This is a genomic window from Rhizobium sp. 05N49 (genome assembly GCF_056396805.1).
Genome location: NZ_JBFTME010000030.1, coordinates 1 through 55,398, shown reverse-complemented (window position 1 = coordinate 55,398; position 55,398 = coordinate 1). Strand labels below are relative to the sequence as shown.

Sequence of the window (55,398 nt, the reverse complement as noted above, 5' to 3'; positions counted from 1 at the left end):
AACGAGGTAGCCGAGCGTCATGGGCTGAAGGCCAACCACCTGTCATCCTGGCGAACACTGGCGCGGCAGGGCAAGCTGATTTTACTCGAACCGGAAGACCCATTCGAATTCGCGGCCATGGTTGTCGAGATGCCCGCACCGGAGCCGCCAGGCAGATTTCCCGTGCCGAGATTGTCGTCGGTCCTGTCACCATCCGCGCGACCACGGGTGCTCGCGCCAAGGCCCGTTCAATACCAGTCTCAATGGAGGGTCTCGGTATAATCATTACCGCAAATCATAAATCAGAGTTTCGATATACGGTCCATCTCCTTTGCCAGGATCGTATCGCTTGCCATAGCACCCATATCGCGATTTCGCACGATTTCATTCGCGAACTCTAATGGGGTCGGGTGCTGAGCCCATTATGGGGCTCATTGCGTTGCTGATCTCTGCTGCTGGATGGAATGAGCCAGTTGCCAATTGCCGCCGGCGGTCGACACTAAAGTCATCGAATGCAGAAGCCTCGGTCTCAAACGCCCTCCGTTCTTACCTATCCGATGTCATTGATGTGAAGTAGAATCTTGCCCGCTGAACGGCGGTTCGACTCCGTTCAAGGAAATAAGCTTTTTAGCTGCTGGCCCCACACCGACAGCGGTTCATGCATTCGGCAACGACCTCGCCCCCTCTTTCGTCGTCCAAACCACTACATGAGCCCCGAAATTGTCAGCGGTGTTCAGCAGCGGATTTTCTCGGTTGGCAAAGACGGGACCGCGTCAGCGTAAACGCGCCCATTTACTGTCACGTACTTCTCAATTTACCCAACGGTGGACAAAGTAAAACGCAATTTTAGCGGCCGCCAAGCGAGAGATCTTGGCGCCGGGTCGCTGAGCCCATACGGGAGACCCCGTCTAATGAAGTATCTACATATGATGGTAGCCGCTCTCATGGCATTCGCTCCGGTGGCGTCGGCGCAGAATATTCCCGCAAAAATGTCCGTCGAGCAGATCGAGGAGGAGAAGGCCTATGCCGCCGGAATCCAGGTGGCGCTCTGGGGCCGTCCGTTCGTCGACAACGTCCATACGCTGGCAGCCGGCTTGAAAGCCAATGCCGTTGGTCTGAACTACTTCAGGAAGTTCTCCGATCTCAAGACGGCCGCCGACAAGTTCGTGAATACCCCGAACAACGTCTCGATAGACGCCTACGCGGCGGCGGATGTGACCAGCGAACCGGTGGTGTTGTCCGTACCCGTGCTTGACGAAACCCGCTGGTACATCGTCCAGATCGGCGACTACTTCGATCAGGTGACCTACAACGTCGGCGGAAGCAAAGGGCCGGAGCCCGGTCTGTTTCTCATCACCGGGCCGGACTACCATGGCATGGTCCCGGCAGGCATGAAGCAGATCAAGGTCAGAACGAAACTCGCGGTGGTCGCCAACCGTGTGTTCGTCAACGGAAACGCCGATCTGCCCAACGCCCGCGCCGCACAAGAAGGGATCAACCTGCTCCCGCTGTCGGTATCCCAGAAGAACGGCCTGAACTTCAAGCTTCCCGAGAAGGTCGACTACGAGCGTTTCGTGTTCACACCGACGGCTCCCGAGGCGTTGCGACTTTACGAGCAGATCGGCTTTGGCATGCGCATGTTTCTCTCGGCGAGTGACGACTTCTCCGATCCGGATGTCGGAGCGGCGCAGCAAATCGGCCTGAGTGTCGCCAAAGGGTTCGAGTGGCAGGGCCTCGACGAGGCGACCAAACGCGGCCTGGCCAGGGCGGCCGTCGCCGCGGACGCCATCATCGCCAACACCTATGCGAATGTTGCCAAAACGGAGAATGGCTGGCGGTACACGATGGGCGGCGGCAGAGCGGGCTTCAACTACGCAGTAAGGGCCGCATTCTCCGCCAATCTCACCGGAGCGAACGTGCCGGAAGAAATCCTCTATCCGAACAACCGCATCGATGAGGCGGGCGCTCCGCTCACGGATGAGCACAAGTACGTTCTTCGCTTCGATAAGGACAAATTTCCGCCAGTCTCAGTGTTCTGGAACATGAGCATGTACGACGAAAAGGAGTTCTTCATCGAGAACGACTTAAAGCGCTATAGCATTGGCAGCACGACCGAGGGCCTCAAGACCGATCCGGATGGTTCCGTGACAATTCTGATCCAAAACGAGCGCCCGGCCGACACGTCGAATTGGCTGCCTGCGCCAAAGGGGCCGTTCAATCTTACTATGCGGCTCTATGGATCACAGACCGCGATCCTCAATGGCTCATATCGACTGCCTGGGGTCAAGCGAGTGGACTGATCGGACCGGTTGCTCCTCCAGATGCAGGGGCGACTTCTTTTGACGGCGACAACTACTCGGTTGAGGGCAAGGTTGGGCTTCGGGTGAATTGGTAAGAGTGGTCGAGATTGCCCGCGGAATTAAGCCAAGCATCATCGGCTACGGCTGAAAACGGCTTAGGGATGCCATTGAACTCCAGAAGTCTGCGACCGCAAAATGACCTACGGCAGTTCGATCCTCATCAAGGCGATCGACATTCGTCCGGATCGCGACAATCAGTGTTGTGAAGTCGGATCTTTGAAACGAATTCCTGGTCCTCCAGCCCCTTGGTAGTCACCGTCGAGGAAGACGATACCGGCACTTTCTAGCGCCGAACGGATCGCAGCGATCGTTCTTGGCTTGAGCTCTTCGCCACGCTCGAAGCGGACAAGTGTGTTCGTCGATACGCTCGCAGCGATAGCAAGATCCTTTACACTCATGTCGAGCGCGGTCCTAGCCATCTTGCATTGAACGGGCAACAAATTCGCCATCTCCTATCGAAATCGCCTTGACGTGGCGATTTTTTCTACGTATCATGGTCTTGGACAATCCTTCACGTCCTGCGTGATTCTCAAAACTAGGATAGCTAGCTCTCGTCCGTGGCGGGAGGCAAATCCTTTTGTCCTTTATGAAAGACAGATGATGGAACTACGCCAGCTATCCTACTTCGTCGCGGTGGCCGAGGAGCTGCATTTCGGTCGTGCGGCAGCCAAGGTGAACATCACCCAGTCCGGCCTGTCGGATGCGATCCTGGCGCTCGAGAAGGAACTCGGCGTGCAGCTGTTGCTGCGAACGACGCGGCGGGTGGAACTGACGCGGGCAGGGGCCTCCTTCTACGAGCGCTCGGTCAGGATGATCAGCGAGCTGGAACTGTCGAAGGAGATCGTCCGCTCGATTGCGGGCAAGACGACCCGCAAGATTGCGATCGGCACGGTCTATCCGGCCACGATCGGGGTGCTGCCCTCCTTCCTGGCGCGCATCGGCAGGAAGTATCCCGATATCCGCATGCATATCGAAAGCGGCACCACCGATGACATCATCCGCCATATCGAGGCAGGTCGCATCAATCTCGGCTTCATCCGGCCGGTGGAGAATATCGGCTCGCTTCGCTTCTTCTCGATTGCCCATGAGCGCTATCTGCTGGCAGTGGCCAAGCAGAGCCCGCTGTCCTTAAAGAGCGAGATTGATCTTGAGGATCTGCGCTCTGAAAAGATCATCTCCTTTTCCCGTCAGAACCGTTCCTACAGCGAGCGCTATTTTGCCGAGAAGTTCGAGGAACACGATCTGACCGACAATGTCGCCTACACCTGCGACGACACCTTCTCGCTGGTGTCGCTGGTCTCGGCCGGTCTTGGCATCGGCTTCGTGCCGGAATGGACGCAGGATCTGCCGAACCGCGGGTTCGAGCTGAAGAAGGTGAGGGGCGTCGATTTCAAGATCGGCCTCGGGGTTGCCTGGAACAGGGAGGATCCGACGGCGGCACGTGACGACATCATCGATATCGCACGATCGCTCGCGCGGCCGGGCAGGTGAGGGGCCCGGAGACTTTAGCCATGTATGGTTAGTTGTGTTCGTCGTCTCACACAAGCTGCGGGAGACTAAGCGCGATGGGTCGCATGCGATTAAAGAATGTTAATATGTCAATGTTTCACGCACGTTAACGCTATAGCACCGTGATGCATGTTAATGTATTCATCAATACACTCGTCTGCATCAGCTACATGTAGAGTGGGCGATGATCCAGCGCCTAAGTTATCCCGAGGCGTTGAGGGAACACATGAATAGAGCGAAGGTGCCGTGAAAATCGACGCAGTGTTTAATTGGGAGCAGGCGGCAGAGCAGGCCATGAAATTGAGGGAATACCTAGCCGAAGCGGGGAACTCAGATGACGCGAGACAGATTCTGCTCCACGAACTAAGGACCACTGGGGATTTCGATCTAGCCATTCAGAATGCGAAACAAAGACTAAATCCGAATTGACGCATTTGCATTAAACTCACGTCAGAGTCCGCGCGCCGATGAACGTGCGCGTCAAGGCCCCAGGGCCAAGGTTGACCGTGATGCCGTTGGCGACGATCTTGCCTCCGCTGTTCTGAGCGTCAAGACCAGGCGAAGCGGCAGCGCTGACCGTTATCGCCGTGCCGGGTGTGACCGTGCACGAGGTGCCATTCACCGAGACATATCCTCGTGAGCACGACCGCGCGAACGCGACCTCGCTTGCTCCGGGACGACATGCGAAAAGCAACATCCCCGACATCGATGCGATACGCGACAGACGAATCATGTTCATCCTCCTCGGCAACTCCCGGGAGGATTGACTGATGGCGCACACCTTAAAGGAAGTACATAATCGTAAATCCAAACGTGAATGCGCCAGCGCGGCCTCGGGGCCAGTTTCGATCTGACCGAGTGGTATCGGCATTCCGATGGGCTTGTCTGACATGACTGTGATCCTCTTGTTGCGATGCTTTCCAAAACATCTGTAGACCGAGGATGTTCCGCACTGCAGCAATTGCTGTTCAGTCCTCTTCGATAGCCAGACCGAACCTGGCGTGGTAGCGATGGCAAAGGTTGAGGGACTCATGATGAGAATGAAGCTGGTGGCGGTCGCACTCGCGGCCCTTGCGCCCGTCGTTGCGATGCTGGGTTATAACGAGTACGCCATGCGGCAGCAGCGTGGGGAGGAAGTGAGAGTTCAAGCTGCGCAGTCCGCCCGTCAGGCTTCCTCTGAGGTCGAGCGCATCGTTGAAGGGCTTCACTCGCTGCTCATAGCCGTGACGTCGATGCCGTCTGTCAGGCACCTCGACGTGGCGAACTGCAACGATGCCTTGCGCTCGCTCGCAGGCAAGGTCCCAAACATTCAGACGATTTTTGTTGTGCGGCCAGACGGCACCCCGGCATGCGGCAGCATCGCGATCCCCGAGGGTGCGACGTTTGGAGACCGGGATTATTTCAAGCAGGCTGTCGAAACACGCGCTTTCGTTGTCGGCACGTACACCGAAAGTCGGATCACGGGTCGCCCGGTACTGCCGCTGGCGATGCCAGTGGTGGAGAACGACAAGGTTACTGCGGTGGTCGTCAGCGGCATGCTCCTCGACTGGCTCCAGAATCGCATCACGGAAAGAGGTGTGACGCCGGGAAACGCGGTCACTCTCGCTGACAGCGATGGCAGGATCGTCGCCCGCGTGCCGCTACCGGAGAAGTTCGTCGGCACCGTCATACCCGACGAGTACTTGAAGCTCGTGCATGCCGAGGAGCCAGGAATCGTGCAGGTGATGAGCCAGGACGGCACGGAACGGGTACTCGGCTACAGGCCGATTTCGCTGCCCGGAAGCCCTCTCTACGTCAGCGCAGGACTCTCCACCGGCGAGGCCTTCGCGCCCATAAACAGGGCCACGATGACGAACTCGATTGGCATCGCCGTAGGGGCACTCGTGTCTCTCCTGCTCGCCATGTTCATCGGCGAGCGTTTCCTTCTGGCCCCGATCTCCAGGATCTCGGAGGTCATGCGGAATTGGAGGGACGGCAAGACAAATGCCAGAACCCAGATGAGTCCGAGCGACGAGTTGCACGCGGTCGGGGCGACACTGGACGATCTGCTCGATGAACTCGGTGCCCGCCGGGACCAGAACGAGAAGGCCGAAGAAGCCCGGGAGCTGCTGGTACGGGAACTTGCTCATCGGGTGAAGAACGGCTTCGCCTTGGTGCAGGCGATAGCTCGGCAGACCTTCGCGAAAGCGGAGCCGGAACGCTATCATAGCTTCTCGGACAGGCTGGCGGCGCTGGCGAGCACATATGACCTAATACTGTCCAAGGAAGGGGCGGGGTCGTCGATGCACGAAGTCGTGTCCGCTGCCCTTCGGTCGCACCTGTCGTCGCCGAACAGGATCGTCGTCAATGGAACGGAGGTTCCTCTCCCTTCGGACCTGGCTCTCCCGCTTTCTCTCGTGATCCACGAACTTGCAACCAACGCTATAAAGTACGGGAGCCTCGGTGCCGAGGACGGACGGGTACTCGTTGACTGGAACTTATCAGAAGGCCGGCTTCGCCTGGTGTGGAGGGAGGTCGACGGTCCACCGGTCAAGGCTCCGGAGAGAACCGGTTTCGGTACCGTGCTGATCGGACGCGCCTTCCCAGCGAAGGCCAAGGCGGACAGCCACACGGAGTACAGGCCCGATGGTCTCGTCTTCGAAATTTCGTTCTCGGTGGAACCTACGGCGGCGAACGAAGTTTCTATTGATCGTGAGGAAGCGTGATGACCAGAGTGAAGATCCTTATCGTGGAAGATGAGCCGCTGGTCCGCATGCTTGCTGTCGATCTCGTAGAAGAGGCTGGATTCGAGGCCATAGAGGCCTCGGACGCGGACGAGGCCATTGTCGCTCTCGAGAATATTCCCGACATCCGAATTCTAATGACCGACATTGACATGCCCGGGAGCATGGATGGCCTGAAGCTCGCCGCCGCTGTCCGGGACAGATGGCCGCCGATCAAGATCGTGGTGGTGTCAGGGAAGCAGCGGCCACTTGCGTCGGACATGCCAGAACACAGCCTGTTCTTCGCGAAGCCGTACGACATCGGGAAGATGGCGCATACGCTAATCGAGATGGCAGCCTAAGCGCGCGGCACCCTTCCAGCGGCGCTAAGCCGTGCAACCGCTGGGGCTGGATTTTGCCCTGATCCTTTGTCATCGGTGCGAGCTGGCTCACTCCGTTCGGCTTCGCCATAAAAGCCGCCGGCGAACTTTTCAAGCTGTTGTCGGTCGACGATCTGCATGTGGATCCGCGTGGAACGGATGAGGCCTTCGCCCTCAAGGACGTGAATTGCGTTTGTCACTCCCGGTCGGCGAACTCCGAGCATTGCTGCGAGATCGTCGTGCGTGATCCGAGTGTGCACGTCGCCAACCCGATCCTGGCACATCAGCAGCCAGCGGGCGAGCCGCTGCTCGATATGGCCACGCGCATTCGATGGAACCGTGCCAGCCATCTGCTAGACAAGAGCTTGGTGGAAGCGTCGGCACGAATTCTCCAGTTCAGGAAACGAACGCAACATCGAAAGGAAATCGTCCGCGTTGATCCGCCAAGACTTCCGGGAATCTGGACAATGGTCTTCGTAAGAGAATGTCCGACGCCGTTCAGCATTGAGGTGCCGACGAATCCTTCGTTGCCCACCATTCCGACCTCTATCTTATACTGGTCGGCCCCAATGAAGTCCTTCCTCCAGGAGCCAGACGTCCTCGATCCCAAGTCTGGGGGCCTCGATCGTGCTTCAGGTAGGCGTTCTAAAGCCATTCGACAGTGCCGTATTTTGATAGCGTCTCGACCGGCTGCATGGCGGGGTCGCTCGGCTTTCCAAGCGTCGAGGCGGTCATTCCAAACTTTCGCGGCCGCGATTAGCTCGTCTTGCGGAAGATTCTCGCCGAGCGCGGCGCTCAGATAGCGGCAGCCGGCTTTTCGGTTGAAGGACGTGTACCGCGGCATTTCCACGGGCACCATCAGTATGCCTCCGGCACGCCGCTTACGCTTCCTGGGTCGATTGCCCTGTCCAGATCGATCTCGTCATCTCGCCGGCATAGGCGGCAGCATGCTCGTCCCTGAGGACAGCAGGCCAGCAATCAATGGGTATTTCAGCGTGCTTAGTCATTCTCTCCCCGGTTCCCACAGGGGGCTTCCACTGGTGCGCCAATGGTCTGACGTCACCTCAGACTGAAGTCCGAAGTGAGTTTTTTGGTGGAACGCAAAGACCGGGCAATCATTTAACCGCGGTCCAATAAATTCAGGTAAAGCCCCATGAAAAAAATCATCCTTGCTGTARCTCTGRCTTTTTCGTCCGTCATYGCCGTCCCGGCCGCTTCCTATGCGGACAGCGTCATCATTCGTACTGATGACGGTCCGGGGCCGCATCGCGGCTGGGAACGTGGCGAGCATCGTGGCTGGTATAACGGTCACCGTGGGTGGAGAGCACGAATGGTCCATGAAGATTACCGGCGCCACCCGTCTTGCTTCACCAAAAGGGTAACGACGTATCGGTATGGTGAGCGCGTTACGCGGACGACCAATGTCTGCCGCTAACTGAACCCGATTTCGCACCATGGAGCCGGAAAGTGATCCACTCTCCGGCTCCTGCTGTTTTGGCAGCGTTTTAGATCTAGCCACATCGGCATCACGATCCGGTCTTTCCGGAGGCCGCCAACACATATTCCGCGGGATTGCAGCGCAACTTGAACGTTTTGCGAACGCGATATGAGGTCAAAGGGCATCGCCTCCTCCGGTGAGGGCGTGGGGAACTTTCCAGCGGTGCGCTCGTTGAGTGTTTTGTTCGGAGCGCCGTCAGCACTCCGTATTGCGTCCGTGCCTCCGATGGTGAGAGCAGGTTTGGTCGCATCGACCTTCCAGATCTCGCTTAAGGCAGGTGACGTGTGTCCCGCTACTTTTTCAACATATATAACGGCGCTCAGTCTCGTGACGAGCACGGCACTGAGTGCAAGGACACCGCAGCGGTTCGCGCTGAAGCCGTTGGGACCGCGCAGGATGTTTTCAACTCGGGACATCTCTTCCACGGCGAAAACGGGTCTATGACCGTGAACATTGTAGATAGCACCGGGAAAACAGTAATGATCGTTGGCGTTACAGCTTACGTCGAGGTTGTCGTTGGTTCCTCCCTTACGCCGTAGCAACGCGCTGGTGTGATTCGGGAAGAGCCTGTTCATTCGCCGCGGTCCTCCGTTGTAGGGGCGAAGGCGCGCAAGATCCTGTTCCAAACCGTCGCTTCGAAATCAATCTCGCTGTCACTTGGCGTCTTGCCTCCGGCGATCGTCGTCTCGTTCAGGTGATGCCAGTGGGCAAATTCTTTGATAGTCGTTAGGACTTCGCTGCGAACCACATGATGGTCGGGTGGAACATTCCCCGCGTCAACGTGTTGTAGAGCGGACCCTTTGTTCCTGTTGGGGTCTAGAGGCTCATCGCCGCCCCGCGATGGGCCTTTGCTACTTGCGGCATACCCATCAACTGTTGAATGTCTCCCTCAATGCCTGATTGTTCCCTGTTTGGGCCTTCAACATTAGGATGCTGCGTTATTGAAAGAACATGCTGCAGTTGCGGTGCATCCGTCGCGATGGCCCACGACTGACGTATCTGCGTGACGAGCGCCGCATCCTCGTCCTCGAGCTTCACGCCGTTACCTCTTCGAGCCAATTGATCTGGGTGAGCAGGATGCGGGTATCGCGGCCTACTTGATCAAGGTCATTGCCAACCACACTCTGCGAGGGAGTGGGGATAGACAGATCAAAGCGAGGCGCTATGTTCTTTTCATCGCTAGCAAACGAGCTCGTAGGCGCTGGCGGCTGAGGGCTAAGAGCTCCCGCCTGCCAATGCAGGGGGGCCTCATGGCCAAAGACCCGACCGCCCAATCTCAGAAGATCATCAGCGCAGGCCGCGATAGCCTGCTCGTGCTTATCGCTGAAGACGAGGCCCTCATAAAAATCAATCTCGAAGAGGTCGTGACGGAAGCCGGCTTTGAAAACCTCGGATTCTCGAATGCCGATGAAGCTATACGTGCCTTGGAGAAAGACTCGGCGCGCTTTTGCGCCGTCATAACCGACATACGGATGCCGGGAAAAACGGACGGTTGGGATTTGGCTCGCCGCGTTCGGGAACTGCAGCCGCACATGCCAGTGATTTATATCACTGGGGACAGCGCTAAGGACTGGGCAGCTCAAGGCGTTCCAAACAGCGTGTTGCTTCAGAAGCCTTTTGTTCACGCGCAGCTCATTACAGCGCTGACAACGCTTCTTAACGAGGCGGGCACGACCCGGATAGACCCCTAATTGGCTTGCACCAGTGATTTTGATCAACTCACGGCATCTCGACATTTGTGACGATGGTGGTGGGGTGTCGGCAATGATGGGCAGTGGCTTCGATGAATGCATTTGCTATCGTCCACAATAGAGCGCAGGTTGAGATCCTCGGCAGCCATAGAACGGGCGCTGCCGATTGAGGCCCGTGAGCTTCGCCCCAACCGGAAGGAGGACAGCATGTCTTCCGAAATCAACACCGCCAATCTGAAAAGCAAAGACGTGAAGATGCTTCAGGAGGTTCTCGTCAGCTGCGGCTATAAGGGCAAAATGTCGGCGAACCCGGGGCGAGAGTTCATGGTTGCCGCCAGACTGATCATTCGGCTTTTCCACCAGGGCCTGAGAGAGCCGGTCCAGCTTGCTAACGCTCTGCGCAGAAACTTCGGTAGCTCGCAGAAGGGCGCGGACGTCATAAATTTTTCGGGTCCGCATCGAGACGCCGTGCCGGAAGTAACGCCGCCGGAGCGTCGCGCTCACTGATAGACGCCTCAATTGACTGCGATAGCAGCCGTGAGCGCTGAACCGACCAACCTTGCAAATACGTTTGGCTGCCATCCCGCATGTGAAATGGGTGGGGTGACGGCGACAGCGGGCGCGGCCTCGATCGCCTCTCGAAAGGCAGGGCGGGGCCGAGCTTTCCGCCGTGCCGAGACTGCCAAGCCTGCCATGCGGCGGCAATCATTTCTGGTGCGACAGCAGTCATCGGCGTGCGGCCTCCATTATGATTTTAATAGCTGCCGCCGTGTCGCCCGACACGCGCCATAGGCGATCGGCAAGGGTGTTGGCGTCAATGCCGTGGGATTCCCACCAAGCCTGCTCATGGCCGGTCTTGTGCGGGGCGTCCGGGCCGGCGCGGTGCTCTTCGGGGAGGAGGGRGAGTGTCCAGTTGTCTCCTACCTTCGTTCCTTTCCCGCGCATGTGCTTTCCGAAGCGCTAGTCCGGAAAGTTGACGTGGCAGGGCTCCAACAAGCCCTGCCCAGACCACGAGATCGAAACCAAGGAATACGACATCGCTCGTTATGAGGCGATCAAGGCGGCTTATGTGAGGGCATTGGCGAAGAGGGAGCAGGCGGCATGACCGGCTCTTTATCCGCGAGCAGCGGCCAGCTCGACTGCCTTCCTTGCGTCTTCAGACCGGATTCTTCCGTCGATGACGTCTCGGCAGGCGTTCCATGCTCGCTTCCATTTAGGAGTGTCTTGGTTGGGCTCGTGGATGAGCCAGTTGATAGCCTCCTCAGGGGAGCCGACTACAATACGCATGCGGCTGTCTCCCAGGACCAGGGGAATGTTCCAGCGGTGTACCTGCCGATTCCGATGAAGCCGCCCCTTTGTTCCGAGATGATTGCGCCCTCCTTTTTAGTGGGGTCTGCAGGCAGTAATTGTTGTCAGTTCGGTCAAGTACGGTGTCAATCTTTTCGAGGCAGGTTTCGTCGTAAGCTTTCGCCGCTGAGTTCGATGCGGTGGGCATTGTGGACAAGTCGATCCTGGGTTGCATCGGCGTAGGTGGGGGTCCCCGATAACGCCGTGCCAGGCAGTTACGGGGAGCTGGCTGGTAATGATCGTAGAACGACGGCCCAGGATTTCCAGCAGATCGTGACGGGCTTGTTCGTTGAGCGGTTCGAGGCCCCGATCATCGAGGATCAGGACCTGAACATGACCCAGTGTGCGTTGCAGCCGGGCATCCCTGCCGTCGCCACGAGCGAGGACAAGCTGGGCAAACAGTCTTAGGACGCGCTGATAGAGAACGGAACGATCGTCTCGGCAAGCCTTGTGACCGAGAGCGCAGGCTATCCAGCTTTTTCCGACACCCGAGGGTCCGCAAATGGCCAGATTGTCATGAGTGTTGATCCAGTCGCCGCCGAGCAGCTTCATGAAGAGCGCGCGATCAAGGCCACGCTCGCTGCGATAATCGACATCTTCCGGGGTCGCCTGGTGGCGCAACTTGGCGAACCGGAGGCGTGCGGCTAGCCGGACTGGGCACAGGTCCATCGCGAGCTGAAGCGCAAGCAGGCGCGCGACGATGACCCGTCTTCGTCCCCGCCGCTTTATAGAGAACCGCTTCCAGGGCCGCGTCGGTGACGTCGTCGTTCAGCGGCCACAACAGCTCCGTAACTGCGGCACGCCGAAGCGTCTCGCGCACCGTCGACGGCGCACCTCCAACCCGGATCGCAATCGACTTGTGCCCAAGTCCTTGCTCAAATCGATATCTTAGTATCTCGCGGACACGCCGCATCTCCAGTCTCTCCGCAGGCATACCGTTCCTTCCTTGTCACCATCGACGGAAGGAACTTCACACCGGCAGACCACCCTTGCCAGATGCCCGCCAAAGGGGGCGACATCATTTCGGAATCAGGGGGCGGGTTGCCTCGGAATTTGCAGTGTACCATTATGGCTGCTCTCCAACTGTCTGGGCCTCAAAGAACGTTAATTCCCCGCTGCCTCGCATCGTTCTAGATCAAGTGAGTAATAATCATTTTGCTGGGAGCGCGGCATCAATCGACGCTCAAGCTCGATCAACGTCTGAGAATGCCGGCTTCTTCAGCCGCGCGGATGAAGGCGAGCTGTGCTTTTTCTCTGGCGACCTTCCCGTCCATAGAGGCGAGACAGGCTCGCCGAGCAGCGGAAAAGGATTTGCCCCCCTTGATTGGCCAAGAGGTCATCAGGCACGCCATGGCATCACGCGTGCTGGTGACGCTCCGGAAATGATCGGAGTTTTCGATCATCAGTTCGATTGGCTTGTCCCAAAGATCGTCGCTCATGTTGGCACCTCAGGAGGAGGATTCCCCGGGAATGAAATACGCAGCCTGCCCAGTCGTTCCGGCTATCGGACCAAGGTCCCTGGTGCGTATGCGACTAAAGGCCGGGGTGTGCGGCGATGACCTTCCTCGAAGCCTTCACCAAGTACCGGCCTGACGTCGAGGGTATCGCCGAAGCCCTTGGCATCACCCCACAAGAAGCGGACCGCCTCATCAACGATCTCATGGATCGCCGGTACCAGAAGCGCGCAGTATAGCCGGAGGCCGGTATGAAGGAGAGCCAGATCCATAAGGCTGTCGTTGCCCACTGGCGCGCTCTCGCTGTGCCTGGAACGTTCATCGGCACGATTCCGAACATGGGAGCAACGGGCCAACACGGTCTTACAGAGAGCCTCCAGGACCTGATCGTCATCGGTCCGAAGCTCCACGGCTATCTCGATTGAAAAACAGAGACCGGGAAGTTCACCGGCCCGTAGCGCGACTTCAAAGCCCTCTGTGAGGCTCACGGCATTCCGCACCTATGGCAGGGACGAGCCTATCAGGCTGCCCGGGGACCTTGGATTTATCAGGAGGGCAGCATGAGCAACCGCGCCCGGATGCCGCTCCATGTCGGCGACTATCTTGCAGACACCGGCCATGTCACTGCGACCGAGCACGGCGCCTATCTGCTGCTGATCATGCACTATTGGCAGAACGGATGCCTGCCGGAGAACGAGCGCATCATCGCCCGCATTGCCAAGCTTTCGCCTGAGCAGTGGGAGGAGAGCCGCGACATGCTCGCAATGTTGTTCGGCCCAGGCTGGACCCACAAGCGCATCGATGCCGAGCTGTCGAAGGCGGACGAGATCATCGAAAAGCGCCGATCCGCAGCAGAGGCACGGCGTGAAGCAATCTTCCTCACTTCGTTCGGAAGACGCGAGCGCGCCTGAACCAATCCTGATTGCGAAGAATTTTGGGAAGCCTACCCGAACAAGATCGGCAGGCCGTCGGCTGAGAAAGCTTTCTCCCAAGCCATCAAGCGCGCCAGCCTCCACGAGATCATGACCGGCGTCAGGGCCACGTCCTAAAGACCGACGACCGTCGGTGGTGCCTCCGGTCAAGTGGCTCTCCGACCGATCGCTGGAAAGACCTGCCGGCCAAGCCTCACGACAAGCAGCCTTCAAAGCCAAACGGCTTGGCTCACCTGCGGCAGACGCAGTCCCGAGCACAGTACATCGCCCAAGAGTTAGCCCGTTCCGAGAGGAGTTTCAAATGATCGCAGCAGCCAGACAGTTCACTAGCGCAGCGGAGATGCGCGCCGACTACACGGCGGTGCATCAGCGCTGCTCCAATCCAGGGGTGCCGGCGAAGCCTGAGCCGGTCGTCATCGAGGCGGCGGCAAGATTCATCACCAGGAAAGTCCCTCTCTGGAAGGTGAAGGATACAGCAAGGTCCACGCCGGAGCCTCTGGCAATCCTAAGACCACGGCAGCGATGAACATGCGCGAGAGCCCGATCGCCATGATGGCGGCCAAAGGGCATCTTGAACCCCATCAGGTCGAGGCCGCGATCAAGTTCCGGCGACTGTGGGAGTCGCTGGCGCGCGGGGAACCGATCACGGACCGCCGGATTGACGCCGGGTTCAAGCTTCAGGAGTGCCGCGAACTGCTCGGCCGCCGGCACTACGACGTCGTCAGCCGCCTTGCCGGAGAGGGCTGCACCATTGCCGAACTCAGCGCGTCGAAGCGCGCTCGGCACACACTCGCCGACTACCTGAAGGACGTTCTGGACGATTTGGCTGTGCGTTGGGGCTTCCGAAAGCGAAAGACACCACAGAATTCGCGATCGGTAGTGTTGCCAAGGTAAACCTTGCTAGGTATTTAGTGACTAGTGTGGTGATTTGCTCAGAGCGGTCACCGAATCAGCCGCCTCCGGGCGGCTTTTCAATTTCAGGCATCGATCTTCGCGGCTGGCTTCTTCCGCTTCCGCGGTGCTATTGCCTTGATAGCAGTCCTGCTGCTCGCTAACTCAGCATCCCTCGCAAGACGCAACTCGCGAAGGCGAGCAGTCTTCTCGTCGCGGGCGGCGTTTCGAGCTGAAGTAAGTGCTTGAGATTCCTTGGTGGTGATCTCGGCTTTGTCTTGCAGGGATTTATGGGTCATCGCTTTTAAGTAGCGCGCTAGCGTCGAAATAGAAGACCGACGCAGCCCCTCAATTTCCTAGATCGGACGGTTTCCCGTTGAAACAATACGGTCTGGCGAAGCACATTCTGATGGCCAAAGGGATGGCTCGTGACCAGCGAGAACCCTGCGGCCCGCCCTGCATGTCGGAGTAGAGCAGCCCGGTAGCTCGCTTGGCTCATAACCAAGAGGTCGCGCGGTCGGGCCTTGTCGTTGGGGGGCTATCAAGAGTTCTGCGACTTGAATTTTACGTTACGGCCTTCGGTCGACTTTTGGGAGCAGGTTTTTCTCGGGCAGGCAGACATCGCGGTTCTCCACGGTCTACGTTCAAGCTCAAAGACCAGAGACACGGCCTGCCAGTTGGTGCGCCTTGTCGACCACGTAGGCGTCAGGATGCGCCTTCTCTGCATACGCCGCTTCCAGCACCGCATTCAGGATTCGGTCTATACCGAGCTGAAGTGGGCTATCGCTCACCTCGGACTTGAGGCAGCATACGACGTCCAGAAGACGACGATCATCCACCGGCGGACCGGAGCGGAGTTCATCTTCTACGGCATCGAGCGAAACCTTGGCTGTCCCGCTTGCTGCGTTGGCGACGCCGAAGCGCGGTCGATCCTTCAAAAATACTCGTTTTGACCTATCATCTGTCTGACGAGGTGAGTCGATGGGACGTTCAACACATTTGTCCGAAATGGCTCAGAGGTCCGTCGAAATCCTGCTAGGGCGGACGATCGACCAATGCGGTGCGATTTACTTCCGGATGAACGACATTGGGGCAGTTGAAGTGCTGCTGATCATCAGCCGAGACACCGGCAGGTGGATAGTTCCAAAAGGAAATATCGAAAAGAACGGGCCCTTGTACAAATGCGCTCGACGCGAGGCATTGGAGGAAGCCGGCGTCATTGGATGCGTAGGTAAGAAATCCATCGGTTATTTTTCCTCCCTGAAGGACTCGTCCAAGCCTCCTTTTTTAGTGAGCGTTTTCGCCCTTCAGGTCGAAAATGCGGCCGACGAATTCAAAGAAGCGGGTATCCGAAAACTCGTCTGGGTTTCGCCCAGAAGCGGCGGCTTTGGTCGATGAGCCAGAACTAAAGGGAATCTTCAGATTGATCTCTAGTGATTTCGCACCAAAGACTTTTCGAAAGGCGATTGGGAGGCGTTTCGTCTCGAAATAGGGGCTGATTATAACCGTCCCATCATTGGTACCGGCCCGCGTCCGACAGCAGCGATTGGAGGTGGACTGCCAGGTTAGGACGTAGCCGGCGCGGGAATATAATCTGGATGAGCTCTCGATATCAAGTTGCTAATCGGGCTTAACCCGACCGCCATATCACTTCGGGGCGTGCAGACTACACGTCTGCAGCGTCCAGATCGGCGCATTGCTCAGGGCTCAATTCTCGTCCCATCTCGGGCCAATAGACGGGAGCGTCCTATCGCAATAGATATCCGGGTTTACGTGCGGAGATTTCAATGAATCACGGAAACCGCCGCGACACCGGCTTCATTGGCTGCTCGCAGGATAGCGCTTCTCAGTTCCACGCTGTTGGCCTTTCCGGTCATCACGTCGAGGCAGGCTTTCACGGCTGACAAAAATTCCTCGCCGTCGTCCGATGGCCAATCTTTGATCAAAGCGGTGGCAGCCTCATGGACGGTGCGAACAATCAGCCGCCGGCCAGGGTCCTTGAAGATGAGGATGACTTGATCAAATTCGGTTGATGTGTCGAATCCCATTACGCAATACCCCGCAGCGACCAGTCCACACAAATATGAGTGTGAGCTAATCACGGGGTTGCGGTCGCGTGAAAAATGCGTGACATGTGACGCCAGTCACATCGTGCTCCTGCCTTGATCCACGAGCGGACGGACTGCCGCTGGCAATCGCACTAAAGTCCTGCGCCTGTCATCTCAACGCCTTAAGCGACTATTTTGGGAACGATGGAGTGTTGAATACATTCTAACTGTGTCTCGGCGCCTTCCCAGTCGCCGTGACGGGCCGAAAGGTAGAGGGCTCGCCGCTGTGACAGGAGGCGAGCCTTTGCCTGTCTAGGTGCCTTCGGCAACGTCGGCCGGAGAGGGGCAATCATATTCAACTAGATTTGAAAAAAAAGCCCGCCGAAGCGGGCAGATCGAAGTGGAAAGGAGGGGCCGCACGACCGATGCTCTAGAAGGGTCAGTGGGCGTGCGCATCAGCCGCACGGTCCATTCAGCCATAACTGACGCCGTTGCTAAAAGTTCCGTGTCGAGACTATAGTTTGGGTAGGCACTCGAAGCGCCAGGAATTGGATGAGTGCGCGCGAGCTGGACGCGGTGGCTTGAATGAATGAGGCCGTCGCTATCGAACAAAAGCCGAGATCCATTTCAGTCGGTCCATAGCGTAGCATTTTCTCTGATAGCGTCGGCTCAAGAGCGCGTTGTTATCTTCACTGATATATCCGGCGTTCCATGCCTTATCATCAATCGCCATCTGGATCACTAACTTACTGTTGGCTTCTTCGACAGTTCGTCCGGCAAACTTCAAATCTTTTTTATTGTAACGTCTGCTTTTCATACGACTGCTCCAGACCAACGCGATCCTGCTTATTACTTTAAACCGATCGAGCTCGCTTAAGTTCCCTATTCAACGTCACAGGAACGGCAATCTGCGGGGTAGTCACTGTGGTTGTGGTGTTCGTTACCCACTATCCAAATTGGCGATAGTGGGCAGATACCTCCAGTCTTCCATTGCGGTATTCTTTAAGTAGTAGGTGATTGGGGGGTGCATTCATGACTATGTCAGGATGCTCGATTTTCGGATCAAGGAGCGCTCAGACAGGCATACGACGCCGGCGGGCTCCTAACCTCGCAGAACATGCCACGGCTACCCGCGTCAATGAGACGATCGCCTACGGGTGGATGATGCTGATCGTGACCTTGGTGCTCGGGTATACTGGATTCGCCACGGCCCAAGATATAGCCCCGATCTGGCGCACCGGTAGAGCTCGCCCGTATCGGGACTTCGAAGAGGACCGGGAGCCGCCTCCCTGTAGCGAGCCGGAACCTTTCGAGCTTCCTGGCCGCCCATTCAATTCAAATGACACCGGGAGCCGATGATGCTCGCAATAATTGGCGCCGTCATCAGCGACATAGGCCGCCTGATCGGAATCGGCGGCGTCTTGTTCATCGGCCTCTTGCTCTACAAGGAAGACATCCCCGGCGCGAACCGCATACCGTTCTTGCCGAGCATTCCGATCCTTGGCGATCTCACCGCCGGTCCGGTTCACACCCATGCGGCCCAGCAAGTGAAGCTCGCGACAGATGACCTGGTGACGAAGTTTGAACGGGACACACTCGCCTGGCAGCTTGGCGAGGAACGTCGTCGCGCGACGGAAGCGGCGCTGATCACCGAAGAGTACCGCAAACGCGCTGATGCCGCCCTGCGGCTCAAAGCGGAAAGAGGTGGCTCGGTTTGTCTGAACAGTTCCGGGCGTTTTGGTAAGTGGATTTCCGCCTCGATTATGCCGCCACCATCATTGGTGACAGCGCGTTGAAGTAGGCCAGATCCAGGGTCTGCCGGTCAAGGGATGAATGTGGGCGTCGGCTGTTGTAAAAGTTCAGATACCTGCCAATGTCAGCGCGAGCCTCGGACACGGTCTTCTGGCTTCAAATCCCCGACCAAAACTGTGAGGATTATATACGCGCGGCGGAAGCTTTGATTGCGGAACGCTTCGATGTCGTCTGCTTCCAGCACGAGTTCGGAATTTTCGGTGGCGAAGCCGGAAGCCATATCGTCGCGCTGCTGGTGTGCCTCGAAATGCCGGTCGTGACAACTCTTCACGCGGTGCTGGCGAAACCCAACCCTGCGCAAGGTCGTGTTCTCACTCGGATCATCGAGATATCCGCGAAAGTCGTTGTGATGGCGGAAAAGGGCCGGTCGCTATTGCGTCAGGTCTACGGCGTCCAGATGGAGAAGATCGACGAAATCTCTGATGGGATCCTGGATATTGCTTTCAGCGAGCCTGATGTGGCAAAAGCTAAACTCGGCTTCGGGAACCGTTCCGTCATCCTTACGTTCGGCCTGCTGTCACCGAACAAAGGTATCGAGATCATGATCGTGGCTTCCGCGGCTGCTTGGGCAACGAACCGCCGCGCGCTGCGCGCAGTCTTCCTGCCGCGTCCGCCTCTCTTCCGGCGATCTTTCTGCTGTGGTCGTCACGGGCTTGTTCCAGTTCCTCAATGGTCGGAAGCGGGCTGCGCGCCGACGTCCTGTCGCCCGCCTGGTCCTTGTCTTTTCCGGGCGTGTCAGCCGAAGACGCTTTATCGATGTCCGCATCCAACGTTGTGCGGGCGGCCTCGGCTTCGGCGATCATTTCCCTGGCGGAGGGGCTTTGGCCAGGACGGCTCTCATTCGCATTGGCATGCCGGCCTGTGGTGGAGAGGGCCGGTCTGGTGGTCTCGTCTATTCTCTTGCGCATCGCTTATCCATCGGTCGCTTGCGTGGGGGCGGTTCTGGGCTGGCTGCCGGCCCGCACCCGGCAACGTGGAACCCGGCGCGGGGCCGGGCTCCTCGCCTCCGGCTGGCTTCGACCTTGGCCGGAAGTCGGCGCGCAGCCGCGCCGAGATGAAAGAGTGCGCTAGAGATCGCGCGTCAGCTCGTTATGAACGCTGCGCACGCCACGCGTTCGCAAAGTGGCTTCTTCGGCGAGCCAGATTTCCTCGCTGATGGAAACCCAGCCGGCAAGCGTGATGTCTCCGCCGCGCGCCGTCACGAATATATAGCTGGGGTCGAGATCGCCCGTATGGGCAAGCGCATCATAAACCGCCGTTTCGAGATCAACGTCCTGGGGCCGAGCTCGCGGGGCATCGTCCACTACGCTCAGATGTTTTCTATCGACTGACATTGCTCATCTCCGTGTGCGGTTCATCCCGGGTGTAAAAGCAAGACACGCTACGGCCTTCAGACTGGCTTGCCACTCCTCAGGCCGCTGTCTCCATGCATGTCGCATGAGACCGCCGCGAACTGTTGCGGGACATGCCTAGCGGTGGACATCCTTCTCCGTCAGCGTGTATCGGTCCTTACCGCCGCGGCCGTAGACACCGGATGCTGCCTCCAGAATGGCGGGGCGCGCCGCGTCGAAGGCGCTCAGGCATTCGGCTTCGGTTCGGCTCGTCTGGGAGATGGAGCGCAGCGCGCTCGTCTCGATCAGAAATCGCACCTCGAACATGCCATCATAGCCGGAGAAACGAACCCCATYGCGGCCCTCGTCGAAACTACGGCTCTTATTGGGGAAGATCAGGGGCATCGAGGTCTCTCCAGAAATCGTTTACTCCGGCTCCTGCCGGAAACTCTTGGGCACGACACCTGTTATCGGCGGGATAGGCACGTCGGGCTCACATCGGGTCTGGGTCAGATGTCTTTTCAGGCTGTATCTTCGGCGCGCTCTTTAACGTCCGCGGGCGGACGACAGCCATTGCTGTCATCCCTTGCGGACGCGTCCATGCTGTTCAGGATCGCTGGAAAAAACTGCTCTGCAAGGTGCCGGGTGCAGCGCGTCTTTGCCGATGAAGGGCTCTTTTGTTCCGGATACCTCTATGATGGGATATGGGGCGCGGTCCGGATATTGCAATGACTTGCTGCCAATAAACCCCGCTAACCCAGGGGCGCGCGGCTGACGCCGTTACCGCATCCTCCAAGAGCCCGAGGAGATCTCCTTACGAGGTTGTTCAGGACCGCAAGTCCGGCAAAAGCTCCGCCGAAAATCTTCAGGCAGCTTAAAGTTTTCACTCGCCCCGCTGACCACGGATGTACCGGCAGCAGAGCGGAGTGACTGCGAGGTCGGGTTAGCGCCCGGCTTTTGTTTTTGGACCGAGCTCTGACGGCTTTGATCCAACCCGACTTCTTGGATGCGTCCGAGCGCCAGACCGAAAGAAGATTATCATGACCATGACGAAGCAGGCATTTTTCAAGCCCGAAAAAATCTCGGCACGAGACAAGGCCGCGACCACGAGTGAGATCGCGCGGCAGATCATCGAAACGGAGAGGGCTGACCAGACCCGGAAGACTGCGCGCTTGCGTCAATTGCGCGAGGCGCAGCCGGTCGAGCCAAAGCCGGTCCGCCCAACTCGACGCCGAAAGACAGCAATTCCGGCTTGATGGCAACCGTTGAACGGAGCTGGTGTGGAAACACGCTTTTGTCGGGTCAATGCCGCCCCGGGCGCATGAATCGGAAGGACCGGATATGACTGCCACTCCTACAAATATTCTGCCAAGCTTCCCAATGCCACTCCAGTAGCCGTCACCGTGATCAGCTTTGTTTTTCTCATGTTCTTGATGGGGAGGGCTGGCTTTGGTGAACATATCCAACCTGAAGCAATCGCTGCTGCGCAGGCTTCTGAAGCGAGCAGATTACGCCACGCTCGATAGATGTGCCATGCCTACAAAGCATATAGTCGCGGCTGCAATATTACTCTGTACGCTTTCAGGATGCGCAACTACCGGCACAGAGAATAATTCCTACGCGACCCGCGCCGGGATTGTCCCAGTTCGTGGCAGCGGCATTAACGGCTACTGACCCTATCTGCACTCACGCGGCGTTCTGCATGCCTCGATTGCGGTCATCTTTCCTCCAAGATCGTCGCATCAAGCGCTTAGCCTGTAGAAATTCCGTGAAGGCAGTTAAGAGGCTGTAGGCATTCGCGCCACCTAACGTGCCGCACTGGGCGATATCTTGCACCGCATATCCGAATCCGCTCGGAAACGCCGCCGCCTCCGACCGAGGCGTTCTGACATCATGTCCAGAAGCGCCCTTCCATTTGGCGCCCATGCCATGCCAAGATCGACGTGACCATACCCACCCGAGCGCCCCGCTTAGTCCTTCAGGACTCGCGTGACGCATCGGAACCCAACATGGCTAGTCGACGTGTCTTCTGGTTCCGCATGGCGGGCGGCGGGACGGTAACGCCGACAGTAGTTCTGCGCGCAAAGATGCGATCCGCCCTTCAGCACCCGCCTCGGAATCCGAATTTCCGGCTCGCGGGGATCGAAGCTCGCGTCTCGATCGCCGCCCCGCGGATTCCGGGGAATGCAGCATGATTTCGCCGCAGGTTCCGAGTGGCGGGTCGACCAGAAATCCGACGTCCATTCCCAGACGTTGCCGATCATGTCGTGGATGCCGTAGCCATTCGCCGGGAACGAGCCCACGGGCGATGTTCTATCCCCTCCCGCGGGCTTTGCGCTCACTGTGGGAAACGCACCCTGCCAGATGTTGGCCATGAGTCTTCCGCCGGGGATCAATTCGTCACCCCATGCGAATTCGGCGTCCTCGAGACCGCCGCGAGCGGCCAGCTCCCATTCGGCCTCGGTCGGCAGGTCCTTCCCGGCCCAGTGGGCATACGCTAGGGCGTCGCTATAGGCAACGTGGACGACCGGATGGTCGAGCTTCCCGCGGATATCGCTGCGGCGGCCATAAGGATGCCGCCAGTCGGCGCCGAACTTGAACGACCACCATTGTCTAATGTCAGGGCCGACGACGGTTTTCGGCTGAGTGAACACCAGCGATCCGGCGCGCAGCATGCTGGGAATGGCGCCGGGATAGTCTGACGCGTTTGGGGTCTTTTCTGCGACGGTGACATGACCGGTAGCTTTGACGAACGCTGCGAACTGACGGTTGGTCACGGGCGTCACGTCCATCCAGAAGCCGTCAACCTTTACCGGATGGGCGGGGGCCTCCTCAGGATAGTGCCTATCCGATCCCATGGTGAACGTTCGGGCAGGCACCCAGGCAAAGCTCCCAAATCCCGTACCATTTGTGTCCACTGCGCCCATGGCACTGTCCATCGCTAGAACGTCCCTGCAGCCAACTTATGACACGCGGTCGCGGCTGCTGCCTATTGTCCTTTAGGGAGGTCGCGATGCGGTCGCAGAAATACGGCGTGAACGGCCCCTGTTACTGGCAATTCGTAGCCTCGTCCCGACGGATTCCCCAAAGGGCAATATCTGATAGTGCTAATACAATGTAGACAATGGATTGAAGAGTGGACATGCCCTCTTCGGCAAGTCGAGGGTGACTGCGCGCGAGGGACGACAGCCGCGTTTTTATCGAAATGATCTGTCCGATTTGTCATTCGGCAAATTAGACGTCGCCGACACCCTCTTCTGATTCTACTCGTCTTTCAACCAACCTTGGTCGTCCGTGTGGCGACCCCCTAAGGGAGGCATTCGAAATGAGACGGACTACAAAGTTGATAACAGCAGCAATGGCGGTCGCAGGCAGCCTGTTGGCGAGCACGGCGGCAATTCAGGCGCAGGAGACCAGGAAGCCCAACATCCTGTTCATCATGGGTGACGACATCGGCTGGATGCAGCCGAGCATCTATCATCAAGGTCTCGCAGTCGGTGAAACGCCCAATATCGACCGTATCGGCCGGGAAGGGGCGAAGTTCATGACTTACTATGCCGAGCAGAGCTGCACGGCCGGGCGGACCGCGTTCATCACCGGCATGCAGCCTGTGCGCGTCGGCATGGTTCTGCCGGAGATTCCCGGAAGCCCGTCCTACCTGCGGGCCGGCACGCCTCACCTCGCCAGGTTCCTGTATGATCTCGGTTACTCGACAGGGGAGTTCGGCAAAAATCATCTCGGAGATACCACCGAATCCCTGCCGACGGCACACGGGTTCCAGGAATTCTGGGGCTACCTCTATCACCTTGATGCCATGCAGGGCGTGAGCTTTCCCGACATCAACAAGACCGCGACGGAGCAGGGGATCGCCCCCCCTTGCAGAAACACACCGGTCCCCGGCCTAACGGAAGACCCGGCGTCCGTGGACGCCAAGACCACGACCTGCCTTACGCCGCCGCGTCCGATGCTCGCGTGCACATCCTCCGACGGGTCGCCGGCCAACCAGACATGCAAGGATGAGGGCCCGCTGACGCTTGAACGCTCCAAGACGATTGACGAAGAGATTTCAGGCAAGGTCATCGATTTCCTTGACAGGAATGACCCCGAGAAAACCAAAAAGCCCTTCTTCGTCTGGTACAACCCGGCCCGCATGCACATTACGACGGTGCTGCCCGACAAGTATCTGAACATGGTGGGCGAAGTCGGCGGAAAGGACTGGGGCGTCAATGAAGCCGGCATGAAGCAGATGGACGACAACATCGGCTACGTTTTGAAGAAGCTCGAGGAGATTGGCGAACTCGACAACACGATCATCGTCTTCACCACCGATAACGGCGCCGAGACGATCACATTCCCGGACGGTGGCACCACCCCGTTCAAGGGCGGAAAGCTCAGCACCTGGGAAGGCGGCATGCGGGTGCCGCTTGTGGTTCGCTGGCCGGGGCACATCGAGCCCGGCACGGTGAAGAACGAGATGTTCTCGGCGCTCGACTGGCTGCCGACGTTGGTCAACATCGCGGGCGGTCCGAAGGGCGATGGTCTTAAGAAAGAGATCGAGGCGGGTACGTATCCCGGGATTGTCAAGACGACGCTCGACGGCATCGATCAACGTGACTACCTGGAAGGCAAGTCTCCATCCGCGCGCGACAGTTTCTTGTATTATTCCGGCAAGGAGCCGTCGGCTGTCCGCTACAAGAACTGGAAGATGTACTTCGCCATGGTCTCCGACGATCCGGCTGGCTTCATTGACGGGGTGAGGCCGTACRCCTGGACGCAGGTCGTCAACATCAAGCGCGATCCGTTTGAGACCTCGGTCGGACAGCAGATCAAGACACTCTTCGGTATGGGCGGCGCCATCGCTTCGCCGTCCACCGCCTATGTCTACGACTGGAACATCCTGCCCATCGGTCAGCAGTTGTGGCTGAAGCATCTCGAGACCTATATCGCTTTCCCGCCGCTTCAGAGCCCTGCAAGCTACAATCTGGAGCAGGTCATGCAGCAGGTACGGGAAATGAAGACTGGTCGCGATTGACGCGCGCAGTTTCGTAACGACTTCGGAGCGGACGCGCCTCGCGGCGTCCGCTCTGTCGTTCACCTATCAGTTCCTGGCGTCCTTGATCGCCTCTACCTGATCAGCACGCTCGCCGCCATCGTCAACGGCCACAAACAAAGCCGGATCGACGAGCTCTTTGCGTGGCATCATCCAACCTCAGAAAGCAAGTTCCGCCAAGATCCCTGACGTCCCTAAGTGGAGCTCGGCTGCCGAGGGCACCCGTATCATACGGTATTCTACTATACAGTCGGGCGGCAATCAGGCACGGTATGGCATACGGTTGCATGTGTCCGGGAATAGAAGCGCTGCCAACGATTGCTCAGGTTCATTCTCGCCGGACGCCTTCATGGTTTCCGACCGTTGTGCTCGAACGAGCGAATACTGGTTCTGTACTTCCTCACAGACGCTGCTTCGCTTGGCCAAGAGGAGGGGTTCCATGCGTCGCCATCGTGTATTGCATATCTCTCGCAGCTTGATTGCCGCGCTGGGTTTCACCGCCTTGACCGGGGTCGGCTGTCCGGCGGCATCCGCGCAGGCCGGATCGGGAGAGCCGGGAGCGACGACCACTCTCGACGGCAAGCAGCTTCCGACGCCCACGCCGGAATTTGGCGGGGTGATCAAGGAGAAGGCCTCCGAGTCACAGCCCTGGTGGGCGCCGCGCGTCGTGCCGCCGAAAGGCGCGCCGAACGTGCTGTTGATCATGACGGATGATCAGGGATTTGGCGCGCCGAGCACATTCGGCGGCGTCATTCCGACCCCTGCGATGGACCGCATTGCAAACCAGGGTCTGCGTTTCACCAATTTTCATTCGACATCGCTCTGTTCGCCGACGCGGGCCGCGTTGATCACCGGGCGGAACCACCATTCGGTCGGCGCCGGTGTCGTCGGCGAAATTGCGACCGGCTATCCGGGCTACGATTCCATCATCCCGGTCGAGAAAGGCACCATAGGCACGATCCTCAAGGAGAACGGCTATGCGACATCGTGGTTCGGCAAGAACCACAATACCCCGTCCTATCAGTCGAGCCAGGCAGGGCCGTTCAATCAATGGCCGACGGGAATGGGCTTTGAATATTTCTACGGTTTCGTCGGCGGCGACGCCAGCCAATGGCAGCCTAACCTCTACCGCAACACGACGGCCATCTACCCATTTGAAGGCAATCCAGGCTGGAACCTGGAAACGGCGATGGCTGACGAAGCCATCCACTACATGAAGCAATTGAAGGAGATCGCTCCCGAAAAGCCCTGGCTCGTCTATTACGTGCCCGGCGCCACGCATGCGCCGCATCATCCCACACCGGAATGGGTCAAGAAGATCAGTGATATGCACCTCTTCGACGAAGGGTGGAACAAGCTGCGCGAAACGATCTTCGCCAATCAAAAGCGGCTCGGCATCATGCCCGAGAATGCGCAACTGACGCCGTGGCCAAAGGAACTGCCGGAATGGGATACACTGGACCTGGAAGAGAGAAAACTCTTCATCAAGCAGGCGGATATCTACGGCGCCTACCTTGCTTATGCCGACAATGAGATCGGCCGAGTCATTCAGGCCGTCGACGACCTCGGCGAACTCGACAACACGCTGATCATCTATATCGGCGGCGACAATGGCGCGAGCGCGGAGGGCATGCTCAATGGCACGCCGAACGAGTTTACCACTTTCAACGGCATCCCGGTGCCGGTGAAGGACCAGTTACTCTGGTATCCGTTCTGGGGATCGGAACGGACATTCCCGCACTTTGCCGCGGCTTGGGCCTGGGCGATGGACACGCCGTTCAAGTGGGTGAAGCAGGTGCCGTCGCATTTCGGCGGAACCTCGCAAGGGGTGGCGATGTTCTGGCCCGGCCACATCACTGATGTGGGCGGTATCCGCCGCCAGTTCTCGCACGTGATCGACATCGTGCCGACCATCCTCGAAGCCACCGGCATCCCGGCACCCGAGACGATCAACGGCATTGCTCAGAAGCCGGTCGAAGGGGTGAGCATGGCCTACACATGGGACAAGGCAAATGCCGATGTTCCCACCCGGCATACGACGCAATATTTCGAGATGCTCGGCAATCGCGCCATCTACGATAATGGCTGGGTGGCAGCGACGACGCCAGCAACCCGGCCGTGGGAGCTGAGCACCGCCACGCCGCCCGACGTCATCACCGGCTATAACTGGGAACTCTACAACGTCAACGATGACCCGACCCAGTTCAGCGACCTGGCCGCCAAGATGCCCGACAAGCTCAAGCAGATGCAGGACCTCTTCTATTCCGAGGCGAAGAAGTACGACGTGCTGCCGCTCGACAATTCGACGCTTTCCCGCTGGAACACGCCGCGCCCCAACCTGACGGCCGGGCGAACCGAGTTCACCTATTCGGGGGCACTGAGCGGTGTGCCGCCCAGCGCTGCACCGAGTGTCCTCAACAAGTCCTATACGATCACGGCCGAGGTCGAGATACCCGAAGGCGGTGCGGACGGCATGATCGTGACCGAGGGCGGACGGTTCGGCGGTTATGGTCTGTTTCTTAGCAAAGGCGACTTCGGCGTCGGACGGGGCAAGGTTGTGTTTCTTTACAACCTTCTCGACCTCAAGCGCACGATGTGGGAAGGGCCGGAACTGGAACCCGGCAAGCATCAAATCGTCTTCGAGTTCAAGTCCGATGGTCCGGGCCTCTGCAAGGGCGGTAGCGGCATCCTGTCGGTGGACGGCAAGGAGGTGGCGACAAACTCGCTGGACCATACGACCCCGGTTACCTTTCCGGAGGACGAAAGCTTCGACGTTGGACAGGACACGCGCACAGGGGTCACCATGATCGAATATCGGTACGACGCTCCATTCAAATTCACCGGCAAGATCGACAAGCTGACCTTCAAGCTCGGGCAGTAGTGGGGGCGGCATGTTTGAAACGATAGGTGCAAATGTAAGGCTGCTGCTATCGGTAACAGGCGTGGTTGAAGCGGTCACGGGGGTGGCATTGCTGCTGGCTCCCGCGCTGTTGATCGAGGTGCTCCTCGGGGCCGTGCCAGACACGCCTGTCGGCACCACGGCCGCCCGTGTTGCTGGAGCAGCAGTACTGAGCCTGGCTGTCGCTTGCTGGTTTGCGCGGGATGACTTAGAAGGCAAGGCTGCCAGGGGATTGGGCATAGCGATGCTGTTCTACAATTTCGCCGTGGCCGCCACACTCACACTTGGGTGGCTTCGCCACGGTATCTCCGGTATCGCTTTTTGGCCGGTCGTCGCGGCGCACGTCGGACTCGGCGTCTGGTGTGTAGCATGCGGCTGGGCATGGACCCGCCTCGCGAAACGCTAGCGCGCTGCTCATGCTCTGCTGTTGATGCATCGTTGCCATAGCGTCGATTCTCGGAATTATGCTGCCAAGGTGTGAGCGGCGCACCGCTTACTCTCTGTTTCCTGATGGCGTCGTTCTTCCGGCTACTGCAGGACATTAGGCTTCACAGAGCGAGCATGACGTTCAGCGGCACGGTGACAAACGAGTACCTTGGCTGCAGCAGCGCTAGAAGTGGAAGGATACACCGATAATGGGTCCTTGCTGGACGACGTCGAAGACAAACCCGTCGTTCTCGTAGTCGACGCCTAGTGCCCGGTATCCGGCGACAGCCGAGATGGTGTCGTTGAACTTATAACCGAGGCCGAGGCCAACATCCCAGTCGAGGTCGGCGCCGCCACCGCCCACCAGACCCCATCCTGTGAGATAGATTTCCTGGGTGAAAAAGTAATTCCCGCGCAGGCCGACAACGGCATCCACCCACGTGGCACTATCATCCCGCTCCACGCCGGCCAAAAGTCCGCCGTTAAAAGAGATGTCGGTCTCGACTGACCACACTTTCATACCGCCGAACACGTCAAGGTGACCATTCTGATCTTCGAGCACGGCGTAACCCAGGCCGAGAACCCCTGCAAAGGTCTCCGATGTCACGCCGACGCTGTCGGCAAAGATGCCGCGGGGTGTGTGCGCATCGGCACCCAGCTTTACGTAGATCATGTCGCCGACGATGCTGTAGCGATCATATCTTGCTTCGGCAGTCGCCATGAATGCGAAGTCGAGATTGTCGAAAATGTCGCCGAAATCGGCATCGATGCCGACCTCGGGAAGTCCGAATTGCCGTACATCCCCGGAAATTCCGGCAGCCCAAAAGTATGGAGCGACCGTGAACTCCCAGCCGCTTTGGGTCTCGACCGTTTTCGCATCCGACGCGAGCGGTGTGATATCGGTGGCATTGCCGATCGATGCTAAAGAGATGCCAGCTAGCAGGACAATCGCATGCAAGTGAATGGCCTTCATGAGAATCCCCCGATCTCGTTTGAATCCAGCACTGCTTCCGAGGGAGACTATGTGACAGCAAGTGGATTCCCGCAATACGAACCACCTATTGGGAGTTGCGAGCGAGGCGGAATACCGAAGGGTGTGGCCCGCCGGCATCAGGCCTGTCTCCTGCTGGGAAGAGAGGGAAACGCGGCCAAACTGGCGTCTCCCTTTGAAGATCAATAGCAAGGCGGGTACGGATAGTAGCCGCATTGCTGGTCGTTGTAGTAGGGATAGTAGGGGCGAACTGCAGCGGCCCCAATGGCCGCACCGGCCACCACGCCCGCTGCGACCGGAGCACCGCGATACCACGCGCCGTGATAGACGGGTGCGTGCCAATAGGTGCCCCCGACACGATTGATGTTCGTGTCGCCGATATCCACGTCGTCTCCACGGAAGTCGCCGCGGAAATTACCTCCCGCGAAGTCTCCGCCGTGGAATCCGCCGCCCCCGAAGCTGCCGCCGCCAAAGCCGCCGCCATGGAAGCCACCGAAGCCCCCGCCGCCAAATCCTCCTCCACCCCCGAAGTGATCGATGAACAGCGCGGCCGGCCCAGACACACCGCTTAGGCTACCCTCCAGAATGGTGATGTCGAAGGTCAGCGTCGTGCCATCGAGTTTCGGAGCCTTGAGCGTCACGACGGCGTCGCTGACGTCCGATCCATCGCCGCCCAGCACCGACACAGTCGCATTCGGCGGATCGACGGCGAAATTATCCTTGCCGTCGTCCCATTGCATGATGAACTGTTCGGTTGCCACATGACCGGCGGCTCGCACCGGCCGGTCAGCAAAGACGATCGAGTTTGCGGAGACACCCGTCAGAACGAGCTTGCCGTTTTCGATCTTCGCTCCGGCCGAATTGATGACCGCCAGCGACGGCACCGGACCGGTTGGCGTAACTATCCCAATAGACTTTTCGAGCGGTACGTGCGGCTTCTTCGGGGTGTCCTGTGCAAGGGCAGAGGTCGTGATCGCGAAACCTCCGGCAAAGACCAACGTAGCGAAACGATCGATTTTCATGGCGATATCCTCCCAGTCGGGACGGGCGGCATGCCCGTCGCCTGATGAATCCATTTGGAATCTGCTGTCACAAGTCTTTGGAACGCCCAGCCGCGAGGCGCATCCTCCTCAGTCCTTGAACATCTGCTTCCAGTCGGCTTTCATGTCGATGACGGTCCAGCCAGTTATTGCGGCCGCGTCGAGCGCCTTGTCGAGGCTGCCGAATTCGGTCTTGCGGTCGTAAGCGTATTCGCGCTCCGCATCGGTATGGTGCACGAGCATGCCGAGACGCGCAGGCGCTCCCGCCATCGTTGTCCATTGCAGCATTTCGAGATCGCCATCAGAATTGCCGAAAGCGGCAATCGGCCGGCGGCCGATCTGCTCGTTGATCCCGACTGGCTTGCCAGCCTTGTCGTCGATGAAGTTGACTTCCGGCAGACGATACAGGGTCGGCRTGTCGTCCTGCATCTTGAACTGCGTCTTGATCGAGGAACCGATGATCTGCTCCGGCGGGACGCCGTAAACCTTCTCCGTCCATGGCCGCATGAACTCCACGCCGCCCCCGGATACGATGAAGGTCTTGAAGCCGTTGGCGCGCAGATAGGAAAGCAGCTCGACCATCGGCTGGTAGACGAGCTCGGTGTAGGGTCGCTTGAACCGCAGATCGCGTGCCGTGGAAAGCCAGTCCGTGACGACCTTCTGGAAATCGTCGTTTGTCATTCCCGCATGGGTGACCATGATGAGCTCGAGAAGGCCCTTTTCGCCTGATGCGGCAAGTGTTTTCATATCGCCTTCGAGCACTGCCTTGAACGGCTGGACGTTTTTCCATTCCGGATGCTGCGGAGCGAGCGTCTTCACGCGGTCCAGGACGAAGGCCAACTGGGTGTACATAGGATGCTCGACCCAGAGCGTGCCGTCGTTGTCGAACACCGCAATGCGTTCGGGTTCCGGGACGAAGTCCGGCGAACCTTGCTTGGAAACCTTCTCGACAAAGGAGACGATAGCTGCCTTGGGCGCGGTATGGTTCCACGAGGGCAGCGGATCGCTCTGGGCCTGTGCAGAAGCCGCAAGGAAAAGTGCTCCGATGACGATCGAGATTGTGTTCCGTGCCGAGTTGACGAGGTGGCGGACATTAAACATTAGATGTACCCCCATAAGTGAGAGTCCGCGCCTTCCACCAGCGCTTTCCAAGTCTACCGAATGCGTTCCCCCACCGATATTGCCCTTTGGGGAATCGAGAACTCCAGCGGCAATTAACAGTGGTGCTTGCATCAGATGACGCCACACCAAAAAGGTGTTATCGTCTCACAGTTTTGGGGGGACGACCAATGGCTTTGGGCCATGGGGCAGGCGGATTGCGGTGCGCTGGTGTCTTGCTGGCGTGGGTTTTGCTGATCGCTGCGAACTGCGGCGCCATCGCCTCGGAGACGTCGCACGCAATCGTTGATCGGGTTCCACGGGTTCTCATTCTCTACCCATATGACGAGAGGCTCGTGGCGAYGACCGTTGCCGGAGAGGCGTTGCGAACCCGATTGCTGGAAGCCACAGACGGCAGGATCGACCTGTTTTCGGAATTCCTGGATCTGTCGCGGTTTCCGGAAGCGGAGCACGTCGCGCGCATGGTACGTTATATGGCGGAAAAGTACGCCTCTCGCCGTCCRGATGTAGTCGTGGCACTCGGCAAGGAGTCTGCCAGCTTGATATCGACGAACCGTGGGACGATCGCTCCCGATGCGAAGATCGTCGCGGCAGGCTTCGGCAACGCCACCGCCGAGAACATCGACCTACCAGATGACGTGATCGGAGCGTTCACGACATTCGACATTCTGAAGACGGCGCAAATGGCCCGCGACCTGCAGCCCAGCGCCCGTCACCTCTACATCATCGGCGGATCCTCGGAGTTCGACCGAGGATGGTTGGCGACGGCGCGCGTCGACCTAGACGAGTTCTCCAAGTCATACGAAACGACATACCTTGAAGATTTGACGATCGACGAATTCATCGAACGTGCCTCCCATGTCCCCTCCGACAGCATTATCCTGGCGTTGACGGTGTTCAAAGATCGGGCAGGGCGAAATTTCGTCCCGCGTGAGGCGATCAGGCAGATCGCAGCAACCGCCAACGCACCTGTCTATGGCCCCTACCAGACCTACATCGGCTACGGCGTGGTCGGCGGCAATACCGTCACCTTTGACACTTTGGGCCGCACCGTCGGAGACCTAGTCCTTGATCTCATTGCCGGCCGGGCGGCCTCGGATATTCAAGCAATTCAGACATATGTCGTGGATGCCCGGCAGCTCCGGCGTTGGGGGCTTTCGGAGGTGAACCTGCCCGCGGGCACCATTCAGATGCACAAGGAAAAGAGCCTCTGGGAAGAACACTGGTTGGCGGCAGCGGCGACGCTCGGCCTGGTTTTGATACAGGCGGGCGTCATCGCAGCATTGCTGCTCGAGCGACGCCGTCGCCGCGATGCGGAGAGCAGGTCACGCCTTCACCTGCTCGAAGCTGTCCATCTCAACCAGTCCGCAACGGCCGGCGCCTTGTCCTCGTCGGTCGCCCACGAACTGAACCAGCCCCTTGCGGCCATCCGAAACAATGCCGAGGCGGCGTCGGTGCTGCTGCGAAGCGGCAACCCGGATCTTGAGTTGATCCAGCAGATCCTGCTCGACATCCAGGAGGACGATCAGCGTGCGGGCGACATCATTGGCCGGATGAGAGGATTGCTCAAGAAGAGAAGCGAGATCGATTGGCAGGAGTTCGACCTGAACGATGTGGCTTCGAGCGCAATCCATATCATTCATGGCGAGGCCGAACGCAGGGGGATCACGCTAAGTACAAATCGACCGACGGCGGTTTTGCCGGTAAGGGCGGACAAGGTCCATGTACAGCAGGTCGTTCTCAATCTCGCCACCAATGCCATGGACGCCATGTTGGACGTTCCAGCCAAAAGAATGCTCACCTTTGCGACAGGAGTGGCGAACGAGAAGGCGGAGCTTTGTGTCGTTGATACAGGCAACGGCATTCCCGAAGAGAGGCTGTCCAGCATCTTCGAGCCGTTCTACACGACCAAGCAGGCGGGCACCGGACTGGGTCTTTCCATAGCACGCGCCATTGTCGAGACCTATGGCGGCTCGATCTCGGCTAAAAACCGACCTGAAGGCGGGGCCATCTTTCGCGTGGTCCTACCTCTTGCCCGAAGGGAGCAAGGGTGATGAAACCGGTCGTCCATATCGTCGATGACGACGAATCCTATCGAACTGCGACAGCACGCCTGCTCTCCGCCTATGGCCTAACGGTCGAAGCGTATGAGTCCGGAGATCAGTTTCTCGCCCATCTTCCAGGCTCCGAGCCGGGCTGCGTTCTCCTTGACCTACAGATGCCCGGCCAGTCTGGCCTGCAAATACAGCGCCAACTGTGCGAGCAGGCGCCGCTTTTGCCAATCATATTCCTCACGGGCGAAGGAGACATAAAGGCCAGCGTCGAGGCTATGAAGGCGGGGGCTCATGACTTTCTGGAAAAGCCTGGCTCGGTCTCGGTCCTGATCGAAACGATTGAACGCGCGTTGACACAATATGAAAAGTACCGTGCCGAGCACGAGCGTCTACAGGCACTGAGAGCCTTGGTTGCGAGCTTGAGCGCGCGTGAAGCCGAAGTCTTTGGGTTGATCATCCGTGGCCATCTCAACAAGCAGATTGCGTATGCCCTTGGTATATCGGAGCGGACGGTGAAGGTGCATCGCCATCAGGTCATGGAGAAGCTCCAAGCAAGGTCTCTGGCCGAGGTGGTATCGCTCGCCGCCGACATCGGTCGTACTGCGCTGTCGAAGTGATCGAACAATCTTCCCCTTAGGGCAATATCAAGCGACAGCCGACACGCCTACAATGGGGGTAATTGCGTATCTCGCGCACTGTCACGCATGAGGGCATGAGGTGGGAAAGCTTCGCCGCACTGTCGCTGTAGTCGATGATGATGCGAGCCTACGTCGAAGCGTCGGTCGGCTCCTCAATGCCTACGGATTTGCGGCTGTCGAATATGCATCGGCGGAAGCTTTTCTCCTTCATGACCCGAAAACGCCAATCGACTGTCTCGTGCTCGACATCGATCTCGGAGGCATGTCCGGCATCGAACTACAGCGCAAGCTGAAAGGGGACGGAGCGAAGCTGCCGACAATCTTCATCACCGCACTGGAAGACACGCGCCTGCAGACTGAGGCAGAGCAGGCCGGGTGCATCGCATATTTGCGGAAGCCCTTTGCGGGATCCGTACTCATCGACGCAGTCAAGAAGGCGCTCAGATCGTGAGTTCTTGATCAAGGAAAGAGAGCCACGACGGCAGGTCAGATGCGGATCATTTGTTCACCCCTGGCAGGGAGGCTGAAGATAGGGTCGATGGATCGAGTCCTTTCAAGAGCTTGATTGTAGGTCCTACTGATGTAGCCGAGCGGAGAGAATAAAGGCGTCCCTCATTCGACCGGCATTTTGGTGCCCAGACATATCCCGGTGATGATGCCAGAAGATTTATGTCCTCGCGCTGTCTGCCATCTATACGTGGGATTTTCGGTATCATCAGGTGATTATGACAATCGTTCCGGGGGTACGAAGTGAGGGAGGCAAACGAGGCGCTCCCGCAGGAGCGCCCAAGCTAGGGGAGCATCAAGCACGGCCCTAAACGGAGAGCGCCGCGCTGCAGCTTTCGGCGACACTACTGTCGACCGATGTTTGCCCCGGCATGAATGCCCACCCCCCCGTTTCGATGAACTGACGCTTTTTGTAGCTATCTAAAAGAGCCTTGAACTCGGTCAGTTTTCCGGTGGCGTCCGGTGCAGCCTTGAAGCGTTCGACGCATATGGCTGATGCAAGCTCTCCACGGGCCGTCTTGCCCGCAGCCGTCGCTGCCTGGAGTGAAGATCCGCCGGTCACCCAGCCACCCCAGTTAAAGCCGACGACGATGGTCGCGACCGCCGTCGCCACACATGCCCACACAAGAATGGTCTTGGAGGGCTGATACGAACTGAAACGCTGGAATATTGATCTCTTGCTGTTCTGCAGGGCCATGGGATTCTCTCTCCTCATAGATGGGGTCACTGATCCAAATTTCAGAATAAGCGTTACATCCTTCCGCCTGTATCAGGCACGCCGACGCCTGCACCGTCCTTTCTAGGAAGGTCCGCAATCATTGCTTCTGTCGTCACGAGAAGGCCGGCAACGGAAGCCGCATTCTGCAGGGCTGTCCGAACAACCTTGACCGGATCAACGATACCCATGGCGATCATGTCGCCGTACTCAGACGTCTGGGCGTTGTAACCGAAATTGTCGGTGTTACTTTCGAGGATACGGCCGACCACGATCGAGCCTTCGTCACCTGCATTTTCGGCAATCTGGCGTACCAGCGACTGCAGGGCCTTGCGAATGATGGTGATGCCGGCATTCTGGTCGTCGTTCTCGCTCCTGATATCGAGGACGATCGAGGCACGCAGCAGTGCCGTCCCACCGCCGGGAACGATGCCTTCTTCGACAGCGGCGCGGGTTGCGTTCAGCGCGTCGTCGATGCGGTCCTTCTTTTCCTTGACCTCGACTTCCGTCGAACCGCCGACGCGGATCACGGCGACACCGCCGGAAAGCTTGGAAAGTCGCTCCTGCAGCTTTTCCTTGTCGTAATCAGACGTTGTTTCCTCGATCTGCGCTTTGATCTGGGCAACGCGGCCTTCGATATCGGCCTTAGTGCCCGCACCATCGACAACTGTGGTCGCTTCCTTGGTGATCGAGACCTTCTTGGCGCGGCCAAGCATGTCAAGCGTGACGGTTTCCAGCTTGATGCCGAGGTCTTCGGAAATGACCGTGCCGCCGGTCAGGATGGCGAGATCTTCGAGCATCGCCTTGCGGCGGTCACCGAAACCGGGCGCCTTGACGGCAGCGATCTTCAGGCCGCCACGCAGCTTGTTGACGACAAGCGTCGCAAGCGCTTCGCCTTCGACATCTTCGGAAATGATCAGCAAGGGTTTGCCGGTCTGGACGACAGCTTCAAGGATCGGCAGCATAACTTGAAGATTGGAAAGCTTCTTCTCGTGCAGCAACACGTAGGCATCTTCCAGCTCAGCGACCATCTTTTCGGCATTAGTGACGAAATAGGGTGACAGGTAGCCGCGGTCGAACTGCATGCCTTCGACGACCTCGAGTTCGGTTTCAGCGGTTTTGGCTTCCTCGACGGTGATCACACCCTCATTGCCGACCTTCTGCATCGCGTCGGCGATATATTGACCGATTTCCTTTTCGCCATTGGCCGAAATAGTACCAACCTGGGCGATTTCCTCCGACGTATTGATCTTCTTGGCCTTGGCCAGCAGGTCCTTGACGACGGCTGCGACGGCAAGGTCGATGCCGCGCTTCAGATCCATCGGGTTCATGCCGGCAGCAACGGCCTTGCCGCCTTCGCGAACGATAGCTTGAGCAAGAACAGTTGCAGTGGTCGTGCCGTCGCCGGCAACATCGTTGGTTTTTGATGCCACTTCGCGCACCATCTGGGCGCCCATGTTCTCCAGTTTGTCGTCGAGTTCAATTTCCTTGGCGACAGTGACGCCGTCCTTGGTAATGCGCGGCGCGCCGTAGGACTTGTCGATCACCACGTTGCGGCCCTTGGGCCCCAGCGTCACCTTGACCGCGTCAGCGAGAATATCGACGCCACGCAGCAGCTTTTCGCGTGCATCACGGCCGAATATGATTTGTTTGGCAGACATTGAAAAACTCCCGGGCTCCTCGCCCTATGGACTTCATGAAAACGAGAAAACAATGCGCTCGGAAGTCATGCGATCACGCCCATGACGTCGGCTTCCCTTCATGATCAACAGGTCCTCGCCGTTGAACTTGATCTCGGTGCCGGACCACTTGCCGAACAAGATGCGGTCGCCGACTTTCACGTCAGGCGGGTTAAGGTTGCCACTTTCGTCGCGGGTACCAGAGCCAACGCCAGTGATTTCGCCTTCAGCTGGCTTTTCTTTGGCGGTGTCCGGAATGATAATCCCACCCTTGGTCTTACCTTCGGCCTCGATACGACGCACGACAACCCGGTCGTGCAACGGCCGAAAAACAGTAGTTAGCATTTTTGGGATCCTTTGACGGGAGCGAAACCCAATGGCCGCTCCCGATAGTGTACGTTAGCAGTCTAATGATAAGGGTGCTAGAGAATTCTTATGTGACGGCCAGCCGAGAGGAATTAAACGCCCGCCACGACTGAACACGAGGTATTTATCCGTACTAAAAACGCGACGAGGAAGGCCGCCTGCTTTCAATGAACGGATCGCAATGAACGACCGCTTGCAGGAAGCGGCGACAGCGATAGCAGGACGACGCGGTCGAGTGGCCACCCGACGATAGATTGCGAATGGCGGTGAGGAGACCGCCGGCCGGGCAAAGGCCGGGACGGCAGGCAGACCGCAGCCGTTGGCACAGCGCCGCCGAGGAGGCCAAGCAAAAAGATTGAGCGCCCGAGCGATCCCCGTCTTTCATGCTGACGCGCTATTGGCCAATCCCGCTCTTGGCAGCATCGTTCAGCAGAGTGGTTAATGTCGTCACGAGCTGCGCATGGACGAAAGGCTTCTGGAGCAGAACGCTACTCGGAACGCCTTGAGCTGCCCATCCCTTGGCGCTGTCCCCGGTCATATAGATCACTGGCATGATCGGTTTCAATTCCCGCGCCCGTCGCGCCAAATCCCAACCGTCCGTTTCTCCTGACATCCTTACGTCGGTTATCAGGGCACAAAAGCGAGCCGAGTCTTTTTCCAAAGCACGGATAGCCTCGTCCGCGTTCGGTAATGAAATGTGCTCGAAGCCCGCTTCGGTCACGACGTCTTCGAGGGTTAGCCAGGCTTTTTCGTCCGAGCCTCGATCCATGGATGACTTTGTTTCCGCGATCATCGTTGCGTGCCGGCTTTCTCCAGGGCTGCCGTGCGATAGAAGTGTTCAGCGTGCTGATAAAGGTTCTCCGCCTCGACCCGGTCACCGGCTTGGGCGGCTTCTCGGGCTGAAACCATATATTGTTCATATCGTCTCATTAGGTTCTGCGAGCTCGAAACTACTGCTGTATCCGCGGTGGCTCGAGCACGGCTGCTGGCAGACGGAGTAGAATTTCGGCGTGGAGATTTCAAAAGAACAATTCAAGCCGTCTTGAGGCTTGCTCCATAAAGGTCGTGATTTCGGGATTGATTGACGGCGACTACCTCTGGCAAACTCGCCAATGGTATCGCCCCTTGGGGCGGCATCGCAGTGCAGCTGTCATGTACCGCGGCATTGCGGCCGTTTGATGTTGCCTGGCTCCCGTGTCGGCACCAAACGATGATAACCCAATGCAGAGAGTCAGCCGGTCAGCGTGTCCAGTAGGTCGGCGATCTTGATCGTCGAGAAGTTCGAGAACGTGTCACAGATGGCGTAAGGTAGTACGATCTGATCGTTGTGGCGCATCGCGCCGCACGTGTACACGACGTTCGGAACATATCCCTCGCGTTCCGAAGGCTCCGGGTGAACGAGCGGCTCTTTCGAGCGGGCGAGCACCTTGGACGGATCGCTCTTGTCGAGAAGGGCTGCGCCGATGGCGTATTTTCGCACGGGACCTACCCCATGGGTCAGAAGCAACCAACCCTCGTCCAGTTCGATCGGCGATCCGCAATTGCCCATTTGCACGAATTCCCACGGAAATTTCGGCCCAAGAATGATCTTGCCGCCATTCCAGACGTGGAGGTCATCGGAACGGATGAGATAAAGGTTTTCGTTGTCCTGACGACCGATCATTGCAAACTGGCCGTCGATTTTCCGCGGGAATAAAGCCATCCCCTTGTTCTTGGCAGCTGTCCCCATGAGAGGAGTCATCCGGAACGACAGAAAATCTCTGGTCTCGAGGAGTTCAGAGCGAATGTCTCTGCCATTATAGGCCGTGTAGGTGGCGTAATAGGTTTTGTGCCCAGCCTCTTCGAACTCAACGAAGCGAGCATCTTCGATGCCGTTCGACTGCGCGGCGGTAATCGGAAAAATCACCCGCTCACTGATTGGGTGCTCGGAGAAAAACGTCAGTTCCAAAGGCTCGTCGGGAGAAATGGATAGGGGATTTTCAACAACGGGAATGGACGCAAGTCGCGCCGTGGGTTCAATGTCCACGGTGCCATTCTGGTCGACAATTCCCGATCGAAAGGTGAGAGACGAAACATGTCCTTCGCCGACCGCACGCAGGCTCAAGACAAAGCGCTTGCTGCCGCTGGGGACCCCTGATTGATCCGCATGGGCGACAATGCTCGGGTTGAAAAGAGCGGATGCCTCGAAGGAATATTCGTGCATGAAGTAGGCACCGACGAGTTGGCGTTGCTCCTTGGTGAAAGTAATATGGGGTGCGAACGCCTCTTCCATTTCATAAGCGCGCTTTTCGAACGTCGCCAGCAGATTGCGGTGTCGGCCCTCGAAGTTTTCGAGGACCTCTGCAAGTTGCTGCTTCGCGACCTCGACGTCTAGGCCGAGCACACGATCCACGATATGATTGGCACGCGTCTTGTCGGTCGGTTTGAGATCTCGCGGTTCCGTGGCCGGCTTGAAGGGCCGCACCACGACGCGTGTGGGATCCGGTCGTAGGAAAAGTGCTTGGCGGTTGAGAAATGCTATCTGCGACACAATGATCTCGCTCTGATTTGAGGCCGTGATTCACGCCGTCAGCGCACGAAGCGGGACCAATGTCGACGGACGACCACTGGCGCGCGAAAGCTTGCGAAATTCCACAAGGCCGAGGAGATAGCAGACTACGGATTCGCCGCCTCTATTCTCATTGGGACGGGTCGGATGCAGACCGTCGCGGCAACTGCCTGTTTCGAGATCCACGACCGGCAATGAGAGATCGTTGCTGCCGAGGAACCAGGCGAAAGCCTTTGCAGCCTCTTCTTTCCATGTGATGTCGTGGCTGACCCGCCATGCGGCATGACATGCAGCGATCGTCGCCGTCGCTTCCAGAGGCTGTTGATCGAAGAGCTTCACCTCTCCCGTCCGATCCGTAAAGCTATCCGTGCCGATAGGCCTGAATAGTCCTTCAGGGTTCGTCTGTATCGTCATCAGCCATCGCAAGGATTTGAGCCCTGCTACCACGTAATCGGATCGTTCAGCACTCAATCCCGTGGCGATCAGGGCCTGACACAGTCGGGCATTGTCGTAGGAGAGGTTCTCCTCGAACCAGATCCAGCCCGGTCTCTCGACACGATGGAAAATATCCATCAGCCTGTCGGCCAGTGTCGAACGGATCTGATGGGTGAGCACGTCTCGAGGGAAGGCCGCGCAATAGCCGTCCAGTCCCAAGAGCGCAGAGGCCCAGGCACGTGGCGAGCCGAAACCTTCAACGGTCGGCAATGCCTGCGCGAACAGGGCCGCAGCCCACGCGCGCCGGGAGGGGCTAGTGTCGCCACGGGCGCATTCCCCGAGAGCCCAGAGCGTTCGGCCGTGGCTGTCCTGTGATCCCTTGTCTTCCAGCCAGCGTCGGTCGAAGCCCATAAAGTTTCTAAAATGTTTCTCGTCGGGGTTCCAGGCGTGCTGCACGAAGGAAGCGAAGCGCGAGGGGAGCGCCTCCGGAAGAAGCCGTTCGCCGGGCTCGCCGAGAGCAACCGACAAGAGAAGCGCGCGGGCATTGTCGTCGACACAGTAGCCGTGCGCGCGATCAGGCACCGAATAGACGGCATGCTGGAATAGTCCTGTATCGTCGCACATCGACATGAAGTAGCCGAGCTGTGGCTCGGGGAGGGGCGGGGCCTTTTGCATCACGACATTCGTTGATGCTGCGGGCTGGCGTGCGGGATTTTGAATTGCCACCTGTAAGAATAATGCGAGATAGCACTCCGCGGTCTTTTGCCATGTCATCGGTCGGCTGGTTTGGTATGCCCGCCGGCGCATCGCGTCGCGTCTTGTGTCATCGGTGAGAAGCGACGCGATCTCGCGCCCGATGGCCGTCGGGTCCCCGAAGGGAACGAGCACACCACGGCCGTCTGCCAGCAGCTCTTGAGCATGCCAGTAAGGTGTGGAGACGACGGCCTTCCCGAGACCGAAGCTGTAAGCCAGGGTGCCCGATGTCATCTGGGCTTCGTTGAGATAAGGCGTGGCATAGACATCGGACATGGAAATAAACTCCAGCAGCGTTGCCTTGTCGACGAAGCGATCGAGAAACACCACGCTGTCCTCGATGCCCAGGTCGTTCACCCGCGTCACCAGGCTCTCGCGATAGGTCTCACCTTCGTCGCGTACGAGATTGGGATGAGTTGCTCCGAGGATCACGTAGACAGCATCGGGCCGACTTTTCAAGATCAAGGGCATGGCATCAATCATGACCTCGATGCCTTTGTTTGGCGAGAGAAGGCCGAAAGTCAGGATCACCGAGCGTCCGTCGAACCCGAGGCCAGCTTTCGAGACTGCCGGTTCCAAAAACGGCATGTCGGGAATTCCGTGAGGAACGACCTCTATCTTTTCGGCCGCTACGCGATAGACCTCCGACAACAAAGTCCTGCCCTTTTCCGCCATGACCACTACTTTGGCAGACAGGTCGATGATTTCGTTCAGGACGCGGCGCTGGCCGGGACTTGGCTCCGCGAGAACCGTGTGCAGCGTGGTGACGATCGGCATCTTCAACCGCGACAGCAGCGCAAGGATATGATCTCCGTCCTCTCCGCCAAAAATTCCGAATTCGTGCTGCAAGCAGGCGACGTCGAAATTGCCGGCGTTCAGGACATCTGCAGCGCGAGCATAATCATCGCGATTGTCGTCGGCTATCGAGAGGCGGACCTCCGGCGGGTAATCGTAGACATGACCATGGTCCGTCATGGCAAAAACAGCCGTGCCAACGCGGGCGGAAGATTTCGAAACGGCCTGTTGCAGGTCGGTGGTAAAAGTGGCGATACCACAGCGGCGCGGCAGAGAATTGCCGATTAAAGCTACATTTTTGAGCTGGTTCATAGCGAAGCTCCTGGCGAGCGGAATGGAGTGACGCTTCGCTCCTCACTACCACTGTTCACTCCCGCGGGACGGGGTTGCGCTCGGTCTTTGGCCGGGAGCTGCTTCAGGAGCCCGATCGCGGGCGCACTCGCTGCGGTGGCAATGAGCAAGACAATTCCCTCAGGCCCGACACGGATGTCGGCACGATCAGCTTCTGCGAAAAACCCTTCGCCGATTGTGGCCGTCAAAGTTCCTATCGTTCCGTCTCCCGCGACGACCAGCGCCCAGCTCTCTCGGCTCGCGATCAATTCCCAAACGGTGTCCGCAGGGAGGTCCAACCGTTCGAGGGTGAAGAATGGGCAGGACATGAGCTCGGAGCGCTCGACGGTGATATGGCGTGGCAGCTTTCTGCTGCTCGCTGGTTCCAGCCGTGCCACGGCTGTGGCTTGTTCGATGTGAAGTTCTCGCGAGCGTCCATGATCCCAGATGCGAAACGTCGTGTCGTTGCGCTGCTGGATTTCAGCAATGACCAGACCAGCACCGATGGCATGCACCGTGCCAGCCGGAACATAAAACACGTCACCGGCCGCGGCCTCCTGCCAGTCGAGAAGGCCCTCGATTGATCCGTCGATCGCGGCCTTCCTGAATTCGAGCTGTGTCAATGGTCGCTTGAGGCCCACGGCGACCTGCGCCCCGTCTTCCGCTGCCAACACATACCAGGCTTCGCTCTTGCCGCTTTCCATCCCCATCGACTTGGCGGCGGCATCATCTGGATGAACCTGTATCGACAGAGTTTCCCGTGTGAAGAGAAGCTTCAGGAGGAGCAGACGATCCCGCTCCCCCGCTTCGTCATAGGCAAACGAGATTTCGCCGACGGGGCTATCCTGATGGTTTTCCGATGCCCATGGCCCGAGATCAAGACGACCCCATGGCTTGAGCGTTGTTCTCACACTGGCACGGTCGAGTGTCATAGTGGTCTCCTTGATCTTGCCGCTAAGATCGGGGTGACCTGAGATCGGATTGTCTTTTACTGTCGCTCCTGCGTTGTCGGTACGTCGGGTCGGAAGGCGAGATCGCTCAAGGGGGCAATAGACGGCGCCAGTGTCCTTTCAAATTCCTCCCGCGACACAGGCCAAGCCTCGGTGCGCCAGTTGGAGCTTAGGAGCAGAGTCATCGTCGTATGATAAGCCTGCCATGTGACATCAACAGGCTCCTCGTCAATCTGTAGGTCGAAGATGCCTGGTGGATGAGGTTGGGCCATCCTGAGAAGCTGCAAGGACCTTCCGCAATCGTTTCTCCTCAACCTGACCGAGACGAAACCTTTTCGCAAATTCGCTCACAAGCACGGTCATCGCTGCCCCTGGTTTGAGCAGATTTGGCTATGATGATGCACGATCGTATCCTTTCAGGATCACGGTATGCTCAACGAAAATGCGCGAGATCCAGCGTGATTGTGCTGGATCGAACCTTCGAATAAGCAGAGGTCGCAGCTTTCAGAATCCGCGGCCGCAACGCATCGAACGCCGTCAGGTAATCTGCCTCGCTGGCGTTTCGATGCGATTTCTCGCAGGCCAAGACTTCGGTCGCCACATAGAATTTGATCTCGAACATCCCGTCGTATCCGGTGAAACGGACACAGCGATTTCTATCGTCAAAACTACGAGCTTGGTTTGGGAAGGAGATTCCCATCAGCGCCCACCCTCATCTTGCCACCGATCAACAGCGCTATCCTTCGATTGGGGATCAAGGCTTACTCGTGTCGACGACTGTTTGCGGTTGGCGAGAGAATGCAGGAGAGCCGATTCGGTCCTCACACCGTTGCGGAACGCGGCTGAGAGGAAGAGCGAAGCGTCACGTTTCATGTCGGAACTCGCGTCCGACTGAGATCCCCGGAGGCCGGCGGACCTTAAGACTTCCCTGACCAGCTTGAAGCCGGCGGATTCGACATGCGGTGCTGCTGGATTGGAAGACATTACATCCTCCTTTGTTGGGGCAAGGTTTTGCACCCTTGATGACAGCGCCCTAGAGACGAGCCGTCACTAACACCTTAAGTCGTGCTGAAATCTTGGATTACAAGGGACAAAAAGGTGCGGGGCATTTTCCAGGACTGGTTACTGCTTTGCTGGACAATCCGAAGGTGAAGAAAGTTCTGCCGTGACAGAGCGAAGAGACAGCGAGCCAGAAATTCAACTCCAATCGAGGGGAAGAGCGATAAGCTGAACCTATACGCGGCGTAATCTTCTGCCGTCCCATTTGTTGTGAGCTTCGGCCCAATGCGAATACGTTACGAAAGCCGTTGTCGCCTTCTCCCTCGCTCCTTATCGCGACGGATTGACCCTTGAGCAACTAGACGATGTCACCGGGTCCTGCGGTCACCCTGCCGTCGCTGGCAGACTCGGACTGTCGCCCCTCCAGGAAGTTGATCGTGTCATCCACGGCCATTGTCGAGGCGGCCTTGATTTCCTGGCCGAAGAAACACCATCGGAGGTGCCTCTGGATATCAATCTCGGCGAAGGTGCGGACTTCCGGGTTGCCGCAGTGCTGTCGAAGCGCAAGATCTCGTTTGTTTTCGCGGCCGGTTACGACCGGGAAACAATCCCAGCAGAATCCTCATCTATAATATGCCTGTAAAAATCGCTTCGCCTATAATCCAGGCGTTTGGTCCGGATCTCTTGACATAGCCTGCATCGTGCGAGGACGAGGCTTGCGTAGTCAGGTCCGCACGGCCAGACGCACGCCGGCTCAAGTGGGGGGGACGGGGCCGCCGAGGCCGCACTATTCCGTTATGGCAGACCGTTTCGTCGGAAAGCGTATTGCCCGATCTCGGCACGATGTGATTGGGCCGGCGCCGGACATGAGCCGGGTCCTGGCAGCGATCGAGACGGCTGAAATCGCCTTAGGCTGGTGGAAAGCAACGTGCCCTTTGCCTTCGTGACCGGTTACGGCTCAGGGCGGGATCCCCGCCAGGTTCAGCACCATCGTTCGCATTGAGAAACCCGCGGATAGCCATTGTCCGTGCGATCGAAACGAGCAGCCACGTCCGGTAGTCCGCCATGCTTCAAGGCGTCAGAGCCGTGCCCTTGCCGGAACTTCAAAGAGCCGCCCTGTTAGCCCAGTCATCATCGAGGACGTCCGTACGTCAAAGAACAACGATGAACGGCAGCCAAAATGAGCGCTTGATGTGGGCGACCTGCGCTCGATCGACGTCGAAATCTTTCATCGGCAATGCTAGTGGAGTTCGTCGACCGTAAGTAAGTGGACGGATACGCAAATACTCGGTGGTCACTCCCTTGTTGCTGACGAGCGCTTCCGCCATGCACCGCTCGGCCAGAGCCTAACGTCGTCTCGCCCACAGCGGCTGGCAGAAGCTCGACCGGCAACGGATCTAGTTCCTTCCCTTGGGCGCATCTAACCTGTCCGGCACCGTACAACATGGAACAACGCCGGCCCCTTTCGCAGCTAGCTTGTCGACGGTCCGTGAAACGCATGTCGACGGGAGTAGCCCCAAGCTGCGGTCATTACATCTTGTCCTCCTTTGATTGGGCCGAAGGGAGCCACCCCTTGATCGGCAGCGCCCGTCTCGCCGTCTGTCGAGACGTAAAACAGGCGCCTATATTCCGCTTGCCCAAGGCAAACGCAACGAACGCAGCGCGGGGGACAATTTGAGCTTTCGTGCGGAGTTGCTGGGGCAAAGGCGCGAGGCGCGGGCTCTTCCCGGCTCATTCAGCGATGACAACTAACCTGGCGGCCGCGATAGTACCGGCCCCGAATTAGAATCTACTTTCGTCCCCTTGTATGATATAGTCTCTCATGACCTATTCCCGGAATGACTTGGAACTCGCGCGCCGGCAAGTGATTATCGACCGGCAGATGATTTGCTCTCAGCAGAGCCTGATCGACGGAGTGCTGACCCGCGGTGAGCCCGCCGGGCTAGCCCGCGAAAGGCTGGCCAGGTTGACAGAGGATCTACGAAACCATTGCTTCCATCAGGATCTAATTCAGGCGTGGGTCCGATTGGAACGCTGAGCCTGCGCACTCGGGCCGGTTGACGGGTTTTCCGTCTTTTTCACTCCGCAGCCTTCTCGTCAGGCTCCTCGGCACGTCTCTCCGCTTCTCGGCTGGCAATCTTCCGGCTGTGATCGGTCCGCGCCTGCTCAAGTTCCCTCATTGTAGGTAGATCCCCAGCCAGAGTCTTTTTACCGGCCGCGGCGTTTCCACGCTTTGTGAACCCATGCCGCGGCTTCTTTGCGTGTTCGTAAGCTACGCGGGTTCCCTCAGCTGGAAAGACGGTGTCGGTGCGTGCGGCGACGGCATGGGCGATCAACTCCTTGGCCGAGGGATTGCCGTCCGCGCGTTGGCCGTTGGCGCCGAAGTCGTGGCGATCGCGGGCAGTAAAGCGCCTGGAGTTGTTATGCTTCGACATTTAGGTTCCCTTTATTTTATTATGAGGTCACGAGCCTGGCCTATACGCAGCGACGCCCTTGCGAGTCAGGCCTTCTGCTTGTCTGAGCGCAGGTTCATCATGTCGTCGGTCATCGGTGGTGTCCCTCAGGTTGGTCATAAGCAACCCGACCCTACCGGAAATCACCGATGGCTATGAAAAATCCAGCTACACCACGTTGTTGCGCAAGCAGATCTCGAATGGTCGTTGCGGCACCATTCATATGTCCGACCCAGACGGATTCAAGCGGTGAGATGCAACCCCAATCGCGCAAGGTATTTAGAAGCTGATTATAGTTTCGAACCTTCCGAAGGTCGTAACTTATCAAATAGGGGGCTGCCATGATGGTCTCCGAACTAGTTGCATAAGAAACTGGTCATGCACGCGGTGAGCCGGCAAGCCATCGCCCGCCATCGCGAGTACCGTCATCTTTCCCGGTGGGCGCGACATGATGGCAAGCGGTAATAGAGGTCGCGGAGCTGATATTCACCCGAGGAAGAGTTTTGACCGTGGTTGAGGGCCGCGCTCCACGCCTCCGCGTTTTATCGCTGGTTTCCTCAAGTAGTTGCTTCAACAGGCGTTCAGGAAAGTCCTTATGGTCGGGGCTTTCAAGTTGGCGTGAGGTGCCGACCCCTCAGAACAACGATCACAGAAACTGCTCCCGCAGCCAGGGCTTTGGGCCTACAAATGCCCATTCTTACGGTTATCGATCATTCAAAATACGCTATGATATGGCCGGTGAACGCCAAATTGATAGTGACTGACAAAGACGCGCAGGGAACGTTGCCCTAATGGCCGTGCCACACTGGTGAGGTTTTGATGTCGGAACGAATGTCCGAACGCGCCAAGCGCGATATCGACGCCATCTTGGAGCGGCTCTACAAGGTTTCCCCGGAGTTGGACAAGATTGCCGCCGATTGCGAGAGAGCTTTGCGGCTAAACGTTGAAGCCAAAGGCGACTATATTTCACCACGAACCGTGCAGGCGTTTGCAGAGATGCGCAACGCAGTTGGCATGCTGTACGGCTCCGCGCGGAGTGCGATGGAGGAAGCCGATAGGTTCTTTAAACCGAAGCGGCAGGGCTGATCTCGATGCGGGTGCTCAACAGACTGCCGACGGTACCGCGCCTACGTAAAGCAGCCAGATTCGTTTTCAACGCCTCCGCTGTACCCGCTACTTCCTTCCTTACTAAGCCGCATCGGGAGGCTCTCATGATCCTGTCCCTGTCAGGTGTCCGAAAATCCTACCCCATTACCGAGAGAGAAATTGAGACACTGAATTGGATCTCAAGAGCCTACAGAGCCGTATGCTGACAATGTCGCTTTGAAACTTTTTCTAGGGGCTGTCATTCAATTGCATTACCACGCCATTGATGTTGGAGATAGCCATGGCTGCAAACGCACTCGTTCAAACCCGTATAGATGCCGAAGTTCGTGACCGAGCTTCGGCGGTGCTTGAAAGCATGGGTCCTACAGTATCCGATGCGGTTCGTATCCTGCTCACCCGGACTGCCAACGAGGGAGCACTGCCACTTGAACTTCTTTCGGGCAGTGAAGCACACGACACCTGGTTTCGGGCCAAGGTTCTCGAAGCGTTGAACGACACTCGACCGGATCTGTCGGACGACGAGGTTGAGGCGCATTTCGCCGAACGTCGAGCAGCCGCCCGTCTCAAAGCTAGTGCAGTCAAATCGTGAAACTGACTTGGTCTGCATTTTCGCTGTCCGATCGCGACGCCATCTTCACATATAACGAGGCAGGCAATCCTACCGCAGCCGTTCTGATCGATGAACGCATCGTCACTGCGGCCCGTCGTTTGCTGGAGTTGACCAAGCCAGGCGCTACATACATGGGCCAGGTGGCAGCTTAGCCCGATCGCCTTTTTGGCCATTGAGGTCAGACAGATTGCGAGGTTCGAGGGTGATGACGAAACAGTTGATCGGCATTCTGTAAATCCTGACTAAAAGCGGGCTTCGTGCCCGAAGAAGCTATTTGGAAACAGAATGTGCGAATCTCATTAGGGCTTGGCTGCAACAGCAGCCCACTCGCGAGAGGCCGGATACATTTACGCAAACTGCAATCGTCAGAACCTAAAATCCTTGCACGGACGAGGCGGACCATACATTTTTTGACAGTACGTCCTGCAGCATGGCCTTGTCCAGCGATAGGTCGGCGACGATCCGCTTCAGCTTGGCATTTTCCTCTTCGAGCTGGCGAAGACGCTTCATCTCCGAGGGCATCAGGCCGGCTATTTTTTGCGCCAGTTGTGAAAGGTCGCGTCCGAAATTCCTGCCTTGCGGCAGACCTCACCGCTCGGCGTCCCATCCTCTGCCTGCTTCAACACAAACGCGATCTGCGCTTCCGAAAACTTCGAGGCCTTCATCGAATTCTCCTCTTCTTCCCATCAGGGAGCATAAGTGGAAAATTTCAGTTCCAAATGGCCTAATTTATTGGGGGCACGTCATAGAATGGCCGCTCGCTGACGGACAACATCGCTGATATGATGTTTTCCATCGCGACAAATACCCCGATCGGAAGTGGAATCGGCAAGCAATCCGTCACATCGAAACCTTCGAGGAAATTTCCTTACGTGCCTGAGGTGATCTGACTTCGCGACCAGCCTTGCCGGTTTCTTCCGCGCGGCTACAGACTGAACTCATTGACATTTTCTGACGACCGATCACTCGATCATCAGCATGGCCACAAAGAAAGCTCGCCCTCGAATGAGGGCGAGCCATTGCCATCTACAGGAGTGGAATTCTGTATCGATGGGTGAGGCCGATCCGGCAGGGAACCGAACCGACCTCCTTCTTCTGAATTGGAGGTCACCAAAGCAGAAGCCTGTGATGAAAAACCCCAGGATGCGATCCCGGGGTTTTCAATGTTCAGATTAGAACGAACGCTGCAGGCGGAAGTAGCCCGTCGTGACGTCGTCGCCATCTTCCGGATCCAGGTACTGGACAGAAGCCTTGGCGTAGAAGTTGTCAACGATCTGGTAGTCAACCGTCAGGCCGACCTTCCAGGCATCGCCGAGACCGTCGAAGTCGTCCGGAACCACAGCATCTGAGCCAATGGAGCCCAAATAGTTGCCATAGTATTGAACACCAGGAGTGATCTTCAGCTTGTCGGTTGCCTTGATGGCATATTCGGCAGCAACTGCCCATTCAGCATTCGCGTAATAGGAGTTCGGGCCGCTGGAGTAGACAGCAGCGAGGCCGAGCGTGCCCGGACCAATTTCAGCCGTACCCATAGCGCGGATTGCGCCGTCTTCATTGTCGAAGTCCCAGCCGCCGGTGATCTGGTAGCTGAAGGCGCCAGCCGTGCCGCCGATGCCGAAGGCAACGCCGACATTGTTCGGGTCTTCACCGACCTGAAAAACACCATCTTCCAGTTCGTCGACGCTCAGACCAGCGTAGAAGGAGCCGGTTTCGTACTGATAACGGATCGAGTTATGAAGGGTAACCGGAGAACCGATATCGTCCGTCTCGCCGGAGAGACCATCGTCCCACCAGGAGTAGAAGAGACCAGCGCGGAAGCCAGCAACGTCGAGGTAGGCGGAGTCGAGGATCGTGTCCTGGTCCGTTGCGTTGTCGGCATTGGCCTGGAGAACGATAACCCCGGTGAGCGGACCGTATTCGGTGTCGCTCTTGGCCGTGAACTGAACCTGACCACGGGTTACAGCATCCCAGCTCGAGTCGTTGGTGGAGCTGTCGCCGCCGGCGTTCGGGCCGACGTTAACTTGGAAACGAATGTAGCCTTCGATCTTCAGGCAGGTTTCCGTGCCCGGGATGTAGAAGTAGCCGGTGCCGTAAGCGTCGCAGACGCGAACGTACTCAACCGGTTCCGGCTCGGCAGCGACGATTGCGTCTGCTGCGAATGCCGGTGCAGCCACGAGGGCAGCTGCGGAACCGAGCAACATCATACGAATATTCATGGAAAACTGATCTCCTAAGTCCGGGCGCATGTCTTGGAAGAAACACCCCGCTGATAAAACCCGATGTAATCGGTACCGGCAATCTACGTCGAAACCGCTTGACATCAAGGCAGCCGTGGAGGGTTCGCTCGCCGCTCGATGACGAAAATGAAACTCATGTGACAGGAAAGCAACAGCCATAAAGCCAATGGTCGTTTGATCGCATCGCACAGGTCAAGCCCGTTCGTCCAGATTTTGTGTGAGGATAATCACCGACCGGGAGCGCGGTTGTTTCCGCGGTCGGCAGGAGCCGCCGCATCATGGTCTTCGCAGGATGGCCCTCCTGTGCTCAGCACGCAGTTTTAGGAACTGCATCCAATCTAAACGGAATGACCAGACCCACGTCCGCGGCAGGGACCTCTCACGCGACGATCGTGACGCGCAGAATTTCTGACTTTTAGGGCCTCGGATTATACGGGAACGACAACCAACCGGTTGAATGGCTCTTCCATCTTCAGCATCCTGTGCATGATGACGGCCAACTTACGCGCCACTGCAACGGCGGCACGCTTGATACCGAGACACTCTCGAAGCCTGAGCCCCCAATCCTTGAGGCCACTGTCATTTCGGGACTTGGTCCGCGTGAGCATCACCATCGACGCTTCGTAGAGAAGGCTTCGCAAGTGGCTATCTCCACGACGGGAGATGTGGCCGTCGTAATCGATTTCTCYGGATTGATATCGTCTCGTGGTCAATCCGAGCCAGGCGCCGACAGAGCGAGATCGCTTGAAGTTGTCCGGATCTTCAATCGCGGATGAGAACGACAGCGAGGTGATGGCGCCGATACCCGGGATCGTCATCAGTAATTTGGCTGCCTTGCTGTTGCGCGCCGCTGCCAGCAACTCCCGGTCCAAGTTGACAACATGCTTGCGGGTGTCGCGCGATGCATCGACCAGAGGTAATTCACCTTGGCCAGATTGTCGTTTCCGGCGAGCAGTTCTCGAACGTGCCCCTCAAATACCTGGCCTTTGCTCCTTGGCACGATGAGGCCAAACGTCTTCATCACACCACGGATTTGGTTGCTGAGCTGGATCGACATGCCCGAGACCTGCTTGCGAACCCAGTGTACATAACGATTCCTTTCGAAAGCAATCGTTGTGGTTGCCGCGATACCTTGCGGGATGAGATCGAGGTTTTGAGAAGAAATCCGAAAGGAGCACAAGGCTCTGGAACGACGTCACAAGCAGTGGTCGATAAAAACTATACAAGCTCAACCTCTGGTTCTACGATTTGGTGCGCAAATCGACGATTCTACGGTGGGAGCGATGAGTCTCCGCCCTGCCGTTCACGACGAAGTCAATATGCATGCACAGCACCGGAGAGGCGGTTACCTAGAAGAAATTCGCCTTGCCCACCGCGTCGTTGTCTGAAACGCGCGTGTAGTCTCTCGCAAGATCAGAGGTCGATCAACGCGATCCCGAGGTCCTGCTGTTTCTTACGGCGAAATCCCTCAGCGCTTTCCCTGATGATGATCTCAAGGGTCGGATGAACAATGCCTTTCAAGAAGTGCCCGCCTTTTGTGGATCCGTCCGGAAAGCCGAGAACGACATGCATGTGGAGACTGGGCTTTCCATCGTCGCCGATTGCAATATCGCCGATCGCGCTGAGCACCTCAGTCTGGTCATCAACAGGTATTTCCCGGTAGCTTTTCGTTGCGAAGTCGAAAAAGCCTAGCATGGCGCTCCGGAAGGCGCCAATCGCGGTCAGGGATGCCCCGCCGATCTCATGTTTTTCGGCAAACCGGGTAATGGCCGCGAACGCCTCTTCACCATTATCGAGCACGACTACAAAATTGCGCTCCCGCCATGGGTCGCTCTCGGCAAGTTCCTTGCTCTTCATTTAGATCTCCGATTTGTTATCGCTTATCCCAAACGGCCCCAGGCTGCATGCCACTCGATGCCCTCTACAAGCTCGACGAAAATGGGCTTGTGGTCGTCATTGTGGGAGTCGGCCAGTTTGAAGGCTGCCTCGGGCTCCATCTCCTCGCCCGGGAAGATCGTGTCGTCGGTTCCGGCGTCTGCGATCTTGCGTACATATCCCCGGACCTGGTCGCCGGAATGGTAGAATTTAATGACCAACGATCCCGCGAGCGCTGCGCCCGGAACATACCGCTGATAGTCAGCGCGTTCCGCCGTTGCCGATGCGTCGGCCTCCCCTGCTTTATACCAGTGCGCAAGGTCCTGGCCCTCCGGGCGTCCTTCATTCTCCCAGATCTGATAGGCCCGCAGCCTGCGTGCCTCTTCGTCGATCGGGGCTCTCTGCGGCTGCTCGACGACCTTCAGAACCACTTTTCCGCGGATATGCTTCTCCTTGAGCGCGGCCTGCGCCTCCGCCACTTGGCGAAGTCCGAAGGTGGCGTCGACAACGACCTTCACCTTGCCTTGGTCGATCAGGGCGGCGATTTCCTGCAGTTGGGCGCCGCTTGGCTGGGCCGTATAGCGACTAACGCGGATATTCAGTCTTTTGGCCTTCCGTTTGTCCGGTTCCTGAAGCGTTGAAATCAACGCTCCACCAGGCTTGACGACGCTGAAGCTGCGCTCCTGCGTCTCGCCGCCGATAAGATCGAAAACAAGATCCACGGGCTCAGCGCGATTTTCGAACTTTTCGGCTTTATAGTCGATGACCTGGTCCGCTCCGAGATCGCGTACGAATTCCGTATCATCCGAGGACACTGTGGTTGCGACCCAGGCACCTTTCGCCTTGGCGAACTGAATGGCGAAATGACCGACACCGCCGGCACCGCCATGAACAAGGACGCGCTGGCCGGGCTGGAGACCGCCATGATCGAAGAGTCCTTGCCAGGCGGTGATACCAGCGAGCGGTACGGCAGCTGCAGCGATCGTGCCCAGTGAACGCGGCGTGGCGGCGACCTCGTCTACCCGTGCGAGGACGAACTCCTCGTATCCTCCGTGTTCTGGCGACAGGAATGCAAAGACCTCATCGTCAAGCTGGAAACTGGAAACGTCTTCGCCTTTGGCTTCGATACGACCGCTGACGTCCCGCCCAAGCACATAGGGGAGATCTCTTTCGGTCACCACCGGATACCTGCCTTCCCGCATCTTGGCATCGACCGGATTGACGCTTGCGGCGAAGACTTTGATGAGCACTTCGTTCGCGGCAGGTGCCGGCCGGTCGATTTCCTCGATCGCCATCACTTCCGGTCCGCCGAAACGATGAATACGGACAGCTTGCATGATGAGGTTCCTCTCAAAATACGGACACGACGATGTCTTATTGGTTGTCTGGGATGGCGACGCTGAGCACCCCAAGCGTCGTTCTAGCCTTTCGGCTCCCTGCCGAAATCCTTGCGCAATTCATCCTTGGCCCGATCGAGCGTGGCCAATCTTGATTTCGACAGATGCTTGCCGGCGCGATTGATGTAAAAACTGAGCATCGACATGGCGGACTGGAAAGGACTTGCCTTGCGGCGGTCGCTCTGTTCGGACGATTTTTTCAGGGAATCCGCAATCTTCTTGGCGCTGCGCTGCTTGAACACGCCTTGCTTCAGGTCCATTGCGTCACTGTTGTCGGTCACATCCTGGGACCATTTCTGCTTGGATTTCTTTTTTGGCACGACTGTTCCTCCACCAAAGAGAACGGCGCCCCTTTTGAACGGCGCCGGGTCCTATCAGTGATGAGCGTGGTGTTCGTTGCGTTTGCGGGTTGCCGCAGCTTTTTTGGCTGATGCAGACCGCTCCTCCTTCGTGCGTGACGCGGCGGCCGCCCCACCCTTGCGTCCGCCCTTTTCGGAGGAAGCGTGGTTTTCCTTATGCCCGCGACCGGAACCGGACCTTTTGCCACCGCCGCTTTCCTTGTTGACGGTAGCCCATGCACGGCGCTCGGCTTCCTTTTCCGAGACGCCGCGATCTTCGTAGCTTTCCTCGATGTGTTCGGCCTTGCGTTTCTGCTTGTCGGTATAAGCGGATTTGTCACCTTGTGGCATGGAACATCTCCTGTTGTTTCGATGAAGCAAGGAAAACGATACCCGGTTTACAAAGTTCCTGAACGAAACCGGGCCGTTTGTAACGGAAGATCCCTGAGATCGTCGCGATTTTGACTCCCGACGGCAGGCTGGTCCTATCGGTTCGAGACGCCGCCCCGCCATTGAGGAGAAGCGCGTTTGCGCTTGCGTCGCCATGGAACCATTTTCCGAACCAGTGAACGTTTCCTTGGAGAGCCGACCCTCAGCGGTTTCCAGGCAGAATCTGACCCTGCCGAAGGTCGTCGATCGACTGGTCCTGAGGCCTCCTGTCGCCTGCAGGTCGGCCGCCTTCAGAAACATCGCGCTGATGACCTGTCGGAAGTACGTCTTCGACGACGTCGTCGGGCAGTTCCTCCGTCAGCTCATAGGCGCGGACGCGAGGCGACGTCGCCTCGGTACTGCGAGCATACCGACCGACGCCCGTCGCAGCACCGGCAGCGGCGTCCGCCTGAAATACGCCATCCTTCGTCGCGACCGCCGATCGGTCGCGTCCGGCCGTCCAGCCTTCTTCGCGCCGGAGATCGGCTCGCTCATCCATGTCGATGGAACCTTCGTCGTCGAGAATATCGTGGGCTGTGTCGTAATTGCCCCGGTCGACGGAGGCGGAGACTAGGCCGTAAACCCATAAATTGTCTTGGCGTTTTTCGCGCGGCGTGATTCAAGGCTTCCGAATAGGAGCTACGATGACGCGCCGCCGCTACGAACTCACGGACCATGAGTGGTCAATCATCTCGCCACTGCCTGCTGCCGAACAAGCCTCGGG

General features: G+C 58.0%; 56 protein-coding genes and 6 pseudogenes (1 of these 62 only partly in view). 24 read left to right on the top strand and 38 right to left on the bottom strand.

All coding sequences use genetic code 11. The annotated features are described in order from the left end of the window. A protein-coding gene (locus AC1DF8_RS33505) for a transposase (RefSeq protein ID WP_478157003.1) crosses the window boundary here: on the top strand, window positions 1-261 show its 3' portion. 120 nt of this gene lie to the left of the window's left edge; only the last 261 of its 381 coding nucleotides appear in the window; its start codon lies beyond the left edge, outside the window; it ends in the stop codon at window positions 259-261. A gap of 662 nt (window positions 262-923) precedes the next feature. Then, on the top strand, window positions 924-2,279 hold the full coding sequence (locus tag AC1DF8_RS33500) for a DUF1254 domain-containing protein (RefSeq protein ID WP_478157001.1): 1,356 nt from the start codon (window positions 924-926) through the stop codon (window positions 2,277-2,279). Window positions 2,280-2,533: 254 nt separating this feature from the next. Here the strand turns inward: AC1DF8_RS33500 and AC1DF8_RS33495 are convergent, their stop codons facing one another. Next, a complete protein-coding gene (locus AC1DF8_RS33495; protein ID WP_018115956.1) occupies window positions 2,534-2,758 on the bottom strand; it encodes a helix-turn-helix domain-containing protein in 225 nt (74 codons plus the stop codon). A gap of 181 nt (window positions 2,759-2,939) precedes the next feature. On the opposite strand from AC1DF8_RS33495, the gene AC1DF8_RS33490 reads away from it, so the two are divergent. Continuing rightward, window positions 2,940-3,830, top strand: a complete 891-nt coding sequence (locus AC1DF8_RS33490; protein WP_478157027.1) for a LysR family transcriptional regulator — start codon at window positions 2,940-2,942, stop codon at window positions 3,828-3,830. 463 nt (window positions 3,831-4,293) lie between these two features. On the opposite strand, the gene AC1DF8_RS33485 is transcribed toward AC1DF8_RS33490, so the two are convergent. Further along, the gene (locus tag AC1DF8_RS33485) at window positions 4,294-4,470 is read right to left on the bottom strand and encodes a hypothetical protein (protein ID WP_162735826.1); all 177 of its coding nucleotides are present in this window, start codon (window positions 4,468-4,470) and stop codon (window positions 4,294-4,296) included. A gap of 412 nt (window positions 4,471-4,882) precedes the next feature. Here AC1DF8_RS33485 and AC1DF8_RS33480 point away from each other — a divergent pair, with 412 nt between their 5' ends. Next, window positions 4,883-6,553 (top strand): cache domain-containing protein, encoded by a 1,671-nt coding sequence (locus AC1DF8_RS33480; RefSeq protein ID WP_113207909.1) that lies wholly within the window; start codon window positions 4,883-4,885, stop codon window positions 6,551-6,553. Beyond that, on the top strand, window positions 6,553-6,912 hold the full coding sequence (locus AC1DF8_RS33475) for a response regulator (RefSeq protein ID WP_113207634.1): 360 nt from the start codon (window positions 6,553-6,555) through the stop codon (window positions 6,910-6,912). Before AC1DF8_RS33480 ends, AC1DF8_RS33475 begins: the two co-directional genes overlap by 1 nt. Here the strand turns inward: AC1DF8_RS33475 and AC1DF8_RS33470 are convergent. The 3 genes from AC1DF8_RS33470 to AC1DF8_RS33460 form a co-directional block, all read right to left on the bottom strand. Continuing rightward, window positions 6,909-7,280, bottom strand: coding sequence for a helix-turn-helix domain-containing protein (locus AC1DF8_RS33470; RefSeq protein ID WP_113207633.1), 372 nt, complete (start codon window positions 7,278-7,280; stop codon window positions 6,909-6,911). The two genes, AC1DF8_RS33475 and AC1DF8_RS33470, sit on opposite strands and share 4 nt — an antisense overlap. 1,081 nt (window positions 7,281-8,361) lie before the next feature. Next, window positions 8,362-9,003 carry a hypothetical protein gene (locus AC1DF8_RS33465; RefSeq protein WP_478156998.1) on the bottom strand — a complete coding sequence of 214 codons (642 nt, stop codon included), beginning with the start codon at window positions 9,001-9,003 and terminating at the stop codon, window positions 8,362-8,364. A gap of 241 nt (window positions 9,004-9,244) precedes the next feature. Then, entirely contained in the window at window positions 9,245-9,466 is a 222-nt protein-coding gene (locus tag AC1DF8_RS33460) for a hypothetical protein (RefSeq protein WP_113207630.1), read from the bottom strand. 212 nt (window positions 9,467-9,678) lie between these two features. Between AC1DF8_RS33460 and AC1DF8_RS33455 the strand changes: the two genes are divergently transcribed. Both AC1DF8_RS33455 and AC1DF8_RS33450 read left to right on the top strand, forming a co-directional pair. Next, complete coding sequence (locus tag AC1DF8_RS33455; RefSeq protein ID WP_478156997.1) at window positions 9,679-10,119, top strand: response regulator; 441 nt, start codon at window positions 9,679-9,681, stop codon at window positions 10,117-10,119. Window positions 10,120-10,326: 207 nt separating this feature from the next. Then, complete coding sequence (locus tag AC1DF8_RS33450) at window positions 10,327-10,626, top strand: hypothetical protein (RefSeq protein ID WP_018115968.1); 300 nt, start codon at window positions 10,327-10,329, stop codon at window positions 10,624-10,626. Window positions 10,627-11,232: 606 nt separating this feature from the next. Here the strand turns inward: AC1DF8_RS33450 and AC1DF8_RS33445 are convergent. From AC1DF8_RS33445 to AC1DF8_RS33430, 4 genes and pseudogenes are all read right to left on the bottom strand, one after another. Continuing rightward, entirely contained in the window at window positions 11,233-11,421 is a 189-nt protein-coding gene (locus tag AC1DF8_RS33445; RefSeq protein ID WP_478157025.1) for a DUF982 domain-containing protein, read from the bottom strand. A gap of 131 nt (window positions 11,422-11,552) precedes the next feature. Then, a pseudogene (locus AC1DF8_RS33440) lies at window positions 11,553-12,117 on the bottom strand (ATP-binding protein); the annotation flags it as partial. A gap of 40 nt (window positions 12,118-12,157) precedes the next feature. After that, window positions 12,158-12,379: pseudogene (locus tag AC1DF8_RS33435) on the bottom strand (IS21 family transposase); the annotation flags it as partial. A gap of 280 nt (window positions 12,380-12,659) precedes the next feature. Then, on the bottom strand, window positions 12,660-12,905 hold the full coding sequence (locus AC1DF8_RS33430; RefSeq protein WP_018115973.1) for a DUF982 domain-containing protein: 246 nt from the start codon (window positions 12,903-12,905) through the stop codon (window positions 12,660-12,662). A gap of 116 nt (window positions 12,906-13,021) precedes the next feature. Here AC1DF8_RS33430 and AC1DF8_RS33425 point away from each other — a divergent pair, with 116 nt between their 5' ends. The 6 genes from AC1DF8_RS33425 (at window position 13,022) to AC1DF8_RS33400 (ending at window position 16,141) form a co-directional block, all read left to right on the top strand. After that, entirely contained in the window at window positions 13,022-13,159 is a 138-nt protein-coding gene (locus tag AC1DF8_RS33425; RefSeq protein WP_018115974.1) for a hypothetical protein, read from the top strand. Window positions 13,160-13,171: 12 nt separating this feature from the next. Next, window positions 13,172-13,345 carry a hypothetical protein gene (locus AC1DF8_RS33420; RefSeq protein ID WP_478156994.1) on the top strand — a complete coding sequence of 58 codons (174 nt, stop codon included), beginning with the start codon at window positions 13,172-13,174 and terminating at the stop codon, window positions 13,343-13,345. Between the two features lie 135 nt (window positions 13,346-13,480). Beyond that, window positions 13,481-13,831, top strand: coding sequence for a YdaU family protein (locus AC1DF8_RS33415; protein WP_478156992.1), 351 nt, complete (start codon window positions 13,481-13,483; stop codon window positions 13,829-13,831). 543 nt (window positions 13,832-14,374) lie between these two features. Continuing rightward, entirely contained in the window at window positions 14,375-14,746 is a 372-nt protein-coding gene (locus AC1DF8_RS33410; RefSeq protein WP_478156990.1) for a hypothetical protein, read from the top strand. Between the two features lie 521 nt (window positions 14,747-15,267). Next, window positions 15,268-15,696 (top strand): phage terminase large subunit, encoded by a 429-nt coding sequence (locus tag AC1DF8_RS33405; protein ID WP_478156988.1) that lies wholly within the window; start codon window positions 15,268-15,270, stop codon window positions 15,694-15,696. Window positions 15,697-15,724: 28 nt separating this feature from the next. Then, complete coding sequence (locus AC1DF8_RS33400) at window positions 15,725-16,141, top strand: NUDIX hydrolase (protein ID WP_478156986.1); 417 nt, start codon at window positions 15,725-15,727, stop codon at window positions 16,139-16,141. A gap of 386 nt (window positions 16,142-16,527) precedes the next feature. Here AC1DF8_RS33400 and AC1DF8_RS33395 read toward each other — a convergent pair whose 3' ends face one another. Further along, window positions 16,528-16,791, bottom strand: a complete 264-nt coding sequence (locus AC1DF8_RS33395) for a DUF982 domain-containing protein (RefSeq protein WP_018115981.1) — start codon at window positions 16,789-16,791, stop codon at window positions 16,528-16,530. Window positions 16,792-17,392: 601 nt separating this feature from the next. Then, window positions 17,393-17,608, bottom strand: coding sequence for a hypothetical protein (locus AC1DF8_RS33390; RefSeq protein WP_478156983.1), 216 nt, complete (start codon window positions 17,606-17,608; stop codon window positions 17,393-17,395). Window positions 17,609-18,212: 604 nt separating this feature from the next. Between AC1DF8_RS33390 and AC1DF8_RS33385 the strand changes: the two genes are divergently transcribed. After that, window positions 18,213-18,587, top strand: a complete 375-nt coding sequence (locus tag AC1DF8_RS33385; RefSeq protein WP_478156981.1) for a hypothetical protein — start codon at window positions 18,213-18,215, stop codon at window positions 18,585-18,587. Here AC1DF8_RS33385 and AC1DF8_RS33380 read toward each other — a convergent pair. The 4 genes and pseudogenes from AC1DF8_RS33380 to AC1DF8_RS33365 form a co-directional block, all read right to left on the bottom strand. Beyond that, window positions 18,553-18,693 (bottom strand): annotated as a pseudogene (locus AC1DF8_RS33380) (integrase core domain-containing protein); the annotation flags it as partial. The gene AC1DF8_RS33385 and the pseudogene AC1DF8_RS33380 overlap by 35 nt on opposite strands. A gap of 449 nt (window positions 18,694-19,142) precedes the next feature. Then, complete coding sequence (locus tag AC1DF8_RS33375) at window positions 19,143-19,406, bottom strand: hypothetical protein (RefSeq protein WP_018116003.1); 264 nt, start codon at window positions 19,404-19,406, stop codon at window positions 19,143-19,145. Between the two features lie 264 nt (window positions 19,407-19,670). After that, window positions 19,671-19,937, bottom strand: a complete 267-nt coding sequence (locus AC1DF8_RS33370; RefSeq protein WP_018116004.1) for a BON domain-containing protein — start codon at window positions 19,935-19,937, stop codon at window positions 19,671-19,673. 135 nt (window positions 19,938-20,072) lie between these two features. Beyond that, on the bottom strand, window positions 20,073-20,339 hold the full coding sequence (locus AC1DF8_RS33365; protein ID WP_478156979.1) for a DUF1488 family protein: 267 nt from the start codon (window positions 20,337-20,339) through the stop codon (window positions 20,073-20,075). Between the two features lie 635 nt (window positions 20,340-20,974). Between AC1DF8_RS33365 and AC1DF8_RS33360 the strand changes: the two genes are divergently transcribed. Next, entirely contained in the window at window positions 20,975-21,190 is a 216-nt protein-coding gene (locus tag AC1DF8_RS33360; protein WP_113207605.1) for a hypothetical protein, read from the top strand. Window positions 21,191-21,904: 714 nt separating this feature from the next. Here the strand turns inward: AC1DF8_RS33360 and AC1DF8_RS33355 are convergent. After that, entirely contained in the window at window positions 21,905-22,861 is a 957-nt protein-coding gene (locus tag AC1DF8_RS33355; RefSeq protein WP_113207907.1) for a formylglycine-generating enzyme family protein, read from the bottom strand. Window positions 22,862-23,292: 431 nt separating this feature from the next. Between AC1DF8_RS33355 and AC1DF8_RS33350 the strand changes: the two genes are divergently transcribed. The 3 genes from AC1DF8_RS33350 (at window position 23,293) to AC1DF8_RS33340 (ending at window position 28,289) form a co-directional block, all read left to right on the top strand. Then, on the top strand, window positions 23,293-24,966 hold the full coding sequence (locus AC1DF8_RS33350) for an arylsulfatase (protein ID WP_478157023.1): 1,674 nt from the start codon (window positions 23,293-23,295) through the stop codon (window positions 24,964-24,966). Between the two features lie 457 nt (window positions 24,967-25,423). After that, the gene (locus tag AC1DF8_RS33345; RefSeq protein WP_478156977.1) at window positions 25,424-27,865 is read left to right on the top strand and encodes an arylsulfatase; all 2,442 of its coding nucleotides are present in this window, start codon (window positions 25,424-25,426) and stop codon (window positions 27,863-27,865) included. Window positions 27,866-27,875: 10 nt separating this feature from the next. Next, the gene (locus AC1DF8_RS33340; RefSeq protein WP_018116011.1) at window positions 27,876-28,289 is read left to right on the top strand and encodes a hypothetical protein; all 414 of its coding nucleotides are present in this window, start codon (window positions 27,876-27,878) and stop codon (window positions 28,287-28,289) included. A gap of 204 nt (window positions 28,290-28,493) precedes the next feature. Here the strand turns inward: AC1DF8_RS33340 and AC1DF8_RS33335 are convergent, their stop codons facing one another. The 3 genes from AC1DF8_RS33335 to AC1DF8_RS33325 all read right to left on the bottom strand — a co-directional run bounded on the left by AC1DF8_RS33335 (window position 28,494) and on the right by AC1DF8_RS33325 (window position 31,441). Further along, window positions 28,494-29,282, bottom strand: a complete 789-nt coding sequence (locus AC1DF8_RS33335; protein ID WP_478156975.1) for a hypothetical protein — start codon at window positions 29,280-29,282, stop codon at window positions 28,494-28,496. 200 nt (window positions 29,283-29,482) lie between these two features. Then, window positions 29,483-30,322 carry a hypothetical protein gene (locus AC1DF8_RS33330; protein ID WP_478157021.1) on the bottom strand — a complete coding sequence of 280 codons (840 nt, stop codon included), beginning with the start codon at window positions 30,320-30,322 and terminating at the stop codon, window positions 29,483-29,485. A 108-nt stretch (window positions 30,323-30,430) separates the two neighbouring features. Then, the gene (locus AC1DF8_RS33325) at window positions 30,431-31,441 is read right to left on the bottom strand and encodes an HAD family hydrolase (protein WP_478156973.1); all 1,011 of its coding nucleotides are present in this window, start codon (window positions 31,439-31,441) and stop codon (window positions 30,431-30,433) included. A gap of 188 nt (window positions 31,442-31,629) precedes the next feature. On the opposite strand from AC1DF8_RS33325, the gene AC1DF8_RS33320 reads away from it, so the two are divergent. The 3 genes from AC1DF8_RS33320 (at window position 31,630) to AC1DF8_RS33310 (ending at window position 34,602) form a co-directional block, all read left to right on the top strand. Continuing rightward, window positions 31,630-33,513, top strand: coding sequence for a sensor histidine kinase (locus AC1DF8_RS33320; protein WP_478157019.1), 1,884 nt, complete (start codon window positions 31,630-31,632; stop codon window positions 33,511-33,513). Continuing rightward, window positions 33,513-34,130: a response regulator transcription factor gene (locus AC1DF8_RS33315; RefSeq protein ID WP_018116016.1), complete on the top strand. Its 618-nt coding sequence runs from the start codon at window positions 33,513-33,515 to the stop codon at window positions 34,128-34,130. The genes AC1DF8_RS33320 and AC1DF8_RS33315 overlap by 1 nt, the downstream gene beginning before the upstream one ends. A 100-nt stretch (window positions 34,131-34,230) precedes the next feature. Then, the gene (locus AC1DF8_RS33310) at window positions 34,231-34,602 is read left to right on the top strand and encodes a response regulator transcription factor (protein ID WP_018116017.1); all 372 of its coding nucleotides are present in this window, start codon (window positions 34,231-34,233) and stop codon (window positions 34,600-34,602) included. 363 nt (window positions 34,603-34,965) lie between these two features. Here AC1DF8_RS33310 and AC1DF8_RS33305 read toward each other — a convergent pair whose 3' ends face one another. From AC1DF8_RS33305 to AC1DF8_RS33250, 12 genes and pseudogenes are all read right to left on the bottom strand, one after another. Next, on the bottom strand, window positions 34,966-35,355 hold the full coding sequence (locus AC1DF8_RS33305) for a hypothetical protein (RefSeq protein ID WP_478156971.1): 390 nt from the start codon (window positions 35,353-35,355) through the stop codon (window positions 34,966-34,968). A 53-nt stretch (window positions 35,356-35,408) separates the two neighbouring features. Beyond that, window positions 35,409-37,034, bottom strand: a complete 1,626-nt coding sequence (groL, locus tag AC1DF8_RS33300; RefSeq protein WP_018116019.1) for a chaperonin GroEL — start codon at window positions 37,032-37,034, stop codon at window positions 35,409-35,411. 65 nt (window positions 37,035-37,099) lie between these two features. Beyond that, window positions 37,100-37,397 (bottom strand): annotated as a pseudogene (locus AC1DF8_RS33295) (co-chaperone GroES). 415 nt (window positions 37,398-37,812) lie between these two features. Further along, complete coding sequence (locus AC1DF8_RS33290) at window positions 37,813-38,211, bottom strand: response regulator (protein WP_478156969.1); 399 nt, start codon at window positions 38,209-38,211, stop codon at window positions 37,813-37,815. After that, the gene (locus AC1DF8_RS33285; RefSeq protein ID WP_478156967.1) at window positions 38,208-38,348 is read right to left on the bottom strand and encodes a DUF4167 domain-containing protein; all 141 of its coding nucleotides are present in this window, start codon (window positions 38,346-38,348) and stop codon (window positions 38,208-38,210) included. The genes AC1DF8_RS33290 and AC1DF8_RS33285 overlap by 4 nt, the downstream gene beginning before the upstream one ends. Before the next feature lie 301 nt (window positions 38,349-38,649). Next, window positions 38,650-39,948 carry a glycoside hydrolase family 130 protein gene (locus tag AC1DF8_RS33280; RefSeq protein WP_029616593.1) on the bottom strand — a complete coding sequence of 433 codons (1,299 nt, stop codon included), beginning with the start codon at window positions 39,946-39,948 and terminating at the stop codon, window positions 38,650-38,652. A gap of 30 nt (window positions 39,949-39,978) precedes the next feature. Continuing rightward, window positions 39,979-42,261 (bottom strand): glycosyltransferase family 4 protein, encoded by a 2,283-nt coding sequence (locus AC1DF8_RS33275; protein WP_478156964.1) that lies wholly within the window; start codon window positions 42,259-42,261, stop codon window positions 39,979-39,981. Then, entirely contained in the window at window positions 42,258-43,211 is a 954-nt protein-coding gene (locus AC1DF8_RS33270; protein ID WP_478156962.1) for a class I mannose-6-phosphate isomerase, read from the bottom strand. The genes AC1DF8_RS33275 and AC1DF8_RS33270 overlap by 4 nt, the downstream gene beginning before the upstream one ends. A gap of 451 nt (window positions 43,212-43,662) precedes the next feature. Next, entirely contained in the window at window positions 43,663-43,929 is a 267-nt protein-coding gene (locus tag AC1DF8_RS33265; protein ID WP_029616594.1) for a DUF1488 family protein, read from the bottom strand. 1,450 nt (window positions 43,930-45,379) lie between these two features. Beyond that, complete coding sequence (locus AC1DF8_RS33260; protein ID WP_162709986.1) at window positions 45,380-45,556, bottom strand: hypothetical protein; 177 nt, start codon at window positions 45,554-45,556, stop codon at window positions 45,380-45,382. A 750-nt stretch (window positions 45,557-46,306) separates the two neighbouring features. After that, window positions 46,307-46,663: a hypothetical protein gene (locus AC1DF8_RS33255; protein WP_478156960.1), complete on the bottom strand. Its 357-nt coding sequence runs from the start codon at window positions 46,661-46,663 to the stop codon at window positions 46,307-46,309. A gap of 151 nt (window positions 46,664-46,814) precedes the next feature. Then, window positions 46,815-47,024, bottom strand: coding sequence for a hypothetical protein (locus AC1DF8_RS33250; protein ID WP_478156958.1), 210 nt, complete (start codon window positions 47,022-47,024; stop codon window positions 46,815-46,817). Window positions 47,025-47,500: 476 nt separating this feature from the next. Here AC1DF8_RS33250 and AC1DF8_RS33245 point away from each other — a divergent pair, with 476 nt between their 5' ends. Then, a complete protein-coding gene (locus tag AC1DF8_RS33245; RefSeq protein ID WP_018116031.1) occupies window positions 47,501-47,767 on the top strand; it encodes a hypothetical protein in 267 nt (88 codons plus the stop codon). Window positions 47,768-48,068: 301 nt separating this feature from the next. Next, window positions 48,069-48,377 carry a type II toxin-antitoxin system RelB/DinJ family antitoxin gene (locus AC1DF8_RS33240; RefSeq protein WP_478156956.1) on the top strand — a complete coding sequence of 103 codons (309 nt, stop codon included), beginning with the start codon at window positions 48,069-48,071 and terminating at the stop codon, window positions 48,375-48,377. 429 nt (window positions 48,378-48,806) lie between these two features. Here the strand turns inward: AC1DF8_RS33240 and AC1DF8_RS33235 are convergent. From AC1DF8_RS33235 to AC1DF8_RS33205, 7 genes and pseudogenes are all read right to left on the bottom strand, one after another. Continuing rightward, a pseudogene (locus AC1DF8_RS33235) lies at window positions 48,807-49,063 on the bottom strand (transposase); the annotation flags it as partial. Between the two features lie 507 nt (window positions 49,064-49,570). Beyond that, window positions 49,571-50,614 (bottom strand): porin, encoded by a 1,044-nt coding sequence (locus AC1DF8_RS33230; RefSeq protein WP_478156954.1) that lies wholly within the window; start codon window positions 50,612-50,614, stop codon window positions 49,571-49,573. A gap of 449 nt (window positions 50,615-51,063) precedes the next feature. Then, window positions 51,064-51,683, bottom strand: a pseudogene (locus tag AC1DF8_RS33225) (transposase); the annotation flags it as partial. Window positions 51,684-52,048: 365 nt separating this feature from the next. Beyond that, window positions 52,049-52,492 (bottom strand): PPC domain-containing DNA-binding protein, encoded by a 444-nt coding sequence (locus AC1DF8_RS33220; RefSeq protein WP_478156952.1) that lies wholly within the window; start codon window positions 52,490-52,492, stop codon window positions 52,049-52,051. 23 nt (window positions 52,493-52,515) lie between these two features. Continuing rightward, window positions 52,516-53,847 carry a zinc-binding dehydrogenase gene (locus tag AC1DF8_RS33215; protein ID WP_478156950.1) on the bottom strand — a complete coding sequence of 444 codons (1,332 nt, stop codon included), beginning with the start codon at window positions 53,845-53,847 and terminating at the stop codon, window positions 52,516-52,518. An 83-nt stretch (window positions 53,848-53,930) separates the two neighbouring features. Beyond that, complete coding sequence (locus AC1DF8_RS33210) at window positions 53,931-54,227, bottom strand: DUF3175 domain-containing protein (RefSeq protein ID WP_113207588.1); 297 nt, start codon at window positions 54,225-54,227, stop codon at window positions 53,931-53,933. Between the two features lie 54 nt (window positions 54,228-54,281). Beyond that, window positions 54,282-54,596 carry a plasmid stabilization protein gene (locus AC1DF8_RS33205; protein ID WP_113207587.1) on the bottom strand — a complete coding sequence of 105 codons (315 nt, stop codon included), beginning with the start codon at window positions 54,594-54,596 and terminating at the stop codon, window positions 54,282-54,284. Between the two features lie 346 nt (window positions 54,597-54,942). Between AC1DF8_RS33205 and AC1DF8_RS33200 the strand changes: the two genes are divergently transcribed. Continuing rightward, window positions 54,943-55,248, top strand: a complete 306-nt coding sequence (locus AC1DF8_RS33200; protein WP_478156949.1) for a hypothetical protein — start codon at window positions 54,943-54,945, stop codon at window positions 55,246-55,248. Window positions 55,249-55,398: the final 150 nt, after the last annotated feature.

Bases quoted from the DNA above. Each gene is read 5' to 3' on its own strand.
- AC1DF8_RS33500 (WP_478157001.1), top strand. From the start codon at position 924: ATGGCATTCGCTCCGGTGGCGTCGGCGCAGAATATTCCCGCAAAAATG.
- AC1DF8_RS33495 (WP_018115956.1), bottom strand. From the start codon at position 2,758: ATGGCTAGGACCGCGCTCGACATGAGTGTAAAGGATCTTGCTATCGCT.
- AC1DF8_RS33490 (WP_478157027.1), top strand. From the start codon at position 2,940: ATGGAACTACGCCAGCTATCCTACTTCGTCGCGGTGGCCGAGGAGCTG.
- AC1DF8_RS33480 (WP_113207909.1), top strand. From the start codon at position 4,883: ATGAGAATGAAGCTGGTGGCGGTCGCACTCGCGGCCCTTGCGCCCGTC.
- AC1DF8_RS33475 (WP_113207634.1), top strand. From the start codon at position 6,553: ATGACCAGAGTGAAGATCCTTATCGTGGAAGATGAGCCGCTGGTCCGC.
- AC1DF8_RS33470 (WP_113207633.1), bottom strand. From the start codon at position 7,280: ATGGCTGGCACGGTTCCATCGAATGCGCGTGGCCATATCGAGCAGCGG.
- AC1DF8_RS33465 (WP_478156998.1), bottom strand. From the start codon at position 9,003: ATGAACAGGCTCTTCCCGAATCACACCAGCGCGTTGCTACGGCGTAAG.
- AC1DF8_RS33455 (WP_478156997.1), top strand. From the start codon at position 9,679: ATGGCCAAAGACCCGACCGCCCAATCTCAGAAGATCATCAGCGCAGGC.
- AC1DF8_RS33450 (WP_018115968.1), top strand. From the start codon at position 10,327: ATGTCTTCCGAAATCAACACCGCCAATCTGAAAAGCAAAGACGTGAAG.
- AC1DF8_RS33430 (WP_018115973.1), bottom strand. From the start codon at position 12,905: ATGAGCGACGATCTTTGGGACAAGCCAATCGAACTGATGATCGAAAAC.
- AC1DF8_RS33425 (WP_018115974.1), top strand. From the start codon at position 13,022: ATGACCTTCCTCGAAGCCTTCACCAAGTACCGGCCTGACGTCGAGGGT.
- AC1DF8_RS33420 (WP_478156994.1), top strand. From the start codon at position 13,172: ATGAAGGAGAGCCAGATCCATAAGGCTGTCGTTGCCCACTGGCGCGCT.
- AC1DF8_RS33415 (WP_478156992.1), top strand. From the start codon at position 13,481: ATGAGCAACCGCGCCCGGATGCCGCTCCATGTCGGCGACTATCTTGCA.
- AC1DF8_RS33410 (WP_478156990.1), top strand. From the start codon at position 14,375: ATGAACATGCGCGAGAGCCCGATCGCCATGATGGCGGCCAAAGGGCAT.
- AC1DF8_RS33400 (WP_478156986.1), top strand. From the start codon at position 15,725: ATGGGACGTTCAACACATTTGTCCGAAATGGCTCAGAGGTCCGTCGAA.
- AC1DF8_RS33395 (WP_018115981.1), bottom strand. From the start codon at position 16,791: ATGGGATTCGACACATCAACCGAATTTGATCAAGTCATCCTCATCTTC.
- AC1DF8_RS33390 (WP_478156983.1), bottom strand. From the start codon at position 17,608: ATGAAAAGCAGACGTTACAATAAAAAAGATTTGAAGTTTGCCGGACGA.
- AC1DF8_RS33375 (WP_018116003.1), bottom strand. From the start codon at position 19,406: ATGATCGCCGAAGCCGAGGCCGCCCGCACAACGTTGGATGCGGACATC.
- AC1DF8_RS33370 (WP_018116004.1), bottom strand. From the start codon at position 19,937: ATGTCAGTCGATAGAAAACATCTGAGCGTAGTGGACGATGCCCCGCGA.
- AC1DF8_RS33360 (WP_113207605.1), top strand. From the start codon at position 20,975: ATGACCATGACGAAGCAGGCATTTTTCAAGCCCGAAAAAATCTCGGCA.
- AC1DF8_RS33355 (WP_113207907.1), bottom strand. From the start codon at position 22,861: ATGGGCGCAGTGGACACAAATGGTACGGGATTTGGGAGCTTTGCCTGG.
- AC1DF8_RS33345 (WP_478156977.1), top strand. From the start codon at position 25,424: ATGCGTCGCCATCGTGTATTGCATATCTCTCGCAGCTTGATTGCCGCG.
- AC1DF8_RS33340 (WP_018116011.1), top strand. From the start codon at position 27,876: ATGTTTGAAACGATAGGTGCAAATGTAAGGCTGCTGCTATCGGTAACA.
- AC1DF8_RS33335 (WP_478156975.1), bottom strand. From the start codon at position 29,282: ATGAAGGCCATTCACTTGCATGCGATTGTCCTGCTAGCTGGCATCTCT.
- AC1DF8_RS33330 (WP_478157021.1), bottom strand. From the start codon at position 30,322: ATGAAAATCGATCGTTTCGCTACGTTGGTCTTTGCCGGAGGTTTCGCG.
- AC1DF8_RS33315 (WP_018116016.1), top strand. From the start codon at position 33,513: ATGAAACCGGTCGTCCATATCGTCGATGACGACGAATCCTATCGAACT.
- AC1DF8_RS33305 (WP_478156971.1), bottom strand. From the start codon at position 35,355: ATGGCCCTGCAGAACAGCAAGAGATCAATATTCCAGCGTTTCAGTTCG.
- groL (WP_018116019.1), bottom strand. From the start codon at position 37,034: ATGTCTGCCAAACAAATCATATTCGGCCGTGATGCACGCGAAAAGCTG.
- AC1DF8_RS33290 (WP_478156969.1), bottom strand. From the start codon at position 38,211: ATGATCGCGGAAACAAAGTCATCCATGGATCGAGGCTCGGACGAAAAA.
- AC1DF8_RS33285 (WP_478156967.1), bottom strand. From the start codon at position 38,348: ATGAGACGATATGAACAATATATGGTTTCAGCCCGAGAAGCCGCCCAA.
- AC1DF8_RS33275 (WP_478156964.1), bottom strand. From the start codon at position 42,261: ATGAACCAGCTCAAAAATGTAGCTTTAATCGGCAATTCTCTGCCGCGC.
- AC1DF8_RS33270 (WP_478156962.1), bottom strand. From the start codon at position 43,211: ATGACACTCGACCGTGCCAGTGTGAGAACAACGCTCAAGCCATGGGGT.
- AC1DF8_RS33265 (WP_029616594.1), bottom strand. From the start codon at position 43,929: ATGGGAATCTCCTTCCCAAACCAAGCTCGTAGTTTTGACGATAGAAAT.
- AC1DF8_RS33260 (WP_162709986.1), bottom strand. From the start codon at position 45,556: ATGGCGGAAGCGCTCGTCAGCAACAAGGGAGTGACCACCGAGTATTTG.
- AC1DF8_RS33255 (WP_478156960.1), bottom strand. From the start codon at position 46,663: ATGTCGAAGCATAACAACTCCAGGCGCTTTACTGCCCGCGATCGCCAC.
- AC1DF8_RS33250 (WP_478156958.1), bottom strand. From the start codon at position 47,024: ATGGCAGCCCCCTATTTGATAAGTTACGACCTTCGGAAGGTTCGAAAC.
- AC1DF8_RS33245 (WP_018116031.1), top strand. From the start codon at position 47,501: ATGTCGGAACGAATGTCCGAACGCGCCAAGCGCGATATCGACGCCATC.
- AC1DF8_RS33240 (WP_478156956.1), top strand. From the start codon at position 48,069: ATGGCTGCAAACGCACTCGTTCAAACCCGTATAGATGCCGAAGTTCGT.
- AC1DF8_RS33230 (WP_478156954.1), bottom strand. From the start codon at position 50,614: ATGAATATTCGTATGATGTTGCTCGGTTCCGCAGCTGCCCTCGTGGCT.
- AC1DF8_RS33220 (WP_478156952.1), bottom strand. From the start codon at position 52,492: ATGAAGAGCAAGGAACTTGCCGAGAGCGACCCATGGCGGGAGCGCAAT.
- AC1DF8_RS33215 (WP_478156950.1), bottom strand. From the start codon at position 53,847: ATGCAAGCTGTCCGTATTCATCGTTTCGGCGGACCGGAAGTGATGGCG.
- AC1DF8_RS33205 (WP_113207587.1), bottom strand. From the start codon at position 54,596: ATGCCACAAGGTGACAAATCCGCTTATACCGACAAGCAGAAACGCAAG.
- AC1DF8_RS33200 (WP_478156949.1), top strand. From the start codon at position 54,943: ATGACCTGTCGGAAGTACGTCTTCGACGACGTCGTCGGGCAGTTCCTC.